Origin of the sequence: Paenibacillus aceris, from assembly GCF_017874035.1 — a bacterium.
GTDB lineage: Bacteria > Bacillota > Bacilli > Paenibacillales > NBRC-103111 > Paenibacillus_E > Paenibacillus_E aceris.
Window position 1 is genome coordinate 57,672 of sequence record NZ_JAGGKV010000007.1, and the last position, 57,671, is coordinate 115,342.

The window sequence follows — 57,671 nt, forward strand, 5'->3', positions numbered from 1 at the left end:
GCTGAATACTTAAGGGAGTTTAATAAGGATATCCAAATTCATCATTTATACTAAAGGGATGCAGAGCCAAACGAAAAAACATCAATCGGACATGAAGTCTGACTGATGTTTTTTGCTGTCCTGCCATCTCAAACTGGTCAACGGCCGCTTAACGTAGTACCGGTTTCAAGTAAGGTCTTCATGCCACGCGAATTTCGCCTCGTAGATGGCAAGCTTGTTGATCAGCGTGCTTGTTTCGATACTGGAACGCTTTTGCCTCAAATCCAAGCTCGATAATTTCTGATGAAAACGAACAAAGGAGATGTTGGAATGAAAACGATGGAACAGATGAATATAGAGACGGTAACAGCGTTTATTGAGGCTTTTTGGAATCAAAATTAGCGCCCTGTAGTTCCTTATCCCCAAAAAAGAGGGTACCCTCCGGTCATTTTCATGGCTTTTGGGTTACCCTCTTTTGTCCTAATATCCATCCGAACGTTTTCCGGCTTGCTCCGCTAGTTCGGCTCCTTCTTTGTTAGAGGATGAGCCCAAATGCTCAGACGTCGCCTTAGCCCGGGCGAGAGCTTCCGAGACACGCTTGCCATAATCTTGATCCGCATTGGTGAAATGCGTGAGCATCTTCTCCTGAATATGCGGCTTGCACACTTTGAGCGCTTCCGCCAGGTTCAAGATCAGATCCTCGCGTACCCACTCCTCAAAGCTGCGGTAGGTATCTCCCGCTTGTCCGAAGTCGTTGGTGCGGCTCAGCTTCTCACGAACGAGCTTAGCCTGATAGGCAGGCTCGTGCTCTTTGCCGGAAGGCGCAGCTTCTTTGAGCCCGCCGAGAGAGGAGGGCTCGTAGTTGACATGCGGGTTCTGCCCGGGGGCTTTATCGACGACGAAAGCCATCTGCCCATCCCGTTGATTCGTCGCGATGCGTGTTCGCGGGGCATTGATCGGAAGCTGCAGATAGTTTGTGCCGACCCTGTGGCGCTGGGTGTCGGAGTAGGAGAAGGTTCGGCCTTGAAGGAGCTTATCGTCCGAGAAATCCAAACCGTCTACGAGAACTCCTGTACCGAAGGCCGACTGCTCCACCTCGGCGAAATAATTTTCGGGATTTCGGTTCAGCACCATTTTGCCCACAGGAAGAAAAGGAAATTGCTCATGATCCCATAGCTTGGTAGGGTCAAGCGGATCAAAGTCGAGCTCGGGATGCTCGTCGTCACTCAATATTTGCACGCAGAGCTCCCACTCCGGATAGTCTCCACGCTCAATCGCTTCATACAAATCCTGCGTAGCATGTGAGGCGTTTTTGGCTTGAATGCGCTCGGCTTCCTGCTGTGTCAGGTTTTTCATGCCTTGTTTCAACGGCTGCCAGTGATATTTAACGAGAACAGCTTCTCCCGCTTGGTTGACCCACTTATACGTGTTTACACCTGAGCCCTGCATCTGCCGGTAGTTGGCCGGAATACCCCATGGGGAGAAGAGGAAGGTGATCATATGCGTAGCTTCTGGCGTATTGGAAACGAAGTCAAACATTCGCTCCGGGTTGGACAGATTAGTGACAGGATCAGGTTTGAAGGCATGTACCATATCAGGAAACTTGAGCGGATCGCGAATAAAGAAAATCTTCAGGTTGTTGCCGACCAAATCCCAATTTCCATCCTCCGTATAAAATTTAGTGGCGAAGCCGCGCGGATCGCGCAGCGTTTCAGGTGAATGACCGCCATGCACGACGGTAGAGAAGCGCACAAACACAGGCGTCTGCTTGCCAGCCTCTTGAAAAAGCTTAGCACGCGTATAGTTGGCAACCGGTTCATTGCCGACTTTCCCGTAGGCTTCAAAATAGCCGTGAGCCCCGGCGCCGCGGGCATGTACAACCCGTTCAGGGATGCGTTCCCGGTCGAAGTGGGATATTTTTTCGATGTAGTGGTAGTTTTCGAGTGTGGATGGCCCGCGATTTCCGACTGTTCGAATGTTTTGATTATCCGAAATGGGGTGGCCCTGTCGATTCGTTAGAGTCATATCCTGATTGTCCATATCCATTGAGCTGCATTCATCCTCCTTTAATCAATAACAGTAACTTTTGCTGAACGATGGAAAATTATTCTGGTCGTTAAGTTTTCATTTGGCCTGAAAATGTGCTTAAATCACTAGGAGGAATCATAGTAGAAATAAACATACGAAATGGAGTCAATCAATCATGTCGAATTTGCCAAACTGCCCGAAATGTCAATCTGAATACACATATGAAGATGGAAGCCTCTTGATTTGCCCGGAATGCGCGCATGAATGGAGTGGTAATGCGGACGTTGAATCCAAAGAGGATGTCAAGGTTGTAAGAGACGCCAATGGAAATGTCCTGAATGATGGAGATTCCGTCACGGTCATTAAAGATTTGAAAGTAAAAGGAAGCTCGTTGGTTATTAAAATAGGCACCAAAGTCAAAAACATTCGACTAATTGAGGGCGATCACGACATTGATTGCAAAATCGACAGTTTTGGCGCCATGAAGTTAAAATCCGAATTTGTTAAAAAGATTTAACTCAAAGACCGGCGAAGTGTATCTACTTTTTCTCGCCTTGTGTATTGCCTGATCGTCGGTTTTCCTAAGCGGGGTTAGCTGATCTGCATAGGAGGTTTAAAGAACGTTTATGGCGAATACATAGTGGAGTCGTTCAAGATTACCGGAGGTGGAAGATGAAAGCGCTATTTATTGGAGGAACAGGAACAATTAGTTCGGCAATTACGAAGCAGCTGCTAGAAAGTGGATGCGAACTTCATCTGCTGAATAGGGGCACAAGAAATGAATCCTTGCCGGCGGGAGCTAACCTGCTGACGGCAGACATTCGGGATGAAGAACATGTCGCTAGGCTAATTGAACACTTGGAGTTCGATGTCGTTGCGGATTTCATCGCGTTTGAACCGGCCCAGCTGGAGAGAGATTACCGCTTATTTCAAGGTAAAACGAAACAATTTATGTTCATAAGCTCAGCTTCTGCGTACCAGACGCCGCTGTCTGACTATAGAATTACGGAAGGGACGCCGTTGTCCAATCCCTACTGGGAGTACTCGAGGAACAAAATTGCCTGCGAAGAATATTTGATCAAGCAGTACCGTGACCATGGCTTTCCTATTACGATCGTTCGGCCAAGCCATACGTATGATGAACGTTCCATCCCTCTTGGCGTGCATGGCAGTAAGGGGAGCTGGCAGGTTGCTCAGCGCATGTTGGAGAACAAACCCGTTATCATTCACGGGGACGGGACTTCCCTGTGGACGATGACGCACAATAGCGATTTTGCTAAGGGCTTTATTGGCCTCATGGGCAATATTCATGCCATTGGGGAGTCCGTACATATCACTTCCGATGAAACGCTGACCTGGAATCAAATTTATGAATCCATTGCCGATGCGCTAGGGGTTAAGCTCCAGGCAGTCCATGTTTCATCTGAATTTTTGGATGCATGCAGCAAGGAGAATTACAGAGGCGGCTTGCTCGGGGATAAGTCGAATTCCGTCGTCTTTGATAATGCTAAGCTGAAGCGGCTTGTTCCCGAATTCGTTGCCACTACCCGGTTCGATCAAGGGATCAAGGCGACGGTTGCCAACATTCTGGCTCACCCCGAATTGCAAAGGGAAGATCAGGAATTCGATCAATGGTGTGACAAGGTCATTCATGCTTTGGATGTGGCCGTTAAGGCAATTAGGGAATAGGGTCAAAGGTGGATGGAAAATGAACATAACGGTTGATATTAGAAACAACTCCAAGGTTGCTATTGTGGAGAGCGATGGAATTCTTATAAGCGACGTGCAAGAGGCATTGGACTTCATGGCGTCTGTTCGATATACGGAAGATTGCCATAAAATTTTGATGAGCAAATCCAACATGACGGAAGACTTCTTCGAGCTCAAAACCCGGCTTGCGGGTGACATTTTGCAGAAGTTTACGAATTACCAGGTGAAAATCGCCATTGTTGGGGATTTCGACGTGTATGATAGCAAAAGTTTGAGGGACTTTATCTATGAATGCAACCAAGGCAGCTCCTTCTTCTTCTTCAAAGAGAGAGAGGCAGCGCTTGACGCTCTGCATAATGCCGGTTAACCATGATAGTTAGAATAGCTGTCGGAGGGATTCTTAATGAGCAAGGTGTTACGCTTTGAAATGCAAGTACCGGACCCGGAAAGAATGATTGAGTTCTATTCGAAAGCATTCGGATGGAAGTTTTCCAAATTCCCGGGACCGCAAGATTACTGGTTTATTCAAACCGGAGAGACGGATGAAAAAGGCATTGACGGTGGGTTAATGAAGTCCCCTGACGGTGCTGCCAGAACGGTAAATTCGATCGAGGTTTCCTCGATCGATGATTACTTAGCCTCCATTACCGCGAATGGAGGAACCATAGTTGTTCCCAAAATGAGTATGCCAGGAATGGGATACCTCGCGTATTTTACGGACCCTAGCGGCATGATACTGGGTGTTTCGCAAGCGGACCCGAACGCACGGTAAAACAAAGAAAAGGCACCTATTCCTCCATCTTTGGAGGGAACGGTGCCTTTTTCATTAGGGCAGATTAAAAATCAAAGTTGTCTGGATCTGGTCCAACGCGGCGATTCTCGTTCAATACATCGATACGAGTCATCTCCTCATCGGTTAATGAGAAGTCGAAGACGTTGGCGTTATCGATGATGCGTTGTTCTTTGGTAGACTTCGGAATCGTCACAATGCCATGCTGAAGATCCCAACGGAGAATGACTTGCGCAACCGATTTCCCGTGTGCAGAGGCGATTTCGCCAAGAACCGGATGATCGAATAGTTGCCCCTGCATGAGCGGAGACCACGCTTCTAACTGAATGTTTTGCTCTTTGCAGTAATTCAGGAGCTCTTTCTGCGTCAGGAGAGGGTGAAGCTCTACTTGGTTCACCATAGGCTTGATTTCCGCGTCTTTCATCACATCTTCAAGATGGTGGATTTGGAAGTTGCTGACGCCGATTGCTTTCACGCGGCCCTCTTTATACAAAGTTTCCAAAGCACGCCATGCTTCTTTATATTTCCCTTTAACCGGCCAATGAATGAGATATAGATCCAAATAATCCAGTCCCAGCTTGGATAAGCTTGCTTCATAGGCGGCAATTGTCGACTCATAACCGAGATCGGCGTTCCACACCTTGGAGGTTACGAACAAGTCCTCTCTAGCGAGTCCTGTTTCAGAAAGCGCTTCGGAGATGGCTTGTCCGACGCCTGTTTCATTTGCATAAACGGCTGCAGTATCAATGCTGCGGTAGCCGTTGCGGATTGCCGCTTTAACGGAGCTTATGACCTCGGAACCCTCTTCTACTTTGAAAACACCCAGCCCAAACCAAGGCATCTGGATGCCGTTGTGCAAGGTTGTTGTGGATTGTAAATGGTTTGCTATCATGCTGACTTCCTCCTCAAAATAAATGTGTATATATTGGCGCAGGGCGCCATCGCTTGAAATCATTCAACATCATTCAACATCATCAGTATGATGTCACCTGTTGGCAAATGTTATTATGAACGATCTATGTGATAATGAATAGTACGTACTTTTTAGTACCATAGGTACCTTGAAGTCCTATAGGTACTCAAAAGTACCTAAGAAGAAGGGCAGTTTGCTTCAGGTATATCTCATAGAAGGCGCGGCCAAAATGAATGTGATAAAATGCCGGATGGAGGTGCTCCTTGTCGAAAAAATATTGGACGCTCGGAATGGCGGGCATTGTACTTATCTTTTGTTTTTTTATCTTTCAGTTTCTATCTTCCACATGGAAGATTGACCATCTGGTTAAACAAATGACACCCGGCAAGGCAGGGAATGAGGCAGATAAGCACGTTGTACTTATCGCGCAAGAGCAGGACAACCCTTTCTGGAGGACGGTGGAAAAAGGGGCAAGAGAGGCTGCGGCGCAGCTGGGTATGCAAATCGATTACATGGGTCCGATTCGTATCAATCCTGCCGAACAAACGAGTCTCTTGGAGAAGTCGATCGCTGCCAAGCCAGATGCTATTTTGCTACAAGGCATTAAAGAGCAGTCCTACGAACAGTTAATTAATAAGGCAGCAGATTTAGGTATCCCCGTAATTACAGTGGATGCGGATGCGAGAGCGAGCCGGCGACTCGCTTATGTAGGAACGGATAACAGGGAAGCGGGCAAACGCATGGGAGAGCTTGTGGTGAATGAAGCGGGAGGGAAGGGCCGCATTGGGGTCATCATCGGAAGTGAACAGGCGGATAATCAACAGCTGCGGTTGGAAGGACTCCGTTCCATGATCGCCAATCACAAAGGTTTCGAGATTGTCGCTGTTCGCTCATCGAATATTTCAAGAATTCATGCGGCTAAACAGACAGAGGCTATGATGACCGAGAACGCCGGTATTCAAACCATGGTAGGGCTTAGCTCCTTGGATGCTGCCGGGATTGTAGAAGGGCTAAAGGCTGTGAATAGGTCCGATATACGCGTTTTCGGATTTGATGATTTAGATGAGACGCGGCAGGGGATCGCACAAGGAGACATTACAGCGGCTGTCGTTCAGCACCCCCAAGAAATTGGAGCGAAGTCGGTGCGTCTGTTATCAGAGTTTTTGAAGGGGAACTCCCTTGACGCAGAGTACTTTACCACAACGGATATTTTGGATCGAAAAGGTCTTTCTTCGGCTGTGAGTTCCCCATGAATATACGAAGAATGCTTTTTATTGTCCTACCTTTGCTTTTTATATTGAATAACGCTGTCTCTTATTTCATTTTTCAAAGTGGAAGAACGGTGCAGCAGAGTTACATCGTTATGCTGGATCGTGTACTATTATACAAGCAGATTGCCGAATTAACGCATGACAACCTCCGTGCAATGAATAAATATGTAGGAGATCGAAGTAATGCCAGCCTTAAGGCATACACCGATCAGAAGGATGAGCTGAATCGCTTGCGCGAAGGCTTGACTGCACGAAGCACGATTCCAGCGGCGGGTCTTACCATCAGCAGCTTTCTTAATATGATCGAAACCTTTAACCGGCAAGAAGCGGATGTTATCAAGGCTTTAGATAGCCAAGGCTCCTTGGCCTATGCGGCATTCTATGAAGAGGCGGAGCAAACCGCCGCGTTTATCCAAGATGAAGGGCATCATCTCATCGATGTGGAGCTCAGCTACTATCAGCCCTTCTATCGGCAAATTCTTGTTCAAACGGAAATGATGAATCATTGGGGCGTTGCGATTTTCATCCTTAATACGCTAATCAGCGTCGTGTTTGCTTATGCCATCTCCCTGGGGATTACCCGGCCGATTCAGCAGTTGACACATGCCGCGCAGCAAATAGCAGGCGGAAATTTGCAAGCGGATTCTCCACAGATAGGCGCTCAGAACGAATTCGGTGTTTTATCTACAGCATTTAAGCGTATGCAGGGCAATTTACAAGACCTTATTCTGAAAGAGAAAGAGAGCTTGGAGAAGGACAAGCTGGTCAAGGAGCTGGAACTGGAGGTTCTGCAAAACCAGATAAACCCCCATTTTCTCTTCAACTCCTTGAATGTGCTATCCAAGCTTGCTTTGATTGAAGGCGCTGAACAAACAAGTGATCTAACCGTATCCATGTCGAACCTTCTTCGGTATAATCTTCGAAATCTGGATCGCCCGGTAACACTTAGGGATGAGGTCGAGCATGCGAAAGAATACTTTGCGATCCAACAGGCCCGCTTTCGCGACCGCATTCAGTTTGTAACAGAGATTGACGAAAAGGGACTTGATGTAAGTGTTCCTACGCTTACTTTGCAGCCCATCCTGGAGAATGTTTTTGTTCACGGGATTGAGGGGATGGAGCAAGGGGCTAAGCTGAAGCTGACGATTTCGTGCGGCGCTGGGGAGATCATAGTTGCAATCTCCGATAATGGGATCGGTATGAGCGAGGAGGTTCGTCAATCCTTGCTTCATTTGGATGGGGGAGCACCGGTTAGCCAACATACTGGGCAGTCTACCGGCTTAGGTACCCGCAATGTGTTTAAACGGCTCGAATTATTTTATGGAAAAAAGAATCTTGTCGACATAACGAGTGCGCCAGGCATGGGGACGACAGTCCTAATCAGACTTCCTGTCGCTGGAAAGGAGGGATGACATGTATCGTTTATTGATCGCTGACGATGAAGCCTTGGAAAGAGAAGGCATCGAATGGATTGTTACCCGGATGATGCCGGATACGTTCGAAATCATTCATGCGGAGAATGGACGTATCGCCATTCAGAAAGCGGAGGAGCTGCGACCGCATATCATTCTGATGGATGTCAAGATGCCGGGCATTCATGGCCTAGAGGCCCTTAAGGAAATTAAAGCGCATCATCCGCAAATTAAAATGGTTCTGGTTACAGCTTATGAATATTTCGAATATGCCAAAGAGGCTCTATCTTTGGGGGTAAAGGAGTATGTGGTCAAACCGGCTAAACGGGATCACATCGTCGCCCTCCTGCAGCGATTGGTTGCCGAGATCGAGCAGGATCTAAGAAAGCGGGACGAGGAGCTTGCGATGCGGGATAAGCTCTTTCAGCTGCTTCCGCTCGCGGAAACGGAATTGGCTTTGGTTTTTATGTCGGATCAAGTGAACGAACTGGAAGCCGGGAATTTAGCTGAGCTTTTGGGCCTATCCATCAATCAGGGGTGTGCAGTCGTTCTCGCTTTACCGGAACTCGGGCATATCTCCGAAAGGGAGTTAGGTCAGGAAAAGAAAAGGATTTACGAATCGGTCAAAACCATTGCCAAAGGTGTTGCCAGAGATAGGATTGGCTGCGTAGTCAGTTCTATGGTCTATTGGCATATGGCGATTTTCCTTCTGGAGAAGCCCCATAGGAAGGGTGAGATGCTGGGGGACGAGGCTCAGGACCTTGGCATCAAGCTGTTAGAACAACTCCGCGTACAACGCAATATCGAAGCTGCAATAGGCATTGGTTCCGTGGGGGAAGGGGTCGAGGGGATCAAAAGATCCTATTTTGAAGCTGTATTTGCTTCCACCTACCATAAAAAGTGGGGAACACTCTGTCGCTTCGGCGATCTTCACATGGTTTCCATGGAAGGGCAGCGGGAAGCGGCAGAAAAGAATACGGAACGTACCTACGTGGAATTGGCGATCAAGCAAATTCGTGAGGAACGTGAACAGCGGACATGGAGCGTTGTAGACAATGCCATCACATTCATCAAAAGCAAATTTCATGAGGATCTATCGCTTGAAGAGGCGGCGGAGCACGTCCATTTGAACCCGTATTATTTCAGTAAAGTATTCAAGCAGCAAACGGGGGAAACCTTCATCGATTATGTAACAGGGCTGCGAATTGAAAAGGCCAAAGCTTACATTCGCGAGGGGCAGCTCAGTCTGAAGGAAGTTTGTTATGTTGTAGGGTATAAGGATCCTAATTATTTCAGCCGGGTGTTTAAAAAGGTAACAGGAGCCACGCCTACGGAGTACCGCAATCAAGTTAATGATTAAGTCCATGCAGAGCTGCATGGACTTTTTTGTTGTGGGCGGGCAACATTGTGCTAGTCTGCGATTTTGTTTCGCACCGGCATACCGGGGGGTCAAGATTATGCTGGAATACACCAATTAAGTGCAGGGAAATGAAGCCAAGCTTGCCCAAAACACATGATATAATGAGCCTTGTTCACAGGAGTTCATCGGTTATTTCATCATAAATAAAGGACCCGCATGAAGGTGTGTGCGGATATGTCGGAAAGGATTCAATCAGCATGAAGTACGTCACACTTGTTTCGATGGTTGCCGCTTTGGGCGGTTTATTATTTGGATTCGATACAGCTGTTGTGTCTGGAGCAATCGGTTTTATGAAAGAACGCTTCAATCTCAGTGAAATAGAAGTAGGCTGGGCGGTCTCGAGCTTGATTATCGGTTGTATTATAGGAGCTGCTAGTGCAGGTGTGCTGGGAGACAGGTTCGGACGGAAAAAAGTGCTGCTTCTGGCCGCATTGTTATTCATTATCGGCTCCATCGGCTCCGCGATACCGGATACGTTCACCGGTTATATTATTGCCCGCATCATTGGGGGATTAGGGATTGGGATTACGTCTACGCTATGTCCGCTCTACAACGCGGAAATTGCGCCTGCCAAGTATCGCGGTCGTCTAGTAGCGTTGAATCAGTTCGCGACCGTAACGGGCATATTCCTTGTCTATTTCATTAATTTGTGGATTGCCGGGTACGGCGACGACGCATGGGACGTTTCTACGGGGTGGCGGTGGATGTTTGGTTTCGGCGTGATTCCAGGACTGATATTCTTCGTACTTCTCTTCTTTGTGCCTGAGAGCCCGAGATGGCTGATTAAGCAGGGAAAGGCAGCGGAATCCCTACCGATCTTACTTCGCATTCACGGCGAGGAGCTAGCCAGACAGGAAGTACTGGAGATCAAGGAATCCTTCAAGCAGGAAAGCGGATCGATCCGTCAGTTATTCAGTCCTGCCTTGAAGCTTGCCCTCATCGTAGGCGTAGGCTTGGCTGTACTTCAGCAAGTTACGGGGATTAACGCGATTATGTACTATGCCCCGGAGATATTTAAGCAAACAGGAGCAGGTACCAATGCCTCATTAGTTCAGACCATTCTGGTCGGGCTGATTAATTTTCTTTTCACCATTCTTGCGATATGGCTTATCGATAAAGTGGGACGGAAGCCGCTTTTGCTTGGAGGATCTGCTTTAATGACAGTGTCACTCTTTGTTATCGGTTTGCAATTTCATTCTGGAGAGCCTTCAGGACTTCTGGTGCTGATTTTTATTTTGCTGTATGTGGCTGCTTTTGCTATCTCGCTAGGACCGGTTGTATGGGTGCTTATATCTGAAATTTTCCCGAACCGTATACGCGGGAAAGCGACGGCGATTGCTTCAATGGCACTTTGGATGGCGGATTATGTCGTATCTCAAACCTTTCCGCCGATGCTTAGTTCTGCCGGTCCAGCCATGACTTTCTGGATATTCGGCTTCATGTCTCTGTTTACGTTCATATTCACTTGGCGGGTTGTACCTGAGACGCAGGGGAAATCGCTGGAGGAAATTGAATCTTTATGGTCTGCCAAAAAAATAAATGTGACGCAAAAACTGCCGGAAGCTTAATTCCGGCAGTTTTGTTCATGTGATCCCGTATTCCTCCATTTTACGGTATAAGGTCGTTCTCCCGATCTTCAGTTTGGCGGCCGCTTTGCTAAGGTTCCATTCCGAGGCCTTCAGCGCCCTCTTGATCGCTTTAATCTCCGCATCCCTCAGAGTGAGCGGATCATCATCGCCTGACGTTTCAGTGTCACTTTCATCGGAAGCTTCAATCATCAGATGCTCAGCGTCAATCGCCTGATCTCCGGCCAGAAAGACAGCTTGCATCAGAATGCCGCTAAGCTCCCTAATATTGCCCGGCCAGCTGTAGGCAACAAGCTTACGCTTGGCTGCTTCCGTGAAGACGGCGCGACACGAAGTGTGCTTCTGGAGCAAGTGAAGGGCCAGGGTCAGGATATCGCTCCTTTCCCGTAAAGCAGGAAGGGTGATGGGGATCCCCTTTAGCCGGTAAAAGAGATCGGCCCGGAAGGTGCCGGCCTTCACCTCAGCGGCCAAGTTTTTATTCGTTGCCGCAATCACGCGAATATCAATGGTTTTGCTCTTCGTGCTGCCAACCGGAGTAATTATTCTCTCCTGAAGCACGCGCAGTAGAGCAGCTTGCGCCCTAAGCGGCATGTCACCGATTTCGTCGAGGAAAATCGTGCCCTTGTGCGCGGCTTCGAACTTCCCGGCGTTGCCGTCTTTGTTCGCGCCGGTGAAGGCGCCGCGCGCATAGCCGAACAATTCGCTCTCGATGAGGCTGTCCGGGATAGCGCTGCAGTTGAGCGCAACGAAGGGCTCTGACGAACGCGGGCTTGCGGTATGGATGGATTGTGCGAAAAGCTCCTTCCCGACGCCGCTTTCACCCAGCAGCAGAACAGGGAAGTCGGACGCTGCGGCTTTCTGGGCCAGCTCTTTCTTCTGAAGGAACGCCGGACACGTGCCGACGATATCTCTGAACGCATACAGTGGCTGCCCGGCTCCTGTCGTCTTCCGAATGGAGACCGACTGCCACAACTTCTGATGCTCGTTATGTATAGTTTCGACGGCAAAGCCATCCAGCTTCGTGAAGGATTTGCCAATGATGTCGCTTCCCATTATGCGCATGGCCGCATGGTTCGCGCGAAGGATGCGATTATCCCGGCTGAGCGACAGCAGAGGCAGTGGATGATGCAATGAAGAGTGCTCAAGTTCTCGCAGGGTGATAAGGTGTTCCTTCTTCGATTCCTCCAGCAAAATCTTATTTTGCACAGATTGAGCGGCCAAACAGGCGAGTGTGAAGGTATAGTCGTGGTAATTCTCTTGCTTGCCGCTAATATTGACGATCCCGATAAGCTCGCCGATCGCGTTGAAGATGGGGGCTGAGGCGCAGGTTAAGAAGTGGTTAGCGATAAAATAATGCTCTTCGGCATGCACGCGAACCGGTTTCCTCTCCGCGAGCGCGACGCCAATCGCATTGGTTCCTTTTCTGCATTCGGCCCAATTGGCACCTGTCTGAAGCTGAACGGCTAACGCCTTGCGGGAGAAGTCGATATCCCCGGCGGTGTGGATAATGGTTCCTTCCGGATCGATCAGCAGTGCCATCTGGCCCGACTGCTTGATGCCGGTGTGCATGTGTTCAAATATTTGCTCGGTGTATAGAATCGTTTGTTCATTCTGTTTGAGTAGAGATTGCATGTGATTTCCAGTTAGAATGTCATCGTCAATGGGGTCGGTGGGCACTAAACCAAATTCGTGACAGCGCTTCCAAGAGGCTGCCGCTGCTTCTGATAAAACGTTGTTTTCCACGGATAGCAAAAAGATCACCTCCATTGCAATCGTTTCTTATCCGATCATACCATAGTTGCTTTTATTAATGGAGGGCTGGAAGAAAGAATGTCCCAAAATGGAACACATCCCATGTATCAAATCGGAACAACTATCGGCTGGCACGTTCAAGGCAGCCTTGTGTGACAGCGTTCCGGCCGTTGGCACGATTCTTGCTTATTTAATTTATGTAATCCATTTTAAGGAGGCTGAGCTTTTATGATTTATGCACAACCTGGACAAAACGGATCCAAAGTAACATTCAAAAAACGGTATGAAAACTTTATCGGCGGAGAGTGGGTAGCACCTGTTAAAGGCCAGTACTTTGATAATCCTTCGCCTGTCAATAATCGCGTTTTCTGCGAAGTTCCGCGCTCAACCTCTGAGGATATCGAGCTGGCGTTAGACGCGGCACACGCTGCAAAGGCTGCATGGGGGCGCACATCGGTAGCGGAGCGCGCCGCTATTTTAAATAAAATTGCTGACCGTATGGAAGCTAATTTGGAAATGCTGGCGGTTGCCGAGACCTGGGATAACGGCAAGCCGGTTCGGGAAACGCTCGCGGCCGACCTGCCGCTGGCGATCGATCATTTCCGCTATTTTGCAGGAAGTATCCGCGCGCAAGAAGGTACACTCAGCCAATTGGAAGACAATATGGTGGCTTATCATTTTCATGAGCCGCTGGGCGTCGTCGGTCAAATTATTCCGTGGAACTTCCCGCTGCTTATGGCGACTTGGAAGCTTGCCCCGGCTCTTGCCGCCGGCAATGCCGTCGTTCTGAAGCCCGCTGAGCAAACGCCGGCTTCCCTCTTGGTGCTGCTGGAGTTGATTCAAGATCTGCTGCCTCCGGGTGTCGTCAATGTCGTGAACGGCTTCGGACTCGAAGCAGGGAAACCGCTTGCTTCAAGCAGCCGAATTGCCAAGATCGCCTTTACCGGCGAGACGACAACTGGCCGCTTAATTATGCAGTATGCTTCGCAGAATCTGATACCGGTTACCTTGGAGCTGGGCGGTAAGTCGCCGAATATTTTCTTTGAGGATGTACTCGCACGCGATGACGCTTTCTTCAACAAAGCGCTTGAAGGCTTCGCTATGTTCGCCCTCAACCAAGGGGAAGTGTGCACGAGCCCGTCACGCGCGTTGATTCAGGAATCGATTTACGATCAATTTATGGAGAGGGCCTTGAAGCGGGTTGCTGCGATTACGCAGGGCAATCCCCTTGATACCGCTACAATGATTGGCGCACAGGCTTCCACCGAACAGGTTGAGAAAATTATGAGCTACATCAACATTGGTACGCAGGAAGGCGCAGAGTGCCTGATTGGCGGAGACCGGGCAAAGGTGGAAGGGGAGCTTTCCGACGGCTACTACATACAGCCAACCGTTCTGAAAGGGAATAATAAAATGAGAATCTTCCAAGAGGAGATTTTCGGACCGGTGCTTTCGGTCACGACGTTCAAGAACCAGGAAGAGGCGCTGGCGATTGCCAACGACACGCTTTATGGTCTTGGCGCTGGTGTATGGACGCGCGACATGAATACGGCCTACCGGATGGGCCGCAGCATTGAGGCCGGCCGCGTTTGGACGAATTGCTACCATGCTTATCCGGCTCATGCAGCTTTCGGCGGCTATAAGAGCTCGGGCATCGGCCGCGAAAATCACAAAATGATGCTGTCGCATTACCAGCAAACCAAAAACTTGCTCGTCAGCTACAGTCCTGATGCACTGGGCTTTTTCTAAGAGAGCCGAGCGATGACTGAGGTGAGCAAGGTTGTTGCGACCGACGCGGCTTTAGAGCTAATTGAAACGGTTAAGGCCAAACATGGCCCCGTTATGTTTCATCAATCCGGCGGCTGCTGTGACGGCAGTTCTCCCATGTGCTATGCGCAGGGGGAGTTTCTGGTTGGCGACAGCGACGTATGGTTGGGTGATATAGGCGGCGCTCCCTTTTATATGAGCAAGTCGCAGTACGACTACTGGAAAAATACGATGCTTATTATCGATGTGGTGCCTGGTAGGGGCGGGATGTTTTCGCTCGAGGGACCGGAGGGACGGCGGTTTCTGACGCGCTCCAGAGTATTTACGGAGGAAGAGCGGCGTGTGCTGGGCTTGTTGTGAACGGAGTCTGGAATTACGAAGTGTGCGGCTTTTGGGGATAGAAGTCTTTGGGACTTATTTATTGGATTTGGGGTGAGCGAAGCTCACCCCTTTTATTCGTGATGGCGTTTGAAGTAAATATGCGAATATACTAGAGGTAAGCGATTACATAGTTTGGAGGAGCGCTTGCCTATGGAAATGTCCTTGACCGCCCAGCAGGATCAAAAAATGCTGTTAACGCCGCATATGCGGCAGTCTATGGAAATTCTGCAGATGTCCTCGTTGGACTTGCATGAATGGGTGAAGCAGCAGATGAATGATAATCCTTTCATTGAGCTTCGGCGAACGAAGGAAAGACCGGCGATCCGCCAGACCTGCGGTACCAAACAGGAGTGGTGGCTTAATGCTGACCATACGCGTGGAGAAACGTTAGAAACGGTTTTACTTGAACAACTTGCCTGCATGACATTGGATAGCTTCGAAAGAGCCCTTTGCAAATGGATGATCGGCAATCTTGATGAGAGGGGATATTTACTTTATTCCAAAAATGAAATTTCCGCCTTGCGAGGCGTATCCATTAGACAGGTAGGCAAGGCAGTTACCGTGCTCCAAAGCCTAGAGCCACACGGTGTGGGGGCTGCAACATTAGCGGAGTGCCTTCTCCTTCAGCTGCATCAGCAGAAAGAGGTAAACGCTTTGGTGATCTCTCTTGTCCAACAGGATCTTCCTAGCATCGCCGAGGGCAAGCTGCATCAATTAGCTGAGAAGTACGGGACCGATCTTTCCGTTATTAAAGCAGCCCTCGCGCAGATCAGAGCGCTCAATCCTAAGCCCGGAGCATCGTACAGCAGAGAGCAGCCGCAGTATGTGATGCCGGATCTCCGGTTGAAGCTTGTGGAGGGGAAATGTGAAGTGTCTCTGGAGAACAATTCTCTTCCAGACATCACGCTTAATGCTTTTTACCTCCAGTTAATGGAGCAGAAGGCTGCAAAAGATGTTCATCGTTTCCTAAAGCTGAATTGGCAGGCAGCGAATGGGCTTATGGACAGCATCGAGCGAAGAAAGATGACGCTGCTGAAGACAGCAACCCTTATATTTGAGCTGCAGGCTGATTTTTGTTTAAAAGGGAACGCTTATATACGCCCCATGACCATGAAGCAGGTAGCTGACACGCTGCAAGTGCATGAATCAACGGTAAGCCGTACCGTAAGCCATAAATTTATTCAAACCCCGTGGGGAATGTTTGAGTTGAAGCATTTTTTTTCCTCCGCGATCAAGCATGCTGACGGAACGTCGGTTTCAGCGTTCTATATGAAGGAACGAATTCGAGAAGCGATCATGACTGAGCACAGGGCGAGCCCCTTCTCCGATCAACAATTAGCTGAGCTTCTGATCCTCGAGGGCCTCTTGATTTCACGCAGAACAGTCACCAAATATAGAGAGCAAATGGGCCTCCCACCCGCTGTTAAAAGGAAAATTCGGTCTTCGCTCTAACGGTGAACGTTAAGATTTAAGGTTTAACGTTTAAATTTTAAAGTTTAAACTTCGAGGTTTAAATCTGAAACTTTGAAGCTTAAACTCTAAACTTTAAATTTTAAACTTTATTCCAGGGGGACTATAAAATTAGAGAAATATTCCAAATACCCACTCAATCTACTTTCCTATTGCGAATAGGTATATAGATTCAAATCAAGGTAGGAGAGGGGAATTGACTTGACAAAGAACGAAGTCTTTACCACTACCATTGCGCTGTCGATCGATAACGGCAGCAGTCATGTCAAGGTCATATATGACCATCTGGACTGTAGCTTCATTTTTCCTAATGTGCTGGCACAGCCGTTTGGTGAACGATTTCTTTTGATGGAACAAGGTGATCCCCTGGATTTCCTCGACGTACAGATCACATCGCCTGCAATCGAGAGTGACCAGTACCGTCACGTTTACGTAGGTAATCTCGCCATTGGCGACGAAGGCATTCTTCATGAGATTGTCGGGGATAAAGCGGTGCAAAAGAAGGCCCAAAGGCCCGAGACCATGGTGACGCTCCTGACGGCGGCGGCCTACGCAATTGCCAAACAGCATGAGGATGCCATTAAGCGAGGCAAAAGGCGGATCAAAGCCTCTGTCAACTTAGGAACCGGTCTGCCGATTCGCGAAATAACGAAGTTCCGCGATGAGTTTGCCCGCAAAATTACCGGTGGCGTTCATTCCGTTACTTTTATTACGACTCCTGTATTCAAAGGTGTAACTGTGGAAATGGAATTCTCGCTTCCTACCGACATCAGCATAGACGACGTATCCGGCGTATATGATCTGGAAGCAACTTCGAAATCCCATCTATCGCATAAAGGGTTCGGTATTGCCGACGTCGGCGGCGTAGATATGGATATCGCCTTCTTCAGACCAGGCTTGGATCTGGATCAAAGACACTCCACCGGCGCCAAAATCTATCTCAACGATGCTCTGGAAAGCATTCGCAATGAGGTCAACGCGCAGGGTGAGGAACTGCTTGCAAGCACAGCTGAACTGACGCTTATGCTCGTCAATAAAGAGTATGAGATCTATGCTGAGGGCAAGGTTGTATTTGATATGACGAGTCTAATCAATAAGCATATGCGCATATTAGCGGAGAAAGTGCTGAAATTTGCCCGCAGCTCCTGGAAGCACGTTCGTTATGCGAACGAGTTTTGGTTTATTGGAGGCGGAGCGGTCGTTTTGCAGCCTTGGATTGAGAAAATAAACGCCGAGCTGGGTTTGCCCATCCGGTTTGATACAGCCGAACACAGCCAATTCCGGAATGTGCGAGGAACTTTCCTCATGCTGGACCATGCGCTGAAACACGCGGATGAAGTCGCGGCTGGCGCAGATGCCAAAGGAGTCACCGAGAACGGGAGCGGTCAGGATTGAAAAAACGCCGATCCACCGTCTATGTTCGCTCCGGCAAGGACGTGACCCTGTATATTCCGTCAGATACGCCTCCTGAGGTCATCGATTATTTAAATCAATTGAAAATAGATGGCTATTTCAGCCAGGGCATTATAGATATTCTGACGAAGTATGTTCGCGAAGAGCGCTTATCTGCAACACCGGCAAATAAAGTATTTCCCGGGAAAGAAACGACACCCGATTTTGAAATCATCAGCCCTCCCGCAGATCCCGCAGAGAGCAGTGAGATTGGCCGCTTCGAGGAACTGGAGCTGGACGAGCCTTCAAAGCCAGTTCAGGCAGTTATTGCGGATGGGGAACAGAAGAAATTTAGCTTGGCACAAATATTCCGTCAGTCCCGGCAAAATGCGGGCAAGCTGGCGCCTACCTCGGATCATGGAAGGGAGCCTGAGTAGGTGAACTCCATGATTCAAGATAAGGAGGACATCGAATGGACAATGATCAGACGAAAGAAGCATCGCGGCATTTTACACTAACTGATGATATATTTCGCTATCCTGGTATGGATATTTATACGCAAATGACAGTTATCGTTTTGAAATGCTTTTCCTCAGAGTCGAACATTCCCGAGTTAGTTGATATCGCCAAAGTTGGCCGGATGAATCTTAAGCAGGCCACGAAGGCGATGCAAAACCTCGTCGAGATGAAAATTATTTCCCAGAAAATGTTTCGCAGGTTGGTTGGCGATTTCCAGGACGATCGGCTCTCGTGGGCAGCCAAGGGTTTGCTTGCTTTTTGCAAAGAGCATCCTAAGATTGACTTGAATGATCTTCTGGAACTATCCAGTGAATCGGGAGAGGACGAAAGCAGTATTCGCAGGGCGCTGACAGAGCTGCACCAGTATGGATACTTGGATGAGTACCCTGTATGGAGTCAGATGGCTAACTAGGAGAATTGAGCGAAGAAAATAATTATTGAAATAACCCCAAAAGCTATCCCCGAATTCAGGAGGATAGCTTTCTTGCATCAAAAAGGATCTAGTCAAGCCAACTACGGGCATTTTCAGATGCTTATTCGGCAGTAAGGGCAGTCTCCTCGAGCGCCGGGGCAAGCTCGGTTTAGGATGGCGGTTTGCTAGACAGCGGTGCGAGGTTTATTGAACAACCAAGGTTTGCTTCTGGGTAGACAATTCATACTTTTTATTAATATCAAAATTAGCGACGGCCCATACTTCATATTGTCCAGCGAGATCGATGTTGAAGGTATATCGCTCGACAATGGCTCCATTTCTAGGAACACCTCTCGCTATACCTAGACTTGTCCTTGGATAATGATTTATTATGTTTCCGTTGCTATTGGAAATATAGAATGTAAATAGTTTCTCGCCATGAGTGATGTGTATTTCACTATCTTTATTGTTTGTAAATTTCGCCTCAATTGTGAAATCAGTATTTTTGTTTGCGCTTCTAGGACTTGTGAGTCCAACCGAGTACTCCATATTCGCAGAATCAGTCCCGTCTAAGTTAGTATTCTTAATTTGGACTGGTTGAGACGTACAGGCTAGAATGCTAAACATAACGGTTAGGACCATTAACAAAAATAAACGTTTCAAAAATAACTCACCTCCGTGAATATTTCTTATGTATATGACGCTCTTTGTTTTTGAAATGTTCCATCCGCAATTTGTAGAGTTACACCAAAAAAGCCCGGAGGAGTATCCCTCGGGCTTTTAATTATAATGCAGCAACCGACAGCAATCTGGGTCCAGATTGCCGGCGCGTTCCACGATGCAGCGAATGCTGTCAATAAAGCGAAGCAATATATACAGCCGGGCGCCAATAAGTTTGCTATGGTGTCCTCGCATAATGAAGTTTTCAAAGAACGTAATCGGGAATTAGTGAAGCAAATGTTCAGTTAATCCGAACTTAAAATGGGCTCGTTTGGGAATAATACCTCTCGTATCAGCAAAACGCACTGTGACGGGAGGTTACAAATTGAAGAAAATCATCCGATTAGCTTTCACGCTGACCGCAGTACTAACGTTTGCGGGCTGTGGCGCCAAAGGGGGACAGAATGCGGGAGTCAGCAGCTCTCCATCTGCTCAGCCAGCAGCCGAAATTACGATTGGGACCGAAGGGACGTACGCGCCATTCACGTTTCATGATAAAAGCGGGACTTTAACGGGCTTTGATGTAGAGATCGCCCAGGAAGCGGCCAAACGGATCGGTCTTACCCCGCGTTTCGTAGAAACGAAGTGGGACGGTATGATTGCCGGTCTCGATGCAAAACGATACGACATGGTCGCCAACGAAGTGGCGGTGCGTCCGGATCGCTTGGAGAAATATGATATGTCCGATCCGTATATCGTATCTCGGGCGGTGCTAGTCGTTGCCGCGAACAACAATGATATCAAATCTCTGGATGACTTGAAGGGGAAGAAGGTAGGGCAATCCCTCGATAGCAACTACCGGAAAACAGCGGAAGAGCATGGCGCGGTGAACACGGTAGTTGAAGGCTTTAACCAAGCGATCGATTTGGTGACTTCGGGCCGTATTGACGCGACGATCAATGACAGCCTCTCGTATTTGGATTTGAAGAAGCAGCGCCCGGACCTGCCGATCAAAACCGTCTACGAAGAGCCGAACGCGACCAGCAACGCCTTCTTGTTTCGCAAGGGAAGCACCGATCTTGTGCAAAAGATGAATAAGGCACTGGCCGACATGAAGTCCGACGGGACGTACCTGAAGATTTCGCAAAAGTGGTTCAATAGCGATGTATCGAAGTAAAGGGACCGGCATATGACAACAGAACGCATGGAGCGAATTATAGGAATCCTCAGTGATTCCTTTTTTCCAATTGTCAAAGCGGGCTTGGTCTACACGATTCCCCTTACCTTAATTACGTTCACATTAGGACTGATTTTGGCTTTTCTCACGGCGCTAGCCCGCCTATCCGATTTTAAGCCATTGGTGCTTATTGCGAAATTCTATGTCTGGGTATTTCGCGGCACACCGCTGCTTGTTCAGCTGTTTATTCTTTTCTACGGCTTCCCGAGTCTGGGTATCACACTGGATCCGTTTCCGACGGCGATTATTGGTTTTACCTTAAATAAGGGCGCCTACAGCTCAGAAATCATACGTGCCGCGATTCTCTCCATTCCCAAAGGGCAAAGAGAAGCAGCGTATTCGATTGGCATGACGAAGTGGCAAGCGATGCGGCGCATCATACTTCCGCAGGCGGTTCGCGTGGCGATTCCGCCGCTTGGCAACTCCTTTATCAGTCTCACGAAGGATACTTCGCTTGCGGCAACGATTACAGTCACGGAGATGTTTCAAAAAGGACAGCAGATCGCGGCAGTGACCTATGAGCCACTCTGGCTGTACATGGAGGTAGCGGCGGTTTACCTGGTGTTCAGCACGGTGCTTTCCTATGTCCAGAACAGGCTGGAGAGACGGTATGAGCGAAGCGTAGCAACGTAGAAGGAGGGCTAAGCATGAGCATGATTCGGGTAGAACAGTTGCATAAACATTTTCATGGGGTGGAAGTTCTGAAAGGGATTGATTTGTCCGTTCAAAAAGGGACAACGACCGTCATCATTGGGCCCTCCGGTTCTGGGAAAACGACGCTGCTTCGATGTCTTAATCTGTTGGAGATCCCAAGTCAAGGTAAGCTCACACTGGCGAATACGAGCATTTCTTTTACAAGAAAGTCGAAGGTGAGTTACTCTGACTTGATGTCGATACGCAAACAAACGGGGATGGTCTTTCAGAACTATAACCTATTCCCGCACTTAACAGCGATAGAAAATGTGATGGAGGGACAAGTCATTGTTCAAAAGCGTACCAAATCCGATGCGCGGAGCTTATCATTGCAGCTGTTGGACAAGGTAGGTCTGCGGGACCGTGCCGACAGCTACCCTCATGAGCTTTCCGGCGGCCAGCAGCAGCGCGTCGGTATTGCCCGGGCAATGGCGCTGCATCCCCAGGTTTTATTATTCGATGAGCCGACCTCTGCGCTGGATCCTGAGCTTGTAGGCGATGTTCTTCAGGTTATGAAAGACCTATCGGCCGAAGGGATGACCATGGTCATTGTTACGCATGAAATGGGGTTTGCCAGAGAAGTAGCCGACCAAGTTGTGTTTATGGACCAAGGAATTGTTTTGGAAAAAGGCACGCCTGATCAGGTCTTTGAACTGTCAAACAACGAGCGTACCATGCAATTTCTGAGAAAAATACAGGGAGGACCCAGGTCTACAAATTTTTCCTAACAAAAGACGACAATTTTCCATACAATTCCCTAAAAATACTATAATCTTGCTCCCCTCACTTCGACAGATATTACAAGCTGGGTGTTGTACTATTTGAGTACATACATCTAGGAGGTGCAATTGTTGATAGATAAGAATTTGAGGAACAGTGCAGTTAAGTTCGTGAAGAATGATATGGAACGGGTTTTGAGAGATTTGGAAAGTGGGATCATTACTAGAGATCAGGCCATTGGCAGTTTGAATACACTTTTCAACATCTCTTCCGGGATTGAGGACACGGTACATATGCAAATGATTTGCAGGATTACTGCCTACATACGAACGACAAGTTTTTACGGTCAAATCAGGAAAATGTATGCGAATAAACTGTTTCATGAGCAGCCAGCTCCAATACCAATACCGGAAGAGATACCCGCCCCTCCTATGAAGATGCTTGAGAAGATCGTTCGATAGGCATGATATGGGTTCTACATAAGAAAGCCTTCAATCCAACTGTAGAGGTGGACTGAAGGCTTTTTGAACATAGAATTTCTATCTTTGTATTAATTGTTAGTTGGTTGGTCCGTGAAAATGTGGAAGGTAACGCCGAACTTGTCTACTACCTGACCGTATGCAGGACTAAAATGCGTTTCTGTAAGCGGCATGATGACGCGTCCGCCATCCTCTAGCGCATGGTAGATCTGTTTGGATTTCTCGACATCTTTAATCGATATGCAAATGGTAACGTTAGCGCCCTTCTGAACAGGCTGTCCCGGGAAAGCGTCGGATAGCATCAGACGCGTTTCGCCAACCATCAGCATCGCATGGCCGATAAGCTCTTTCGACTCGACAGGCAGAGGGAAATCAGGATTTGCCGGCATTTCGCCGAATGTTTGCGTGAAGACCAATTGGGCTCCTAAAGCTTTCTCATAAAATTGGATCGCTTCCTTTGCATTTCCTTCCATGACTAGATAAGGGTCTAAACGTAATGTCATCTTCCATCAGCTCCTAGGCTCATTATAGTAGAGTCATTGTAAAAAATGCTTACCTCTTATTATTACCATAAAACGCCTGAAAAATAAAGAACACATGTTCGATTTTTTGTAAATTCATTGTAAATTCTGAGATCTGGCGCTGGAAGCTCACTCCTCTTGTGTTCACGCACGATTTTTGGCACAATAATAACTAGATGGTAGGCTTCGGCTGCTTAGTAGAACTTGGACTGTACGTGAAAGTCTTGAAAAGAGGATAACGAATGAATAAAGGGTCCATTTATGGATTAACGTTTGATCAATTGGTTGCTTGGCTCGCTGAGAAAGGGTTCAAAAGGTCGCGGGCTTTACTCGTTTGGGATTGGCTGTATCGGAAGCGGGTAACCGACTTCTCGGAGATGACGGATGTGAAACAAGACTGCCTGCAGGTGTTGGAAGAGCATTTTGCCATCCAAACCTTGACGGAGCATTTAAAACAAGAGTCAGCAGACGGGACGATTAAATTTCTGTTCAAACTAATGGACGGGAATCTGATTGAAACCGTGCTGATGCGGCATAAATACGGCCTATCCGTGTGTGTAACGACACAGGTTGGCTGCAATATCGGGTGCAGTTTCTGTGCAAGCGGCCTGCTGGCCAAGAGCCGTGACCTCACAAGCGCGGAAATCGTGGAACAAATTATGAAGGTTCAGCTTCATTTGGATAGCAAGGGCGCGAACGAGCACGTCAGCCATATTGTTGTGATGGGGATTGGCGAGCCTTTCGACAATTTCAAAAATATGGTGGATTTCATCCGTGTCGTGAAGGATCAGAAAGGGCTCGATATCGCTGCGAGACATATCACTGTTTCTACGAGTGGTCTGGCTGATAAAATCAGAGAATTCGCGGATTCCGATTTGAAGACGAACCTCGCGATTTCCTTGCATGCCCCGACGAACGAGCTTCGTACGCGGATCATGAAAATCAATAAAGCGATCCCAATTGAGAAGTTGATGAGTTCGATTGAGTATTATTTGGAGAAAACGAACCGGAGAATTACGATCGAGTATATTTTGCTGAAGGACGTCAATGACGGCCGAGAGCATGCGCTCCAGCTGGCGGAGCTGATTCAGCACATCCGCCAGCTCGCTAATGTGAATCTTATCCCGTACAATCCGGTGGATGAGCATAGCCAGTATCAACGGAGCGAGCGGGAGTCGGTACGGGCTTTCTATGATACGCTGAAAAAGCAGGGCATCTCCTGCAGCGTCCGTCTTGAGCACGGTACGGATATTGATGCCGCTTGTGGACAATTGCGAAGCAAACAGATCAAGAAATCCACAGAGGATAACTTGGTTGCCCAATAAGAAAAGAACCTTCCATTCCACGTTTTTCGTGGTTTGAAAGGTTCTTTTTTTGATTGGCTGAAGATACCTCTATCTTGTGCATTTAGTATTTGCTTGTTTCCCGACCGCGCATGAACATCAAGGCCAAGCCGGCGACAATGAGCACGATGGCGAAGATCGGCTGGTTGTGGAAGATGCCGGAGAAGAGGGAACCGATCGAGAAAATCGTAAAGAACAAGAGGGACATCACGGTTAGAATATTGATTGGAATAAGCAGCCATTTGTTGCGCCCGCCGAACCAATACAGCTCGAACAAACCAACCGCGACCGCCAGCATGAAGCCTGGCCACATTAAATGCCAGATGTCGAACAGCATGGAGATTTGGCAAATGACGCCTGCCGTCAGCAGAATACCGCCGGGCACCAGTACCCCAACGCCTCTGCGCTGCAGGATGAAGAAGTACAACCAATGGAAGAACACACCCACTGGGATGACGAATAAGGTTGGCCAAAAATACTCGAAAATCGTACCGGTACTGAACGTGATTTCCCCTTTTAGAAACATGAAAACTCCTAAAAGAATCAAGATCGGTCCGAGAAAAGCGCTGCGATTCATATTCACTATACTCACTCCTATATTAGTTTAATCATTACGACTAGCTTATCATGCCGCATAGGGTGTGTCCTCCTGCTTAGGTGGAGGAGGGTATCGGTCTGAGGACCGATTTTTGCGTTAGCCGATAGATGTCTGCAATGATGATCATCCTTCCTCCCTCTTTTATGAATGAAAACGACTCGTGAGTACACAATATAACGAGCTGTTTCCCATTTATATTTAAAGGAGAAGATACCTATGCAAGGTAAGTTGATCAAGTTAACGCTGTTGTCTCTATCCATTGCTTTCAGCACGGCGCCAATCCGGGCAGAGGCACACATGGACGACCGTGCAGTGGCCGCTAAGCAGATGATGTATACACAATCGATGGTACAACTGAAGGGCGATTTAAGAAGGCTGTGGCTGGATCATGCGATTTGGACACGCAACTACGTGGTAAGCGCCCTTGCCGGTCTAGAAAATAAAGATAAAACACTAGCTAGGCTGTTAAGGAATCAGCAGGATATTGGGAATGCGATTAAGCCATTCTATGGGGAAGATGCAGGGAATCAGCTCGGCAAGCTGTTGACGGAGCACATTGTGATCGCAGGCAAGGTGGTTGATGCGGCGAAAAGCGGAAATACGGCGGAGTTCGACAAAGCTAACAAGGACTGGTACCGCAACGCCGACGATATCGCCTCCTTTTTAAGCAAAGCTAATCCGAATTGGCCGATGAAGATGATGCAGGATTTGATGTATGTTCATTTGCAAATGTTGACGGAAGATGTAAAAGCAATGCTCAAAAAGGACTGGGATGCCGATATTATGTGGTTCGATAAAGGCGCGGACCATCTTACGATGATCGCCGATGTGTTGACAGACGGCATTATTAAGCAATTTCCGCAAAAGTTCAAATAAACGTGAAAAAAGGACTGTTCCGAAAGTCATGTCAGACTTTCGGAGACAGTCCCTTTTTATTTAAAAAAATGTAACAAGTTGATCCTTGATTTCGTCATTCGAACCGCCAACTACCGTTTGGAATTGCGGCTTGTCGAACAATGCCTGAATCTGCTGCGGGTACGTTTGCTCGATGCCGCGAAGACGGATGGACTCGTCGAATTTCGCCGGATGAGCGGTGGAAAGAGCAACCGTCACTTCGCCGTCAGCCGCAATGTGGTCGGCAGCCGCCACGCCGCACGCCGTGTGCGGATCAAGCAGATAGCCATACTCCTTGTAGTAGGAGCTGATCGTATCCAAGCACTCCTCGTTCTGTACGCCGTACGCGGCAAAATCCGCTTGCACGGCTTGCAATTTGTCGGCAGGGATAACAATGCGGCCTTCGGCTTTAAACTGAGCCATCAGCGCAGTGACAGCTTCTGCGTCTTCGCCGTAGAGGTAGAAAAGATAGCGCTCGAAATTGCTCGCTACTTGAATATCCATGGAAGGGCTGTACGTGCCGCGGAAAGCTCCCGGCTGATATACGCCTTCCTTCACGAAACGCTCAAGGATGTTGTTTTCGTTCGTCGCAAGAATGAGTTTATGAATCGGCAGACCCATCTTTTGAGCGAGATAACCGGCAAAAATATCGCCGAAGTTACCGGTCGGCACGCTGAAGTTAATCTTTGCCCCTGGATCATTTGCCGTCGTTTGGAAATAAGCATAGAAGTAATACACGGTTTGCGCCAAAATACGGGCGATATTGATGGAGTTAATCGCGCGCAGATGGTAGCGGTGCTTGAACTCAACGTCAGCAAACAGCTCCTTGATGATGCGCTGGCAGTCGTCGAAGGTGCCTTCGACGGAGAGATTCAGTACGTTCTCGCTGTCAACAGTCGTCATCTGCAGCTCCTGCACCCGGCTCACCTTCTGGTGAGGATGAAGGATACAGATGCGGATGCCTTCCTTACCGCGCACACCTTCAATGGCGGAAGCGCCGGTGTCGCCGGAAGTCGCGCCGAGAATGTGAATGATGGAGTTCGTTTTGCGGGAAACGTACGCATACAGATTGCCTAGGAATTGCAGCGCAATGTCCTTGAAGGCAAAAGTCGGACCGTGGAACAATTCCAGTACATACGTGCCATCGTTCAGGCGTTTAACAGGCGTTACAGCTTCATCGCGGAACGTGGCATAGCTGTCGTCAACGAGCTGCTTAAGCTCAGCGCGAGGAATTTCATTTTCGATAAATAGCGAGAAAATTTCAAGCGCAAGCTCCGAGTAGGAGAGCTTTTGCCATTTCTGGAGCGTCTCTGTGGAAAGCTGCGGGATCGTTTTTGGAACAAGCAAACCGCCGTCGTTCGCCAATCCCATCAGGATGGCATCGATAAATCCGAGGGGTTCTACTTTTCCGCGTGTGCTAATGTATTCCATATAAGTCCCCTTATTCGAATGAATTTTCAGTTATTGTATCAAAAAACAACTCATTTGGACAGTGCGATCAACCACGATGAAGAAAGAAACCTCCCAGACGTGATGGAAGGTTTCAGCATTTTACATGAATTGATAATTTATTCTTCCTTATCAGCTACAACGATTTTCCAAGCTGTACCGATAGGGGGCAGGCTTTTTGTCAGGGCTGGTCCATAGAATCCGATCACATTGGCGCCTTTCACAAGCTTCGATGTCTCAACTTTGTCCCCATTTTTGTCAACGATGGCTGTATCTTTCGTAAGGTGCAGAACCACTTCGCCCGGCGCTGTTTCCGTTAAGCCTTCGCCTTTAACAAGAATGCTAAGATCGTCCTTGTTTTCGCTGCGGACTTCTTCTATTACACCTGCAGTACCGATCAGACCCGCTTGTGTTTTCGCATCCAAAACAGTAACCTTAGACGTTGGCGTTTGCGGCGGCAGGCTCATCGTCATGACCATGGAGTGCTCAGCAGAAACGGTTAAGCCTACGTGCAGATCGGAAAGACTAAGCTTAGTGCCGTCAAGCATTTGGAAGACAGTCTCTTTGCCAACGTTAAGAACAAGGCCATCTGTGCCAACGCCCTGGATGTGGATCTGCGCATTGTCACCATCCGTGCGGATCGAAGTGATCACGCCTGTTGCTTGCACTTTTTTCGCCTCTTCCTTCATGGAGATCGAGAGCGTGCTGCCTTTGGATGCAACTGATCCGTGAAGCACTTTGCTCACGAAAGAAACGGGAACGTACAGTTTGCTGTTAACCAATTCAGGAGCTGTGCCCAGCGTTGTAAGCATTTTATTAATCGTGTAGCGGTCTTCACCGGTTTTCACGGTTGTGAACTGATTGCCTTTTGTCAAATCAACAGCATAGGTTTCCGGATTCCATGTAAGGGTGAAGCCAAGGCTTTCCGTTACGGCACGAAGCGGCAGCATAGCCTCAGTTGCGCCAGCTTTCAAAAATCCATTTTCAGAAATAGCCACTCCGTCAACTTGTACGGTAACTGGATTTTCAATTTGTGTTTTAACAGGTAAAACTTGAACGGTATCGTTTGGCGCGGCATAAGCCGTACCCGCAGTCATCATGGCAGAGAGGGATATAAGGGCCAAGCTTTTTTTCATAACAGGTTTCATGGTTGTATTTCCTTTCTGTATGTAAAGTTAATGTTAGTCTGTCCTCTTAAACGTTAGAAATTTCCTTAATGTTGCATGAACAGGAAAATTTAATTAAACCTAACTTCATCATGGACTTCAACAGGCCGAAACTATAGAATCAATTATGTGTGCGAAAAATGGAAAGAGGTGGAATTCTTGTCTTTTATCATCAAGCTGAGGTGGTTTTTCAAAGAGAGATGGAAATATTATGTCCTGGCGATCGGTCTGTTGATTGGTGTGAATTTACTGACGACAATTCCGCCTAAAATGATAGGAAATACAATTGATCATATCCGCAGTGGAAGTCTGACCGCTACTACGCTCAATCATACGGTCCTTTTGCTTGTAGGACTTGCTGTTCTCCTATACATTATGGCGTATGTGTGGATTACGACTTTGTTCGGTAACTCGGCATTGGTGGAAAAGCTGCTTCGCGGCCGATTGCTTGCACATTTGACGAAAATGACGCCGGCGTTCTTTCAACGCAACAGCACAGGCCAATTAATGGCCTTAGCTACGAATGACGTGCTGGCGATCGGTCAAACCTCTGGGTACGGAGTGATGACGCTGGTGTCTACGCTAGTGGGGGCATCGGTTGTTATTATCATGATGGTTTCCCTCATTTCTTTTAAATTAATGATTGCGGCGCTGATTCCGCTGCCATTTCTAGCTTTTGTGATCAGCAAATTGGGTCAAAAGGTGAGAGTGCGCTTCCTCGCGGCACAAGCTTCGTTCGGGAAAATGAACGATCATGCGCTGGAGTCGATCTCCGGCATTCGGGTTATTCGTTCGTATGTGCAGGAAGAGAACGATCTTACGGCATTTGATCAAGTGACATCCGAGGTTATGAATAAGAACAAACGCGTTTCGATGCTCAATGCGCTTTTTCAACCGTTGACCTCACTCATTGTAGGCTTGAGTTACTCCATTGGGATCGGATATGGTTCCTATCTGGTGTTTCATCATGAGATTTCATTGGGACAGCTCGTTTCGTTTAACATTTATTTAGGGATGCTGATCTGGCCGATGATTTCTTTCGGCGAGTTTATCAATGTCCTGCAGCGCGGAAGCGCCTCTGCCGATCGATTGGATACAGCACTGACGCAGAAGGCTGATATCGTAGACGTGGATAAGCCAGTCGCGGTGAGTGTGCCTAAGCGGATTGAAATGAAGGATCTTAGCTTTACTTATCCGACAGCAAACCACCCAAGTCTATCGCATGTGTCTTTCGAGCTGGAGCGTGGCCAAACATTAGGTATTGTAGGCCGAACGGGAAGCGGCAAAAGCACGCTGCTCAAACAACTTCTGCGACAATACCCGATTCCGCCTGAGAAGTTGCTGATCTCTGATGTACCGATTGAGCAGATTGCGCTCGATCGAGTGAAAAGCTGGGTTGCTTATGTTCCGCAGGAGCATTTGCTGCTGTCCAAGTCGATCCGCGACAATATCGCGCTAGGCAAACATGACGCTCCGCCAGATGAAATAGCTCGGGCGGTGGAGATGGCTTCTTTTACCCAGGACATTGAGCAAATGCCGGAAGGTCTTGCTACCATCGTCGGCGAGAACGGCGTCATGCTGTCCGGCGGGCAGAAGCAGCGCTTAGCGATTGCCAGAGCACTGCTCATCAATTCAGAGATCCTCCTGCTGGATGACTCGTTATCCGCGGTAGATGCCCGTACGGAAAGCCGCATTCTGCAAAACATCCGCAAGGAGAGGGCAGATAAAACAACGTTCATTTCAACCCATCGTTTATCCGCGGTGAGCCATGCGAATTGGATCCTCGTTCTAGACGAGGGGCGGATTATTGAAGAAGGAACACACGAACAGCTCATGCAGTTTGGCGGTTGGTACAAGGAACAGTGGGACCGTCAGCAGATGGAAGCTAGTTTAGACGAATAGAGGAAGAAAGGAGGATAACAGGATGAATAAACCATCAACCGCAAGAAGGCTCGTCTCGTATGCGCTCGTTTATAAATTCAGGATTATCGGCGCGCTGCTCATTTTATGCTGTGCAGTAAGCGCCGAGCTAGCGGGACCCTACATCACAAAAACGATCATCGACCAGCATCTTTCCGTAGATACAAGTCAGATGTCCTCTGTGCTTAAATTGATTGGTCTCTATATGGGGCTGCTTTTAGTAGCAAGCATTTGCAACTATTCGCAAGCCTATTTATTCCAGTCCACGGCGCTTCAAATCATCAAAAACATGCGTATGGACTTAATGCAGCACATCCAGCGCATCGCACTGCGTTATTTCGACACCACGCCAATTGGTCAGGTTGTGTCGAGAATTGCCAATGATACGGAGGCGGTACGTGACTTATTCATGAGCTTCATGGCGACGTTTGTCGTTAGTACGATGCAGCTTATCGGTATTTTCGTAGCCTTGTTTATTTTGGATTGGCACTTGGCTGTCTATTGTCTGGTACTGCCGCCAATTTTCGCTCTCATTATGAAGATTCACTTGAAATATTCGAAAGTGTTCATCACCATCATGCGTGCAAGGCTTAGCGACATGAACGCGATGATTAACGAATCGATCGTCGTGATGCCGATTATTCAGGCATTTCGCCGCGAAAAGGTGACGCTGGACGAATTTGAAGTGCTAAATCAGGACCGCTATGTGAATCAATTGAAGCAGTTCCGCGTTTTTTCCTTGTCCTCCCGTAACATAGTAAGTACAATCGGGAGCTTGGTGACAGCGATGGTCATTTGGTATTTTGGCCGGGAGTCACTGCAAACGGCTATTTCGTTCGGGGTGTTTTATGCGTTTATTGATTATTTGGGGCGAATTTTTCAGCCGATTATCGGGATCTTCGATCAGCTGACGAATGCGCAAAGAGCCTTCGTTTCCGCGGATAAAGTGTTCGCCATCATGGATATGGAAGGGCAGGACGTTGAGAAGACGGATCAGGTGAGGCGCCCGGAGGGGATTGTGAAGTTCGATCAGGTCACCTTTGCTTACAAAGAAGGGGAAAACGTGCTGAAGCAGATTTCGTTCGAGGCTCGAAAGGGCGAAACGATCGCTTTGGTCGGACATACCGGCTCGGGCAAAAGCTCGATCATGAACCTGTTGCTCGGCTTCTACGAACCGAATGAAGGCAGCATTACAATTGATGGCCAGGACATCCGCACTATGTCGAAGCAGGCGCTGCGGAAGCATATGGGGATCGTACTGCAGGATCCTTTCTTGTTTGCTGGGGATATTAAGTTTAATGTGAGCCTCTATAATAAGGAGATATCCTTGGATCGTGTAAAAAGCGCGCTGAAGGATGTCGGCGCAGCCTCCTTCATCGAACAGCTGCCGAACGGCTACGATGAGCAGGTTGTGGAGCGGGGAAGCACCCTGTCTTCCGGGCAGCGGCAGCTCATCTCCTTCGCTCGGGCGCTCGCCTTCGATCCGTCCATACTCATACTGGACGAAGCTACGGCGAGCATCGATAGTGAGACGGAGGGCCTGATCCAACAGGCGCTGAAAGTGGTCAGTGAAGGGCGCACGACGCTCGTGATCGCGCACAGGCTGTCCACAATCCGCGATGCGGATCAGATTCTCGTGCTGCATCGCGGGGAGATTGCGGAGCGCGGCAATCATGAGGAGCTGATGGCGCTGGGCGGCCGCTATGCGAAGATGTATCAGCTGCAAAAGGGTGAATCGGCTGTGGTGGGGTAGCAGCTCATTCCGATGCCTCCCCAATAGGAAGCCGAATATTAAGATAGCGGCTCATGCGATCGTTAAAGAACAATGGCTCCGTCGGAGCGATCCTTATAGGATTGCAACGGCGGTGCCACCCATTGCTTGCACCTCTTGTGTTGCCTATAAGGGCGGAACTTTAAAAACTTTATAAATCGGGTATTGACATTTATCTTAAAATAAAGTATCTTTAAATCAAGACATCAAACACAAACAAATTCAACGAAGAATTGAGGTGGACCTGATGAGCGAAACACGAAACGATTCCTTGGATCTCTACATTGCACTTTCCAGAGCAAGTGAATGGGTCAACGCACATGGCGACCGCGATATCCGCAAGCATGGATTAAACCGGACAGAATTCGGCGTACTTGAGCTTCTCTATCATAAAGGGGCGCAAGCTATTCAACAAATCGGCTCTAAAGTGTTGATGAGCAGCGGAAACATCACTTATGTCGTCGATAAGCTGGAGAAGAAAGAGTATGTTGTCCGTCGGACTTCAACGGAAGACCGCAGACTTGTTTTCGCGGAAATAACCCATAAAGGGAAGCAATTTATTGAAGAAGTTTTTCCTCAGCATAAGGAAGTGATCGAGAATGCGGTGGCTGGTCTTACTGCAGAAGAGAAGAGGGTCGCTAGCCAACTGCTGAAGAAGCTCGGCAAGTACGCTCAGGAAGGTTTCAAATAGAGAAGTAGTTTGTCCTAATTCGCAGGGATAACTACTTTAACTTTTACCTAATATCTTAAATTAAAGATTCTTAATTTTGAAATGGAGGAGATTATTCATGAGTACCGCAGTTGGATTATTGATTATTCGTTTGGTTGTAGGGTTGGGTTTTATGGCGCACGGTTCGCAGAAATTGTTTGGTTGGTTCGGGGGCTACGGTCCGAAAGGAACTGGCGGCTGGATGGAGTCCATCGGCATTAAACCTGGGGTTGCCATGGCGGTTATGGCTGGTTTGATGGAATTCGCAGGCGGTCTATTGTTTGCAGCGGGGCTTGGTACGGTATTTGCTTCCTTGTTGATTGCGGCGACGATGGTGATGGCGATTGTCAAAGTACACGGCAAGAACGGCTACTGGAACACAGCTGGCGGCTATGAATACAACCTTCTGCTGCTTGCGGTCGTTGTAGGTGTAGCGTTTATCGGTGCAGGTGCTTACTCCATTGACGCATTATTATTCTAAGATTCTTTCTACTCAGGTAGGACATAACTAAATCTAACAATTAAAAGGAGTGTATTCACATGACAAAACAACAAACAGCAGGTATTCATCATATAACAGCTTTCGTTCAAAATGCACAAGGTACTGTAGATTTCTATGCGGGTATTCTTGGATTGCGTCTGGTCAAAAAAACAATCAACTTTGATGCGCCGGAAGTGTACCATCTGTACTTTGGCGATGAGCACGGAAGTCCGGGAACGATCATCACCTTCTTCCCTTGGGCCGGTTCCCGCAAAGGTCGTATCGGCGGCGGCCAAGTCGGAATCACCACCTATGCGGTGCCTACAGGCAGCCTTGCCTTCTGGGAAGAGCGTCTGACCAAATTCGGCGTTTCCTTTGAAAAAACAGAAAGATTCCATGAGACCTATCTGCAATTCGAAGACCGCGACGGTCTGAAATTGGAAATCGTTGAGCGTGAGAAAGGCCAGCCAAGCACATGGTCTTTCGGGGGCATTCCCGCTGAGAAAGCAATCAAAGGCTTCGGCGGCGCGATACTTTACAGCACCGCTCCGGACAAAACGTCCCAGCTGCTCCAGCAGGTGATGGGACTAGAAAAAGTAGGGCAAGAGGGAGCCTTCGCCCGGTTCAAATCCTTCGGTGATATCGGGAATATCATCGACATTCTAGTGACGCCAGTGCCTTATGGCGCAGGTGGAGCAGGTACTGTCCATCATATCGCATGGCGGGCCAAAGATGATGCTGAGCATGAGCTGTGGAGAAACCATGTGCAGAACAGCGGATACCATCCTACGCCGATTGTGGACCGCCAATATTTCAACGCGATCTACTTCCGTGAAGAAGGCGGCATCCTGTTCGAAATCGCGACAGATCCTCCAGGCTTTGCTAGAGACGAGGCTCCTGAGGCGCTTGGCGAGAAAATCATGCTGCCGGAATGGTTCGAAGCGAACCGTGCTCAACTCGAACGCAATCTGCCGCCTATCGCAGTGCGCGAATTGGAGGGAAATGAACAATGAGACATATTTTCCAACAAGGAACGGATCTAACAGCGCCGGTGCTCGTGCTCTTGCACGGGACCGGGGGCACCGAACGCGATCTTCTGCCGCTTGCTCAAGCTATTTCCCCAGGATCATCGATATTAAGCATTCGAGGCAATGTGCTTGAAAACGGAATGCCGCGGTTTTTCCGCAGGCTGGCGGAAGGAGTCTTCGATGAGGAGGATCTCATCTTCCGTACGAAGGAGCTGAACGATTTCTTGGATGATGCCGCTGTGGAACATGGTTTTGACCGCGGCAATGTGGTGGCCGTCGGATACTCCAATGGCGCCAATATCGCGGGCAGTCTTTTGTTCCACTATCCGGATGTGCTGCGTGGCGCGATCCTGCATCATCCGATGGTGCCGCGGCGCGGCATCCAGCTCCCGGACCTGTCCGGCACGCCGATCTTCATCGGTGCGGGTAGCAACGACCCGATCTGCTCTCCGCAAGAGACGGAGGAGCTGCAGAGGCTGCTGGGCGAAGCAGGAGCTGAGATCCAGGTCCATTGGGAAAACGCGGGACATCAATTGACGCGTTCAGAGGTAGAGGCAGCAGCGAATTGGTTCAAGGCGAACTTAACTTAAAATAACTAGTAAAGCGAGTGATGCAGGGTGATAGCCATCAACCCTTCGAATCAAACCGAGCGGGAGAATTATAAGCTGTTGATCGGCAGCATTATTCCCCGGCCCATCGCGTTTGTCACTTCCCTTTCCGCCGAAGGGGTACTCAATGCTGCTCCTTTCAGTTACTTCACCATTGTGACGGCGGACCCGCCGATGGTTGCGGTATCGGTACAACGAAGACAGGGCGAACCCAAGGACACTTCGCGCAATGCCATGGATAGAGGGGAATTCGTCGTTCATATTTCGGATGAATCTTATATCAATCAGATCAATCAAGCGGCAGCCGCTCTGCCGCCTGACCAGAGTGAAGTTGCGATGACGGGCCTAACACCTGTCGAAAGTACAAAGGTAGCCGTACCCGGCCTCGCCGAGGCGAGCATCCGGATGGAGTGTATTCTGGAGCAAGCGATACCGCTAGGCGGGACCGAGGGAGTTCCTTCTGCGGACTTGCTAATCGGCAGAGTGGTGCAGTTTCATATTGCTGATGCCTTGTACGAGAACGGTCATATTGATGCGCAAGGGCTGAGGCCGGTTAGCCGGCTAGCAGGCAACTTCTATGCAAAATTGGGAGAACAATTTACGCTCGAGCGACCTGTTTGAGTTTTAAAAGAGAGAAGCCATTTGTACCTATTGATTGGATAGGTGCAAATGGCTTCTTCTATTCATTTTATAAGTCCTAAACCCGAAAAATTTAGTATACTTACTAGAGTTAGTAACAAGGTGGGAGAATCGGGAGAATATGATGAAACGGTTGAATGTTTATAAGCTGCGATGGGTTATCGTGGTTATTTTAGCTGCGATGCTGGTTAATCTGTACCAGTCGGCGGCTTATGCGCTTACGGCAGTTGGACAAGTGATTACAGGTCCGGCTTCTTCCAGCTATGGCGAGTCGGTGGATTTCACAACGGTGATTTCTGATCGTGCAGCCGGAGGAGCGACACCATCGGGGAGCGTCACGTTCTACGATGGAGGAACACCGATTGGAGGACCGCAACCGTTGATAACTTCGGAGCCGACGGTGGTTTATAAGAGTTCGGGAAGTGCTCCGGTACTAGCAGGCAAAAAATTCACCTGCACGAATTGCCCCGTTATCCAGTGGGGCGGGCTGAACTACTGGGCCTATAGCGATACGGATAATAATTTATATGTGTATTTGAATGGCTTCGATGCGAATAACAATTTGATCAAGTCTTGGCAGATCTCGGGAAATCGATATGTGACAGATATCACGGTAGATAACATCGCCAAGACAGTTACTCTTATCGGCCAGAGCAATGTTCTCACCACACGAACCTGGGAGCAGCTTGAAAATTTCAACGCTCATGCCTCCGTGTCTGTTTCTAGTTTAGGGGTCGGAGCGCATACCATTACGGCTCTTTACTCAGGCGGCGATGGTTTGCACGATTCGCAATCATCAACTTTCATACATACGGTTGATAAGATTCAAACGAATACTGGCCTAAGCTCAAATGCTGGACTCATTTATGTAGGCGAAGCGGTTACCTTCACGGCAACTGTTTCACAATTAAATGGCAATCCCATCGCATCAGGCGGGACGGTCACCTTCCGTGAAGGCAGCAATGTGCTGGGGACCACGAGTGTGAACGGAAGCGGCGTCGCTACATTTACGACGTCGGTACTGCCGGTTAACGGTTATTCGGTGACCGCGACTTACAATGGCGATGGCCAGCATTACGCGAGTACATCAAGCAGTTTGACGCAATCCGTTCTGGGGATACCAACCGAAGTAGCGATTAGTGCTAGTCCCGGATCCACGACATACGGGAATTCCGTGACACTTACGGCAACCGTTACGAATGGCAGGGCGAGTCTTTTGGGACCTACCGGTACCGTGACGTTTAAGGAAGGCTCGACGGTTCTTGGCACAGGGACATTGAATTCGGGAACAGCGATGTTGACGACTCCCGTTTTAGACATAGGTTCTCATTCGATTACGGCTCATTACGGCGGAAGCTTCACACATACGGCCAATAGTTCGAGCTCTATATCAGTGGCAGTGAACCCAATCCCTACGTCTTCAACCCTGACGATTGCAGGCGGGGCGGGAGCTTCTTCCTCTTATGGCACTTCATTGACTTTAACGGCAACCGTGGTGAATAGCAACGGAAGCTCGATTGTACCTGGTGGAACTGTAACGTTCAAAGATGGCGTATCTGCATTAGGGACAGTCGCATTAAGTGGAGGAACCGCGACATGGTCCGTGCCTGGCAGTTTAGCAACAGGCTCTCACTCCTTCAAAGCCGAGTACAGTGGAGACACCAACCATGGGATTAGTTCAACGGCTGTTGCAGGCCACACCGTCAACAAAGCCGCAACAACTATCACCATAGAGCCGCCAAGTTCTATTATCGTAGGCGGAACGGCAATTTTCACGGCACGGGTTGTCAATAGTTCGACAGCCAATGTGCAACCGAAGGGTACAGTTACTTTTAAAAATAACGGTGTCGCCCTGCTTTCGCCTGTAACCTTGGATAGCAATGGCACCGCGGCGCTTACCGTTTCTAATCTACCGGTCGGTGAACTCTCCATTACTGCGGAATATAGCGGTGACGGGAACCATCTGTCAGGTGTTTCATCGCCAATCACCCACCCGATCTCAAAAGCGCCGGTTACGGTTCAACTGTTGTTTACACCGCAAACAGTGGAAAGTATTTATGGGCACGCTGTGACCGTGCAGGTGCAGGTAGCGCATACAGGAAGCGGCGGTTCCGTTCCGACGGGGACAGTAGCTCTAACAGGCGTGGGCAGCTTCAATAACTGGCCGGGCGAGTTGCGGCTGACGAACGGGATAGCTACTTGGGAGACAGAGCAGCTTGGTATTGGCACGCATAGCGTGGTCGCCAGTTACTTGGGTGATGACGAGCATCTCCCGGGGATTTCAACCAGCAGCAGTCTCCAAATTAAACCGATCCCTGTTACAGTTGAAGTGACATCGTCGGTAACGGATGCTGTTTATTACGGAAGTCCAATCATGTTTACGGCTCATGTGACCAATACGAATGGAGAGCCGCAGGTTCCTGCCGGCCATGTCGTTTTTAGCGGAGGCAATCTGCTGGACACTCCCAAAAATCTTGACTCAGATGGCTTTGCTTCCATCACGACAGCAGCGCTGCTGCCGGGAGCCTATTCCATTCAGGCTGTTTACGTGCCTGATTTGCTGCATGAGGCAAAAACATCTGATCCTATCTCGCAAGTTGTGAAGCCTAACTTACAAGGGACCGTACTTATTCTGAATCATCCGAGTGCAATTTTTCAGCTTGCTGAGCCTATTCGATTCTCGGTATCGGTTGGGGAGTTGATCGGGGACTTAACTCAGCCGGGGTACATCTCGTTAAGGGAGAATGGCGCTGAGCGAGCTAGGGTAACGACCGATGTGTACGGAAACGCGGAAATAAGCTTAACGGACGTTAGCTCCGGCACGCATCGCTTTACGGCGCTGTACGAAAGGGAAGGCATAACAGATGGCACGGAATCGCAAGGGGTGACCGTTGTTGTGCAGCCGGCTTTTACGCAGCTTACGCTAACGAGCGATGATTATGGCAAAATGCTGCCAATGACCAAGTCGTGGATCGCGGCAGTTGTTCATGGCGATAACCCGGCGTTCACGTTCAGCCCAATTTCCGCAGAGACGGGTACTCGGACCGAGCTGAAGCGGGTGGACCCGCTGAGTGGCGAGCTAGGCACGGCCATCGAGTTGATGAATGGGCAAAGCGAACCCGTTCTATTAGTGGAGGGGCTTAACAGATACCAGCTAAAGCTTGTGAGCCTGGACGGCACGGCTTCGTCTGAACATATTGTGTCCCTCTTTTATCAAAAAGGAGAGAAGCTGTGGGATCTCTCCAGTGTTCTAACTGTGGCTCCATTGCGCTATGATATGGATGGTAATCAAACGTTCGATAAGGCGGATATGATCGAGCTTTTGAAGTTAATCGAGCCGCTCACGGCGGGGAGTAATCGACCGTAACACCGTTTCGTGCATAAATAAAAAAGGCTTGCTCATTGGTAGGGACTGACCCCCCTAGCGTGAGACAAATCAAATCACCTTCAAGAAATGAAACCATGTCGGAAGATATGGAGATAAGCTTGGAGGTGTTTTGATCTCTGTCTCATGAGGGGGATCAGTCTCTACTCGAGAGCGGGCCTTTTTTTGTTGTGAGGCAGGGAATGAACATTTGATGTGTGATGCTGAATAAGGCTTTTTCAAGGAACTAGAGTCCGCTATTTTGGCAAAATCGGCACAAATTATAGCGAAAGGGGAACTACAGGGACTTATTTGACCGAGGGACCGCTATTTCAGCGAAAAACGCCGAAATAGCGGTCCCTAGTTCCCTTCGATGGGTCCGAGGGCTCTACTTGAACAAAATAGCGAAAGAGAGTTCCGCTAAGTAGGGACCCTATAGGTTTTTCTTGTCCCATGTGGGGGCATTATGGAGTTATCCCGCTTGTTTTTGCGGCTCCGTGTTTGTCCCGGCACGCTTTTCTTTCCGCTCCATGCCATAGCTGATAAGACCGATCAGCAGACCTAGAACAGGCAGCAAGGCTCCTGCCCACGGAAGATAGGTAAGGCCCATATGCGTGATGACCCAACCGCCAATAAAGGCGCCACTGGCATTGCCCAGATTATTCGCCGAGTGGTTCGAGGTTGACGCCAGCATAGGCGCATCTTTTGCCATCGTCATGATGCGAAGCTGCAGGCCAGGCAGGATGCCGAACGCCGCCGCGCCCCATACGAAAATGGTAATGACAGCAGCAGCGGGCAGATGAACGGTGAAATTGAAAACAACAAGAATGAGGGCCAATGCCGCATAATTACCGAGCAACGCCGGCATTAGCTTCCAATCCGCAAGTTTGCCGCCAAAGATATTGCCGAAGGTGACGCCAAAGCCGAAGAGAACGAGAATCCATGCGACACGATGCTCCGAGAAGCCAGTCACTTGTTCCAGCAGCGGCGTGATGTAGGTGAAAACCGTGAATAAGCTTCCGCTGCCCAGTGCCCCCATAAGCAGCATCAACAGCAGTTTTGGCTGGGTTAAAGCGCGGAACTGCTGAATGATGCCGGCACTTTTCTCCTGCTGCACGCGCGGGATTAAGAAAATGATGCCGATGAGCGAGACGATGCCCATCAAAACAATCGCGCCGAAGGAGGCGCGCCAACCGAGCTGCTGTCCAATGAAGGTGCCGAACGGTACGCCCATAATATTGGCGATCGTGAGACCGGCCATCATGATGGAGATGGCTCCTGCCCGCCGATCCGGACGGACCAGATGAACGGCGATAACGCCGCCGACGCCGAAGAACGTTCCGTGAGCTAGGGCTGTCACGATGCGAGCACCCATCAGGATGGTGTACGTAGGAGCAATGACACTTATGGCGTTGCCCACGATGAACACACCCATCAGCAGGCACAACAGCAGCTTTTGCGGCAGTTTATTCGTAAACAAGGCGAGGATCGGAGCGCCGATTGCTACGCCCATGGCATAGCTGGTGATGAGCTGCCCGGCTTGCGAGATCGTGACATGCAGATCTTCGGCAACATTGGGCAAAAGACCCATGATCACAAACTCCGTCATGCCGATGGCAAAGGCGCCAGCGGTTAATGAAAGAAGGGAAATCGGAAATCGTCCCTTGGGGACACTTTTTCCTACTACAGCTTGATGACTCATATTTCTGTGTCCAACCTCTCCGATAAGTTTAGTCTCTATAAATTTCTTTATACCCATGTTGCGCCATAGAGTCTAACAGGTCAAGATATGAGTAAAAAAAGTCAAAAAAACAGGATAACGATCAGCATCTAATTCTTTATAATGAGAGATATATAACTTGTAGATGGTTAAGCCACGAAAATCACGAAAGTCACGAAAGTCCACACGGACCGAAGGCGGGCTGCCTTCAAATGACATGGGAAAGTGGGTCGTATAACGGTGAAAGTACTCGCAGACAACTTGAACTTGGATAATGTAAAAGCAGCGCTGCATGCTGGGCAAAAAAATCCTTCACAGCTGCTGTTTCCGGAAGAAACGCCTCTGCAGGTGAAGGCGCGATTGCTACAGGGGAAAGAAAGCAAACGGCTTGTCGAAGAGATTCGGAAAGAAGGGGACAAGCTGCTGCAGGAAACGATGCCCGAGCTGAATTATTCCTTGTTCCGGTTATTTTCCACAACAGGCTCTCGAAGGGAATATGAGCTTGTTTATTTTCGCCGTCGCAACCGGTTGACGACGTTTGGTTTATTGGCTTGGCTGGAAGGCGCGGATAGTGTCTATATGGATGCGCTTTCAGACACGATTGGGTCTATTCTGGACGAGTATACGTGGTGCTTGCCCGCGCATTTTCTGCATGGACCAGAGATGAGGTCCGCCGCACCAGAACAGTATGCGGCGGAAGGTCTAGTGAACCGGTCAGCGGAGTCGTTCACGATCGATCTTTTCGCGGCGGAGACTGCGTTCGCGCTAAGCGAAATCAGCGCGCTCCTCGGCGCGTTGCTGCCGCAACTTCTTCGCGTACGGATCCGCGAAGAAGTGCTGCGCCGCATTCTGCGGCCCTTTGTGACGCAGGCTCCCAGCAGCTGGGAGACCGCGACCCACAACTGGGCCTCCGTCTGCGGAGGCTCCATCGCCGCTGCAGCGATCTACACGCTGCAGGATGAGGAGGAGCTCGCCGCGGTGCTGGAGCGCGCATTTCCTGCGCTCGCTTCGTACTTAAGCGGCTTCGAAGAAGACGGGGCATGTACCGAAGGGTACATGTACTGGCAGTACGGCTTCGGCTACTTCACCTATGCCGCTGACCTGATCCTGCGGCGCACCGGAGGCGTCGTGAATTGGTTCGAAGCGGACAAGGTGCGGCAAGTAGCCTTGTTCCAACAGAAAACCTTCCTCCACGGGAGGAAGGTTGTGAATTTCTCCGACTCGCAGGGGGAGGCGGGGATTTTTATGGGATTAAGCGGCTATTTGAAGCGGCTTTATCCTGAGATTGAGCACCCCGAGCTGACGCTCCGCGCAGGCTTTCGCGATGATCACTGCAGCCGGTGGGCGCCTGCTCTGCGGAATTTACTCTGGTCGTTAGACGGCGTCGAGGGAAGCGCTTGGCAGACAGCGGCGTATTATTTACCAGATGCGCAATGGCTGGTGTCCAGGCAGCTGCAAGAGCAGGGTGCATTTGTTTTCGCGGCCAAAGGCGGGCATAATAATGAACCGCATAACCACAATGATATCGGGCATTTCATCCTGTATGCACAGGGTGAAACACTGCTCCCTGATTTGGGAAGCGGGCAATATTCGCGGAAATATTTTGGACCGGAGCGCTATGAGATTTTGTGCAACGGCTCGCAGAGTCACTCCGTTCCGATCATTGACGGCTTGTACCAACAAGCTGGGGCGGAGCATCGGGCTGAACTGCTGGCCTATAGCAGTAATGATGCGGAGGATGTGTTCGCATTAGAAATCTCCAGTGCCTATGGCACAACAAAACTTAAAGAGCTTGTCCGGCGCTTCACCTGGAGCAAAACAGAACCGCCGCTACTAGAGGTGACGGACAGCTATGAGTTCGTTCAAGCACCGGCGACGCTTGTGGAGCGCTTCATGGCTTGGCATCGCCCGCAGCAAGCGGAGGACGGGCGAATTCTGATTGCGGCATCCGAAGAAGCGCGGGTTTTCGTCTCTTATGATTTGGACCTGTTTGATTGGGAGGTCGAGACTCTCCATCACGTGAATCATTTTGATCAGCCGGAAACATGCTATGCGCTTGATTTCAAGTTGAAGCCGGGCGTGCTGACCGAGTCCAACCTGAAGGTATCTGCAGCATTTCGGTTTGCTTTTCAATAAAATAAATCAACTAGGAAGTGATGTCATGAGTACTTCATTAGATTGGGCTCAAGAAGCTTGGGAGAAGACGGCTCACAAGGTAGCGAGAACAAGTAAAAGAATCGGAGACCGCTTCCCGCATGCCAGTGTAAAGGGCGAATATCAGCTGGAGCCTGCGTCTTGGTGGACAGCTGGCTTCTGGCCGGGATTGCTGTGGCTTCTGTACCGCAATACGCAAGACGGGCAGCTGAAGCTGCTGGCAGAGTCCTGCGAGGTGCAGCTCGATCAAGTCATCGCGGATTACTACCGCTTAGATCATGATATCGGCTTCATGTGGACGCTGACGAGCGTTGCGCGCTATAAGCTGCTAGGCGCGGAAGATTCCAAGCGCCGCGGCTTGCTCGCGGCGAATCTGCTCGCTGCACGCTTCAATGTGCAGGGCAATTATATCCGCGCCTGGAACCCGTGGCGCGAAGGGGAGGACAATGCCGGCTGGGCCATCATCGATTGCATGATGAACCTGCCGCTGCTGCACTGGGCCTCCACAACAACCGGAGACCCGCGTTACAAGCACATCGCCGTGCGGCATGCCGATATGGCGCTGGAGCACTTCATTCGCCCGGATGGTTCTGTGAACCATATCGTGGTCTTCGATCCGCACACGGGCGAAAAGCTCGAAGTGAAAGGCGGACAGGGCTTTGCCCCTGATTCCGGCTGGTCACGCGGCACCGCGTGGGCGATTTACGGCATGGCGCTAAGCCATCTCCATACGGGAGATGAGCGTTATCTGCATGCCGCTAAGCGCGCAGCGCACTACTTCATGGCCAACTTGCCGGAGGACAGCGTGCCGCATTGGGACTTCCGGTTGCCGGAGGGGATTACGGCCTACCGCGATACGTCGGCAGGCGCTTGCGCTGCCTGCGGCTTGCTGCTGATCGCGGATCAGGTGAGCGGTCAAGAGAGCAGTCTGTACCGTGAAGCGGGTGAGCGTATCCTGTATTCGCTTTATACGAACTACGGCGCGTGGGACTCGGAGACGGAAGAAGGACTTATCCTTCATGGCACAAGCCATTACCCGGAAGGCAAGAATATAGATGTGCCGCTTATTTACGGCGATTATTACTTTGTGGAAGGTTTATCCCGCCTGTTAGGGCATGGGGAGCTGTTTTGGTAGGAATTCGAATAAGCTGTCTGAGGTCAGAGATGACTTCGGCAGCTTTTTTTGCTTTTACGGAGTTTTCACCATTTGCAGGCAAAGTGTGTGGGAAAGGAGAGAAGAGTAGAGTAGGTAAGTGAGGAAGTATGTGAAGGTAGAAAAAGGGTAATTTAGAAAAATCAAGCAGTACTTTTCAGTAAAGCGGCTTGATCTCCGCCGCTATGGACACGTTAATGCAATTCCTCGTTGTATGTTATACAACAATATAAGCAGTTTTTACGATGCGGGCTCGCCTTCATTGTACAAAATACAATCATTTGAACCCAAATGCACCCCAAACAGCCCATTTCTGCCCCAATTGTTGTACAAACTGCAACATAGGGGAGTATAGGGACCGATTGACGGCCAAATTGTTGCACAAAGTGCAACATTGAGACAGTCCTCCAAGAAGGCCACTTTTCTCAAAGTGGCCAGCCCAAACACATCACACGGCGGTCTTATGCCGTTACTCTGCCGCCCGCCATCCGGCCAGCAGCTTCTCATGCTGCTGTGCAGCTAGATCGAAGCGGTACGAGGCCAACAGATTTTCCAGCTTCACCGGCGCAAGGAGAGGGTTCACCGGAATGTCCGGCGCCACGGGGAAGGAGAAGGCGGTGTTCATATAATCGGTCTGCACCTCACGGGACAGCATAAAATCGACGAGCTGCTTAGCAGCGGCTAGGTTGTTGCCGCCTTTCAGGATCGACACGGCTCCGATCTCCCAGCCGGCTTGCGGTGGGATGAAGGAGGAGATGTTGTAGCCTGAGTTTTTGAAGCGGAGCTGGTCGCTCAAGAAGGAGACGGCTGCAGCCATCTCGCCTTCCGCCAAATGCTGTGCGCTCGTGTTGCCAGCGAACGTCATGGAGGCGCTTTGTTTCTTCAGCGCCTGCATCAGATCAATCGCTGCGCTGTCCCCGCGCTGCTGCGCAAGCGAGGCCAGCAGCGTGTAGCCGGTTCCCGACGTCTCGGGATCGGGAATCTCGATCTTGCCCTTGAGCTCGGGACGCAGCAGATCCTCGTACCGCTGTGGAAGCGGGAGCTCCTTCAGCTGGGGGTCCTGCTGCCAGACGGTTTGGTTCACGCCAATGGCCAGCGCCCCCATGTACATACCGGTCCAGTAGCCATCGGCATCCTTATATTTGGCAGATATACCGCCCGCAGCTGCTGGTGAGTAACGAAGGGATTTGCTTTTGTTTTTGAGCTGCTCATGCAGATCGGCAGGGCCGCCAAGCACTACGTCGATCCCGGTTTTGCCAAGTGTCAGCAGATGGTAGCTGGCTTCGCCGCTCGACATCCGGATGATATCGTACGGCTGGTCCGTCTTTTTCTTAAACGTTTCCAGCAGAATCCGTCCGGCATCTTCCTGGAAGATCACGTACACCTTGAGAGGCTGGTTGCTTTTCTTTTCCCCGATCACACGAAGGCCAAAGAAGATCCCAATCCCTATGATGAGCACGAGCAAACCTTTTTTCCACATGATGCAAATCCCTCCTGAACAGCCAAAAAAGGAAACCCAAGTTCCCTTTTTAGCCAAGCTGCTAGTTGTTTATATGTCCTATTCGCTTTTCTTGATTAAATGAATTTTATCGTCGGCTGCGGAAATCGTGACATTGCCCTGGAATCTGGTTAATCCGATGTCATAAGCATCGACAATCCATTCTTTCATATTATCATCCAGAATGAAATACCGCTCTTTCTCACCTAGGAACATCGATGATTTCACGAAGCCGCTAACGAGGAAGGTTCCTGCCTCCGGCGCATTGATCCGCATCGATTCTGGGCGAATGCTGAGCAGCACCTTATCCCCAGGTGTCACGGCTTCATGTGTCGTAACGCTGGCTGTGCGGCCGCTCGTGCCGTAATCCACTTTGGCCTTGCCATTCGCTACCTCGCGGACAATGGCATCTACGAAATTGGTCGTACCGATAAAGTCGGCGACATAAGGCGTGCGAGGCTTGTAGTAGATCTCATGCGGCGTGCCATATTGGTCAATTGCGCCTTTATTAAAAACAACGATGGAGTCGGACATCGACAAGGCTTCGAGCTGGTCATGAGTAACGTAGATGACCGTAAGACCAAGCTCTTGCTGAATGCTTCGCAGTTCCACGCGGACTTCCTCACGCAGCTTCGCATCCAAATTACTGAGCGGCTCATCCAGCAGGATAATCGGCGAGTTCATAACTAGAGCGCGAGCCATCGCCACCCGCTGCTGCTGCCCCCCGGACATCTCGTGCGGGTAGCGCTCCTCTAAACCGGTTAGTTTCACCTTGGCCATAGCGGTTTTTACGCGTTCTTGCACCTCCGCTTCGGGGCGCTTCTGAATGTCCAGCCCGTATGCAACATTATCGAACACGGTCATGTGCGGGAACAAAGCGTACTCTTGGAATACCATCGGCGTTCCGCGTTTGTACGGAGGCAGATCGTTGACGAGCTGGCCATCGATTTTAATTTCGCCTTCATCGATCGTATAAAATCCTGCAATGGAGCGCAGCAGTGTCGTTTTTCCGCATCCGCTCGGTCCGAGGAACGTAATGAATTTACCGCGTTCGATTTGCAAATCAATCTGTTTGAGAACGTGATTACTGCCGAACACTTTACTGACATTTTTTAGATCCAACAAAACTTGTGAACTCATCATCACTCACTCCTTGTTTAGAAATCAAATATTTTAACCTTCGAGCGGAAAATGAGCTTCATCACACCGAGCGTAGCAAGCGTTGTTCCCATCAAACCGACGGCAACAGCGGCAGCCCAGTAGTAGGTTCCAGTCTCTGCATAGTTGAAGATCGAGACGGCGGCGACGACCCATTTGGGCGTAATCAGAAAGACGATCGTGCTCAAGGTGTTCATGTTTTTCATAAATGCATAGACGAAGTTGGCGACAATGGTCTTTTGCAGCATCGGGAATACAATGGTCGTCAGCGTGCGGCGGCTGTCCGCGCCAAGATTCGTTGCGGCTTCCTCGATAGATTTGTCCACCTGCTTGAAGGAAGCGGTGAGTCCCCTGTACCCGACAGGCATCTGTTTAAGCAGCATCGCCACGATAATCAAGACAGCGGAGCCTTGCAGCATAATCGGTCCGTTGCTGAAAGCGACGATCAAAGCCAGACCCACAAAGGTGCCTGGAAGGGCGATTGGCAGGACGGCGGTGAAATCGAGCAATTTTTTGCCTGGAAAAGGCTTGCGTACTACCACATAAGCCAGCACGAGGGCGAAGCCGACGGCTAGAAGAGATGCGATGAGCGACAGCACCAAGCTGTTGAGAACAGCGGGGCTGGATGGGTTGAATACCATTTTAGTAATATGACTCAGTGTAAAAGTGTTGTCTCGCCCGAAGTTCTTCGTGAACGCGAACAAGATGGTGATAGCGAACATCGACAGGATGAAGAGCGCCATGATGCTGTTAAAAATAAACAGAAGGATGTCCGTCTTACGGGACGTCTTCACGCGATTCAGGCCGGAAACGGGCTTTCCGGTTATCGTGGAATAGGAGCCCTTGGACAGCAGTTTGCTTTGAATGACGAAAACCAAAAGGGCAGGAATAACGAGAATGATGCCCATCACGGAAGCGAGACCAGGCTCGTTATTAATGATTTCACCGTAGATTTCAACGGCCAGAAGGGAATAATTGCCCCCGATCAGCTTCGGATTTCCGAAATCGGCAAAGCAGTTGATAGCCACGAGCAGGAAGGCGTTGATAACACCTGGAAGCGCTAGTTTGAACGTGATGGTGCGGAACAGCTTGAAACCGCGTGCCCCGAGGTTCTGGGCGGCGATTTCCAGGTTTGGCGATATGGAGCGTAGTACGCCAGTAATAGTCATGTAGGCAAGCGGGAAATACGAGATCGTTTGAACGATCCAGAGACCCGGCAAGCCGTATAAGTCGAGCTCAACGTTAAACCATGCTTTGAGCGTTTGCGACACCATGCCGCCTCGGCCGAACAACAGCAAGAAGGCGAGACCGGTCATAACAGACGGCGCGAGAATGGGGAGAAAGGCGATAAAGCGGAAGAACTTTTTCCCCACAATGTTGCTGTAATGAATCGAATAAGCGTAAATAAAGCCGCAAACCGTTGCCGTTAATGCGGAGAGGGAGGAACTGACGACCGTGTTCAGCAGGGCGGTGCCATAGCGGCTTTTACTGAAGAATGTCGTCCAATCCGTCGCTCCCGGCAGGGCAACAACGTAAATAAGCGGATAAATAACGAAGAGACAGAGAACAGCGAAACTGATGAGTACGAGAACCAGCGAGGAGGGATCTTTCACCAGCTTGCTGACCGAGGTGCCCATGCCTTTTTTTTCTATGATCATAAGGGGCTCACGACCGCCTTCCACATTCATTGTTTAGGCGGGCATTGGTCCGTAGCGCCTACGGACTCCAATGCCCTGGGAACGCTTTCTTATTTGAGGTTCTTGAGCGCGTCCTGCAGCTCTTTGCGCTGCTCGGCAGCTTTCCATAAGCTGTAGCTTGTATTGTATTTGGTTGTTTTGATGTCGATACCGCCTTTAGGGATCGGTACGGTAGGCTTCACGGAGCTTGCGAAAGCTGATTCGGTGTAAAGAAGTCCCGGTTCATTCGTTAGCATGAAATCCATGAGTTTCTTGGCGCCTTCGGTGTTTGCGCCGCCTTTGACAATAGCCAGTCCGCCAACCTCATAACCTGCGGCTTCCGGAACGATGGAAATAATCGGGCTGCCCTGATTTTTCATTTTCAGCTGGTCACCCAGGAAGGTGATGCCGATCGTGTATTCGCCTTTGGCCGCTTTTTGAATCGGCTCGATACCGGACTTCGGTCTTTCTTTCAGGTTGGGCAGCAGCTTTGCCACATAGTCCAGCATTTTGTCTTTGCCCCATACTTGCGCAAGGGAGGCAACGGCTGTGTAAGCGGTACCGGAAGTTGCCGGATCGGACATGCCGATTTCGCCTTTGAATTTAGGATCGAGCAGCTCTTGGAACGTCTGCGGATAAGGGGCTGTAGCGTATTTCTCTTTCCAACGCTGCTCGTTGATGCCAATAGCAATTGGATTCAGGTAAAAACCAGTCCAAGCACCATCTTTATCTTTCATATTGTCTGGAATATCTTTGGCGTTCGGAGAAATGTAACTCTCAAGTGCGCCTGCTTTTTTCAATACCTCATGCGAATCTGCCGGACCGCCCATCAGGAAGTCAGCCTGCGGTTTACCCATCTCATTTTGGACACGCGTCACGGCTTCACCGCTCGGCAAGCGAAGAACATCGTAGTCGATCCCTGTCTCTGCCTTGAATTTATCCAGGATCTTACGCGCTTCTTCTTCTTGGAAAATGGAATACACGGTAATTTTGCCTTTCGCTTTCCCGCCGAATACACCGGACTTGTACAGGAAGAATCCTGCTACAAGCACAACAACAATAACGGATAAGATCATGACGGAACTGTTACTTTTCTTTCTAGCCATTTCATCAACCATCCCCTCGATAGGTTAGGAGGCATCACTTAACTTGAAATAGGCTTTATGGTTGGTTTCATCCAGCAAATCGAACACGATGAAGTAAGCGTTGTCATAGAGATCGATATGCAGCCAATGCTTCCCACTCGCGGCTTCGTCCTTTAACTGCACAACATAATGAGCGCTCGGGCGCTCCGCCATGAAGTCAAAATGGCTGAAATCGATCAGCCGGACTGCCGTTCGCATCTGTGCCGTCAGCGCTGTCCGATCCTTTCCCGATAACGCGGTAAGAACGCCGTCCTGCAAGCGGGATACCTGATGAATCGGGTTAGCAATCACGTTGCCGACAGTTTCTGCGGTGAGCGTTTTGTCGATCAGCATATTTTGCAATTTGCGGATCTCCGCGCTGATATCCAGCGAATTCACCATGTCGCTTCCGAAGCGGAAGCCGCTGGTCCCGATTTGGAAGGGCACGTCCTCCTGATCCAAGTAGGCCATTGAGCCTGTCAAGAGCAGCCGTGAAGCGTTTGCACGATTGGGCTGACCGCCTCCGTTCAATAAACGGGTGAACGATGCTTTCCACGCGATCAGCTCTTTGGGATCATCAATCGAAATGGTGCCGATGCCCGGGTACGTGACGTTCATGCTCATTGGAACGCCGTCGAACATGTCGCGGCTGTTCGGATCCTTCGGAACGGTGCGTACTTCATCGACACCGATTCGGAAAATATAAGCAAAAATGCCGATCAACGTGCAACCGATCAAAATTTGCAATAAGATGAGACGCAACCATGAAAGCCCTTTCTTCTCCTCTTGCATGTAGATTACTCTCCTTTTATCTCAGAAAAATCATCGATTTGTATCAATTTTGTAACAGACCTTGTGCGTGGAGAGGCTCCATCTGGAAGCTCAAAATGACTTCCGTACCACTTCCCTCGCGGCTGTGAACCGTGATATCGCCGCCCTGCAGTTCCATCAACTGTTTGCAGAGCAGCAACCCAAGCCCGTGCGAATGAGCCGATACGGGACGATCCGCTTTCTGTCCGGAGGGAAGGAACAGCGTGCTTGCTTCCTCTTCACCCATGCCTTTGCCGTTATCGGTAATGCGTACAAGACAGTGATATTCCTGCTGCTCCAGCCGTACGTTCAGGTGCGTGCACTCGCTGTGCTTGATCGCATTTTCGATGATGTTGAACAAGACCTGCTGTGTTCGTTTGGGATCCATGTACACCTCACACGGCTCCACTTGTACAGCAGTCGAAATTGTAGATTTATGCAACGTAGGCTCCAGAATGCGCAGGCTATCCGTCAGGATCGCTGCCAAATCTGCCTGCTCGACCTGCACCCGCCAAGCCTCATCGCCTTTGAGGGACGATTGCAGCAGCTCTTCAACCATTTGCAGCAGTCGTGTGCTTTCTTTGCGGATGTAAACATTGCATGTTCGAATATCATCGATGTGCTCCATTTTATCAATCAGATCGGAGAAGCCGATGATGGACGTTAGTGGAGTTTTAAGCTCATGGGTCACATTGTCGTAAAATTTTTTTTGCTTGCTCTGCTCAAAATGGAGCAGCTCGATATGCTCTTGCAACGCCTCAGACATTTGATTGAAGTCATCGGCTAACTCCCGTACTTCATCTTGGCTGCGAACCGTGATTTTCCTGCTGAAATCCCCGACGGTCACCTGTTTCAAGGCTTGTTGGAGAGCATGCAGCGGCTGCATGATGAAAAAAGAGAACGAGTAACTTGCAAGCAGGGCAACCAGCAAGCAGCCGAGAGCGACGCCAATAAACCAAGTCCGCATGGCGGAAAGGGTTTCCTCATGTTTATTCAGATCGAGCAAATAGCGGAATCCGCCTACAATCTTGCCTTCGTAGAGAAAGGGAGAGGCGTAAATGAGGATTTTGCTGCTTTCGCCTTCCGTAATAACGGTTGCGGTTTGCCCCGCAAGCGCAGCGTCGATATCGCTCCTCTTCACCAAATCTTCTTTGTTCCCGCTGTCTCCGATTATCGTGCCTTCCGGGTCAAACAGCTGCACTTGGAAGTTGCTGTTGGCGGCAAGATGAGAGGCGATAAGCGGGGCGTATGTCCCGGAAAAAAGCTGTTCGATGCTGATTTTCTTATCGTTCACAATTTTTAGCGCCTCGATGCGGTGCAAGTCGTAATATTGGCTCAGCGTCTGAGTATCCCGCTCAATCATACTCTTGCTCAGCGTATAGTTAACGACGACGTACATCGCGGCTAGCAGCATGATGATCGTTATCGTGTGCTGAATGAACAGCTTATTGCGCAGCTTCATGGCTTAAACCTCCAGCTTGTAGCCCATCCCGTGAACCGTGGCCAGCACATGATCGTGGGGTTTGATTTTTTCGCGGAGCCGATTCACCATCATATCGACGGAACGCGTCTGTCCGTAGTACTCGAATCCCCACACCTGATCCAAAATGTGCTCCCGCGTGAACACCTTTTTCGGATTTTTGCACAGCAGCCAGAGGAAATCGAACTCCTTGCTGGTCGTTTTAACCAGTTGTCCTGCCACTTTCAAAGATCGCTCGTTGCGATCCATTTCAATGACGCCAGCTTGAATGACTTCAACCGCATGTGCCGTTGTATCCGGCATCATTCGGCGCATAACTGCGCGAATTCGCATGATAAGCTCCCGCGTCTCGAAGGGCTTGGTCAAATAATCGTCGGCGCCTAGCTGAAAACCTAGTATTTTGTCGTTCATTTCGTTCTTCGCCGTGAGTACGATGACGGGTATTTCCTTGTAAGACTGCTGCAGCGTTTTCAAAAACTCAAAGCCAGACTGATCGGGCAGCATCAGGTCCAATAGGATTAAATCGATGGAAGCAGAAGCGAGCGCATCGAGACCGGAGGCGATGGTGCCCGCAACCATAGGGTGAAAGCCCTCAACTTCCAGGCTTAATTTGAGCAGCATTTGGATGCTGGAATCGTCTTCAATAATTAGGATGTTCATAGGAAAGTTCCTTTCCGGCGGCATTTTGCATAACTCATTCGTTAATGATTAGGGATCTTCCTTGTGTATCCATTCTACACAACAGATAGGCTGTGTAAATACGACTGACTTATATTGCATTTTACAAAATGCGGTTTCGACCGTATGATGAGTGTGCGGTGTAATATTTCTTTCCGTGAGAGGGAACTTTATTTGATCTGCAACGTACTACAACAGGTGACAACAAATCAGATCCGACACGATGTGGAGAGAAGGAGTTCTAACTGAATGAAGCATGAAGATAAAGGCGGATGGCGTTCTGACATCGCACCTTACGAAAGACCGCATATGAAGCATAGTGTCTGGCAAATTATTAATACGGTGGTTCCCTTTTTCGCACTTTGGTATTTCGCGTATTTAAGCCTTTCCGTGTCCGTCTGGCTTACGCTCGTAATTGACATTATCGCTGCCGGATTTTTGGTGCGCATTTTTATCATTTTTCACGATTGCTGTCATAAGTCTTTTTTCAAAAATAAATGGGCGAATGAAATCGTCGGTACATTGACAGGAATTCTGACATTTGTTCCTTATCATCAGTGGCGCTATACGCACTCTATTCATCATGCATCCAGCGGTAATTTGGATCGTAGAGGTGTCGGTGATATTTGGACGCTGACGGTTGATGAATATCAAGCATCATCATGGAAGAGAAGAATGACATACAGGCTGTACCGTAATCCACTGATCATGTTCATTGTTGGGCCGGTTTTTATTTTTTTGATCGATTACAGGTTTAACCGCAAGCGTGCGGGGATGAAAGAGCGCATGAATACGTACATTACCAATGTAAGTATTGTGGGGAGTTTAGCCTTACTTTGCTGGGCAATTGGTTGGCAATCCGTTCTTCTTATTCAAGGTCCTATGTTTTTTGTTTCAGGCATGATGGGGATTTGGCTTTTCTATGTTCAGCATAATTATGAAGAGACCTATTTTGAGAATGAAGCTGAATGGGATTACGTGAAAGCCGCGATGCATGGCAGTTCTTTTTACAAGCTGCCTAAAGTGCTGCACTGGATTACAGGTAATATTGGTTTTCACCATATTCATCACCTGAGCCCGCGGGTTCCGAACTACTATCTGGAAAAGGTTCATAACAAAAACGCAGTGCTGCGCAATGTGCAGACCATTACACTGATCACTAGCTTAGAATCTCTTAAGTTCCGCATATGGTGCGAGGATACGAAGAAGTTCATCCGTTTCAAGGATATGAAGCCTATCAAAGCCAAGCGGAGTCTGGTCAAAACGTTAGAAATAGATTAAATGTTGAAAAGCTGGCGGTTAAAGTAGAAATTCTACTTTAGCTGTTGGCTTTTTTTGATTTGTTTGGAGAGGGGGGAGGCTGCCGCGCGAGGGAGGAGATTGAAGTACGGGCTGAAATAAGGTGTGGAGTATGGTGAAGTAGGGATTGAAGTTGGGGATGGGAGGCACACACTCACCGCGGTGCTCTTGCCATTGCGAATCTAAGTTGTACTTTGTACAACATAAAGGTACTTTACACCTATCAATTGCACAAAGTGCAACCATTTTACCCCAATTAGCCCGAAAACGGCCCGTTTGGCAAAAAACGTTGTACAAAGTACAACATAGAGTAACGCTGAGGCAGAAACGCAGCCAAATCATTGTACATAGTGCAACATAGCTCCGAACCGCATCCCTTCACGAGTATTCGTAATATAGCTCCGAACCGCTTTTCCCTTCACGAGCTATCCGCAACAAAGCCCTAGCGGCCTCCCCTCCCCACGAATCACATCCCTCTGTACGTTTTTGCAAACGCACACGCGCTACTTCCCACCTAAAAAAAACACAAGTCGGTGAAAAGACATTCCATTGTTGCAAGCGCTTTAGCAAGGTACCATAGGGGTATAACATCGACGAAGAAATAGTGAGGGGGGCCAGAAGATGGCGGTTGGCGCGCAAGCAGTGGAACAAATGAATAAGCGTGCGCAGACGAAAAAGGGAAATTCCTTTCTGCGAACGTTTTGGAAGTATAGGGCGTTGTATCTGATATCTTTGCCGGGGATTGTATATTTTATCGTTTTCAAATATGTACCGTTGTTAGGTTCAGTTATTGCCTTTCAGGATTACAACATTTTTGACGGCTTTACCGGAAGCAAATGGGTAGGATTCGAGCATTTCGCACGCATGTTTGCTCATTATGATTTCCTCAAAATTTTGAAGAATACGATCTTAATCGGTATTTACGACTTAGTGCTGGCGTTCCCTGCGCCGATCATCCTGGCTCTCTTACTTAACGAGCTGCGTGTTGTATTGTATAAACGCCTTCTGCAAACCGTTGTCTACATGCCTCACTTCTTGTCCTGGGTTATCGTCAGCGGGATTGCCATCGGTATTCTCTCTCCCTCAACAGGGGCAGTGAACCAATTTATCACTTGGCTGGGCTTTGAGCCGATATATTTCTTAGGCGAAGAATCCTGGATTCGCACGGTTCTTATCTCTTCGGGAATTTGGCGGGATTCCGGCTACGGTACGATTATTTATTTGGCCGCGCTTGCGGGAATTAATCCGGACTTATATGAGGCATCTGAAGTGGATGGAGCGAACCGTTGGAGACAAACGATCTCGATTACGCTTCCATCGCTGCTGCCGACCATTATGATTTTGTTCCTGCTGCACATTGGTAAATTCTTAGATTTCGGCTTCGAGCGCGTCTACGTGTTCTTGAATCCTTTGAATAAAGAAAACGGTGAAATTTTGGATACTTACATTTACACCGCAGGTTTGTTAGGCCAGCAGTTCAGCTATACGACGGCGATCGGGCTTTTCAAAGCATTAGTGGGTGTGATCTTTATTGTTACGGGTAACCTTTTAAGCAAAAAAACAACGGGTGAAAGCTTGTACTAAGACGGAGGTGAACGCATTATGAATCGCAAGCCGACAGCCGGTTGGCAAGTTTTTAACATCTTTAATGTTCTTTTTCTGACACTCTTATCGCTGGCGATGCTCCTGCCGTTCTTAAACGTGCTGGCCCAATCGTTCAGTTCATCTCAAGCTATCGTGAATGGTAAAGTATTATTCTGGCCGGTTCAATTTACGGCAATTAATTATCAATACGTGTTCAGCGACGCGGCAATCTGGCGTTCCTTCGGAGTTACTGTGTATATTACGGTAGTGGGTACGCTCATCAACTTGATTGCAACGGCTTCACTAGCTTATCCGGTATCACGCCCTGAGTATGCTGGACGCAACGCAGTCGTGATTATGGTTTTGATTACGATGGTGTTCACAGCTCCACTGATTCCTAACTTTATTTTGATGAAAAATTTGCATCTGACGAACTCGCTTTGGGCATTAATGATTCCAGGTGCGATCAGCGCCTTCAACTTTTTCGTGATGAGGTCGTTCTTCCTGCAAATTCCGAGCGAATTGATTGATTCCGGCCGTATCGACGGCTGTTCAGAGCTTAGAATGATCTGGAATATCGTGCTTCCGCTATCCAAACCGGTTATGGCTTCTCTGGGGATTTTCTATGCTGTAAGCCACTGGAATACGTATCAAAGCGCGCTCTACTATATCAATAAACCAGCACTGTGGCCGCTTCAAGTGAAGCTGCGCCAGCTCATTGTATCCGAAGATATCAGTATCGATCCCAACTCGTCACAATTCAGCGGACTGGCTCACATGGATCCGGAAGGCATCAAGATGGCGACAATTATTATCGCAACAATCCCGATTATTCTGATCTATCCGTTCTTGCAGCGTCATTTTGTCAAAGGGATGATGGTAGGATCCGTCAAATCCTAACAATTTGGTTGTGAAATCCTGTATGAAATGTCGAGTTTTGACATGATTCTAAAAAAAAGACAATTCGAACTAAAAACAGTCCATATCGACAAATTGTAAACGCTTTTACAATGAAGGTGTGAAAGCGTCATATTTAGCGAAATGAAAAGAGGGGTAGAAATGAAAAAATGGATTCCCACCACAATGGCTGTGGTACTTATGGCCAGTTTAGTGGCTGCTTGCTCTTCTAAGCCAACGGAACAACCGACATCCAGCGCAGCAGCTGGCGCAGCTAGTACAAAGCCGGCAGAAAAAACGAAGTTCTCCATCTCCCTGCGCACACTGGCGTTCGGACACGTGGAGAAATCGCCTGATATCAACCAAGACAAATGGGTGAAGAAACTCGAAGAATTAACAAACACCGATTTGAATATCGTGCTTGTTCCGCACAAAGAATATGAACAAAAAATGATCCAAATGTTCGCAACCAACGATATTCCTGATGTTGTACAAGGCAGCGGCGGTGTGAACGGGAAAGAGATGGCGGGTTCCGTGAAAGCAGGCGTATTCATGCCTCTGGACGATTTGCTGAAACAGTATGGTCCGAACTTGCTCAAAAAAGTGCCGAAAGACGCTTGGGATAACGTAACATACAACGGTAAAATCTATGCGATTCCAGAATACTTGTCCAACCCGTCCCGCCGCGCGATCTTCGTTCGTAAAGACTTGCTGGATAAAGCCGGTCTCGGCGTTCCGAAAACGGTTGACGAATATATGGCCGTGCTTCGCAAGTTCAAAGAGATGGGCGTTGAGAACCCTTACATGGGTCGTGAAAACTTCAAATATGCGGATTCGTTCTTCGGAGCTTATGACGTATATCCATACTTGTCGATGTTCGAAAAGTCAGGCGATCAAATTTTGCCGAAATTTTTCGACACAGAGAATATGACCAAAGCGCTGCAAACGTACAAAACGATGTTTGACGAAGGTTTGATCAACAAAGAATTCGCAACAATCAATGCAACGGTATTCAAAAATACGATCCTTGCTGGTAAAGCAGGTATGTGGTCCATGAATGCCAATGAAATGCTGCAATGGGAAACACAGCTGAAAACGACGGTGCCAACAGGCGATATCGAAATCATCGCATCTCCGACTGGACCAGATGGTAAAGGCGGTCACTACTTATACGGACCTGCGCCGCGTGCTTACTTCATCAACAAAAACGTGAAAAATGCAGCGCAAATCATTAAGTTCTACGATTGGATGATGTCTGACGAAGCTGAGAAATTCTTCACATTCGGTATTGAAGGCGACACATACAAAACGGTAGACGGCAAAATCGACTACAAAGCGCCAACAGATTCTGCTGGTGT

At 49.1% G+C, this 57,671-nt stretch carries 51 protein-coding genes and 1 pseudogene (2 of these 52 cut by a window edge); 36 read left to right on the forward strand and 16 right to left on the reverse strand.

Features of this window, described 5'->3' with window-relative positions:
• A protein-coding gene (locus J2Z65_RS14900) for a DUF488 domain-containing protein (RefSeq protein WP_167054884.1) crosses the window boundary here: on the forward strand, positions 1-54 show its final stretch. 390 nt of this gene lie to the left of the window's left edge; 54 of the gene's 444 nt are visible here — the last part of the coding sequence; its start codon lies beyond the left edge, outside the window; it ends in the stop codon at positions 52-54.
• 405 nt (positions 55-459) lie between these two features.
• Here the strand turns inward: J2Z65_RS14900 and J2Z65_RS14905 are convergent, their stop codons facing one another.
• Positions 460-2,025, reverse strand: coding sequence for a catalase (locus tag J2Z65_RS14905; RefSeq protein WP_167054882.1), 1,566 nt, complete (start codon positions 2,023-2,025; stop codon positions 460-462).
• Positions 2,026-2,182: 157 nt separating this feature from the next.
• Here J2Z65_RS14905 and J2Z65_RS14910 point away from each other — a divergent pair, with 157 nt between their 5' ends.
• The 4 genes from J2Z65_RS14910 (at position 2,183) to J2Z65_RS14925 (ending at position 4,489) form a co-directional block, all read left to right on the forward strand.
• Entirely contained in the window at positions 2,183-2,524 is a 342-nt protein-coding gene (locus tag J2Z65_RS14910; RefSeq protein ID WP_167054880.1) for a zinc ribbon domain-containing protein YjdM, read from the forward strand.
• A 155-nt stretch (positions 2,525-2,679) separates the two neighbouring features.
• On the forward strand, positions 2,680-3,696 hold the full coding sequence (locus J2Z65_RS14915; RefSeq protein ID WP_167054878.1) for an SDR family oxidoreductase: 1,017 nt from the start codon (positions 2,680-2,682) through the stop codon (positions 3,694-3,696).
• Between the two features lie 19 nt (positions 3,697-3,715).
• Complete coding sequence (locus tag J2Z65_RS14920) at positions 3,716-4,084, forward strand: DUF4180 domain-containing protein (protein ID WP_167054875.1); 369 nt, start codon at positions 3,716-3,718, stop codon at positions 4,082-4,084.
• 36 nt (positions 4,085-4,120) lie between these two features.
• Complete coding sequence (locus J2Z65_RS14925; RefSeq protein ID WP_167054873.1) at positions 4,121-4,489, forward strand: VOC family protein; 369 nt, start codon at positions 4,121-4,123, stop codon at positions 4,487-4,489.
• Between the two features lie 64 nt (positions 4,490-4,553).
• On the opposite strand, the gene J2Z65_RS14930 is transcribed toward J2Z65_RS14925, so the two are convergent.
• Positions 4,554-5,396 carry an aldo/keto reductase gene (locus J2Z65_RS14930; protein ID WP_167055028.1) on the reverse strand — a complete coding sequence of 281 codons (843 nt, stop codon included), beginning with the start codon at positions 5,394-5,396 and terminating at the stop codon, positions 4,554-4,556.
• 287 nt (positions 5,397-5,683) lie between these two features.
• On the opposite strand from J2Z65_RS14930, the gene J2Z65_RS14935 reads away from it, so the two are divergent.
• The 4 genes from J2Z65_RS14935 (at position 5,684) to J2Z65_RS14950 (ending at position 11,091) form a co-directional block, all read left to right on the forward strand.
• The gene (locus tag J2Z65_RS14935; protein ID WP_167054871.1) at positions 5,684-6,673 is read left to right on the forward strand and encodes a substrate-binding domain-containing protein; all 990 of its coding nucleotides are present in this window, start codon (positions 5,684-5,686) and stop codon (positions 6,671-6,673) included.
• An 89-nt stretch (positions 6,674-6,762) separates the two neighbouring features.
• On the forward strand, positions 6,763-8,103 hold the full coding sequence (locus tag J2Z65_RS14940) for a sensor histidine kinase (RefSeq protein WP_338111613.1): 1,341 nt from the start codon (positions 6,763-6,765) through the stop codon (positions 8,101-8,103).
• 1 nt (position 8,104) lies between these two features.
• Complete coding sequence (locus J2Z65_RS14945) at positions 8,105-9,463, forward strand: response regulator transcription factor (protein WP_167054866.1); 1,359 nt, start codon at positions 8,105-8,107, stop codon at positions 9,461-9,463.
• 257 nt (positions 9,464-9,720) lie between these two features.
• A complete protein-coding gene (locus J2Z65_RS14950) occupies positions 9,721-11,091 on the forward strand; it encodes a sugar porter family MFS transporter (protein WP_167054864.1) in 1,371 nt (456 codons plus the stop codon).
• Positions 11,092-11,106: 15 nt separating this feature from the next.
• On the opposite strand, the gene J2Z65_RS14955 is transcribed toward J2Z65_RS14950, so the two are convergent.
• On the reverse strand, positions 11,107-12,852 hold the full coding sequence (locus J2Z65_RS14955; RefSeq protein WP_338111620.1) for a sigma-54-dependent Fis family transcriptional regulator: 1,746 nt from the start codon (positions 12,850-12,852) through the stop codon (positions 11,107-11,109).
• Positions 12,853-13,089: 237 nt separating this feature from the next.
• On the opposite strand from J2Z65_RS14955, the gene adh reads away from it, so the two are divergent.
• The 6 genes from adh (at position 13,090) to J2Z65_RS14985 (ending at position 18,802) form a co-directional block, all read left to right on the forward strand.
• Positions 13,090-14,610: an aldehyde dehydrogenase gene (adh, locus tag J2Z65_RS14960; protein ID WP_167054860.1), complete on the forward strand. Its 1,521-nt coding sequence runs from the start codon at positions 13,090-13,092 to the stop codon at positions 14,608-14,610.
• A 12-nt stretch (positions 14,611-14,622) separates the two neighbouring features.
• Positions 14,623-14,988, forward strand: a complete 366-nt coding sequence (locus J2Z65_RS14965; protein ID WP_167054858.1) for a DUF779 domain-containing protein — start codon at positions 14,623-14,625, stop codon at positions 14,986-14,988.
• Between the two features lie 171 nt (positions 14,989-15,159).
• Positions 15,160-16,461 (forward strand): RNA polymerase factor sigma-54, encoded by a 1,302-nt coding sequence (gene rpoN, locus J2Z65_RS14970; RefSeq protein ID WP_167054856.1) that lies wholly within the window; start codon positions 15,160-15,162, stop codon positions 16,459-16,461.
• Between the two features lie 219 nt (positions 16,462-16,680).
• Positions 16,681-17,874, forward strand: coding sequence for a ParM/StbA family protein (locus tag J2Z65_RS14975; protein WP_167054855.1), 1,194 nt, complete (start codon positions 16,681-16,683; stop codon positions 17,872-17,874).
• Positions 17,871-18,308: a hypothetical protein gene (locus tag J2Z65_RS14980; protein WP_167054854.1), complete on the forward strand. Its 438-nt coding sequence runs from the start codon at positions 17,871-17,873 to the stop codon at positions 18,306-18,308. Before J2Z65_RS14975 ends, J2Z65_RS14980 begins: the two co-directional genes overlap by 4 nt.
• A gap of 35 nt (positions 18,309-18,343) precedes the next feature.
• Positions 18,344-18,802, forward strand: coding sequence for a hypothetical protein (locus J2Z65_RS14985; RefSeq protein ID WP_167054853.1), 459 nt, complete (start codon positions 18,344-18,346; stop codon positions 18,800-18,802).
• 204 nt (positions 18,803-19,006) lie between these two features.
• Here the strand turns inward: J2Z65_RS14985 and J2Z65_RS14990 are convergent, their stop codons facing one another.
• The gene (locus tag J2Z65_RS14990) at positions 19,007-19,465 is read right to left on the reverse strand and encodes a hypothetical protein (RefSeq protein WP_167054852.1); all 459 of its coding nucleotides are present in this window, start codon (positions 19,463-19,465) and stop codon (positions 19,007-19,009) included.
• A gap of 156 nt (positions 19,466-19,621) precedes the next feature.
• On the opposite strand from J2Z65_RS14990, the pseudogene J2Z65_RS14995 reads away from it, so the two are divergent.
• The 5 genes and pseudogenes from J2Z65_RS14995 to J2Z65_RS15015 form a co-directional block, all read left to right on the forward strand.
• Positions 19,622-19,771, forward strand: a pseudogene (locus J2Z65_RS14995) (NAD(P)/FAD-dependent oxidoreductase); the annotation flags it as partial.
• Between the two features lie 76 nt (positions 19,772-19,847).
• Entirely contained in the window at positions 19,848-20,639 is a 792-nt protein-coding gene (locus tag J2Z65_RS15000) for an amino acid ABC transporter substrate-binding protein (protein WP_167054851.1), read from the forward strand.
• A 12-nt stretch (positions 20,640-20,651) separates the two neighbouring features.
• Entirely contained in the window at positions 20,652-21,332 is a 681-nt protein-coding gene (locus tag J2Z65_RS15005; protein ID WP_167054850.1) for an amino acid ABC transporter permease, read from the forward strand.
• Between the two features lie 20 nt (positions 21,333-21,352).
• Positions 21,353-22,120 carry an amino acid ABC transporter ATP-binding protein gene (locus tag J2Z65_RS15010; RefSeq protein ID WP_167055026.1) on the forward strand — a complete coding sequence of 256 codons (768 nt, stop codon included), beginning with the start codon at positions 21,353-21,355 and terminating at the stop codon, positions 22,118-22,120.
• A 123-nt stretch (positions 22,121-22,243) separates the two neighbouring features.
• Positions 22,244-22,573, forward strand: coding sequence for a hypothetical protein (locus J2Z65_RS15015; protein WP_167054849.1), 330 nt, complete (start codon positions 22,244-22,246; stop codon positions 22,571-22,573).
• 89 nt (positions 22,574-22,662) lie between these two features.
• On the opposite strand, the gene J2Z65_RS15020 is transcribed toward J2Z65_RS15015, so the two are convergent.
• Complete coding sequence (locus J2Z65_RS15020; RefSeq protein WP_167054848.1) at positions 22,663-23,094, reverse strand: VOC family protein; 432 nt, start codon at positions 23,092-23,094, stop codon at positions 22,663-22,665.
• Between the two features lie 260 nt (positions 23,095-23,354).
• On the opposite strand from J2Z65_RS15020, the gene rlmN reads away from it, so the two are divergent.
• On the forward strand, positions 23,355-24,437 hold the full coding sequence (rlmN, locus tag J2Z65_RS15025; protein WP_167054847.1) for a dual-specificity RNA methyltransferase RlmN: 1,083 nt from the start codon (positions 23,355-23,357) through the stop codon (positions 24,435-24,437).
• Between the two features lie 82 nt (positions 24,438-24,519).
• Here rlmN and J2Z65_RS15030 read toward each other — a convergent pair whose 3' ends face one another.
• Positions 24,520-25,032: a hypothetical protein gene (locus J2Z65_RS15030; protein WP_167055024.1), complete on the reverse strand. Its 513-nt coding sequence runs from the start codon at positions 25,030-25,032 to the stop codon at positions 24,520-24,522.
• A 237-nt stretch (positions 25,033-25,269) separates the two neighbouring features.
• On the opposite strand from J2Z65_RS15030, the gene J2Z65_RS15035 reads away from it, so the two are divergent.
• Complete coding sequence (locus tag J2Z65_RS15035; RefSeq protein WP_167054845.1) at positions 25,270-25,929, forward strand: glycosyltransferase; 660 nt, start codon at positions 25,270-25,272, stop codon at positions 25,927-25,929.
• Positions 25,930-25,989: 60 nt separating this feature from the next.
• Here J2Z65_RS15035 and thrC read toward each other — a convergent pair whose 3' ends face one another.
• Positions 25,990-27,378, reverse strand: coding sequence for a threonine synthase (thrC, locus tag J2Z65_RS15040; RefSeq protein ID WP_167054843.1), 1,389 nt, complete (start codon positions 27,376-27,378; stop codon positions 25,990-25,992).
• Between the two features lie 137 nt (positions 27,379-27,515).
• Entirely contained in the window at positions 27,516-28,544 is a 1,029-nt protein-coding gene (locus J2Z65_RS15045; RefSeq protein ID WP_167054841.1) for a copper amine oxidase N-terminal domain-containing protein, read from the reverse strand.
• Positions 28,545-28,721: 177 nt separating this feature from the next.
• Here J2Z65_RS15045 and J2Z65_RS15050 point away from each other — a divergent pair, with 177 nt between their 5' ends.
• From J2Z65_RS15050 to J2Z65_RS15085, 8 genes are all read left to right on the forward strand, one after another.
• Positions 28,722-30,464 carry an ABC transporter ATP-binding protein gene (locus J2Z65_RS15050; protein WP_167054839.1) on the forward strand — a complete coding sequence of 581 codons (1,743 nt, stop codon included), beginning with the start codon at positions 28,722-28,724 and terminating at the stop codon, positions 30,462-30,464.
• A 22-nt stretch (positions 30,465-30,486) separates the two neighbouring features.
• A complete protein-coding gene (locus tag J2Z65_RS15055) occupies positions 30,487-32,235 on the forward strand; it encodes an ABC transporter ATP-binding protein (RefSeq protein ID WP_167054837.1) in 1,749 nt (582 codons plus the stop codon).
• Positions 32,236-32,500: 265 nt separating this feature from the next.
• On the forward strand, positions 32,501-32,944 hold the full coding sequence (locus J2Z65_RS15060) for a MarR family winged helix-turn-helix transcriptional regulator (protein WP_167054835.1): 444 nt from the start codon (positions 32,501-32,503) through the stop codon (positions 32,942-32,944).
• Positions 32,945-33,041: 97 nt separating this feature from the next.
• Entirely contained in the window at positions 33,042-33,443 is a 402-nt protein-coding gene (locus J2Z65_RS15065; protein ID WP_167054833.1) for a DoxX family protein, read from the forward strand.
• 59 nt (positions 33,444-33,502) lie between these two features.
• On the forward strand, positions 33,503-34,456 hold the full coding sequence (locus tag J2Z65_RS15070) for a ring-cleaving dioxygenase (RefSeq protein ID WP_167054831.1): 954 nt from the start codon (positions 33,503-33,505) through the stop codon (positions 34,454-34,456).
• A complete protein-coding gene (locus J2Z65_RS15075) occupies positions 34,453-35,061 on the forward strand; it encodes an alpha/beta hydrolase (protein WP_167054829.1) in 609 nt (202 codons plus the stop codon). The genes J2Z65_RS15070 and J2Z65_RS15075 overlap by 4 nt, the downstream gene beginning before the upstream one ends.
• A gap of 27 nt (positions 35,062-35,088) precedes the next feature.
• Positions 35,089-35,700 (forward strand): flavin reductase, encoded by a 612-nt coding sequence (locus J2Z65_RS15080; RefSeq protein WP_167054827.1) that lies wholly within the window; start codon positions 35,089-35,091, stop codon positions 35,698-35,700.
• A gap of 139 nt (positions 35,701-35,839) precedes the next feature.
• On the forward strand, positions 35,840-39,085 hold the full coding sequence (locus J2Z65_RS15085; RefSeq protein WP_167054824.1) for an Ig-like domain-containing protein: 3,246 nt from the start codon (positions 35,840-35,842) through the stop codon (positions 39,083-39,085).
• 469 nt (positions 39,086-39,554) lie between these two features.
• On the opposite strand, the gene J2Z65_RS15090 is transcribed toward J2Z65_RS15085, so the two are convergent.
• A complete protein-coding gene (locus J2Z65_RS15090; RefSeq protein ID WP_167055022.1) occupies positions 39,555-40,784 on the reverse strand; it encodes an MFS transporter in 1,230 nt (409 codons plus the stop codon).
• Positions 40,785-41,042: 258 nt separating this feature from the next.
• On the opposite strand from J2Z65_RS15090, the gene J2Z65_RS35885 reads away from it, so the two are divergent.
• Positions 41,043-42,938, forward strand: coding sequence for a heparinase II/III domain-containing protein (locus J2Z65_RS35885; RefSeq protein WP_167054822.1), 1,896 nt, complete (start codon positions 41,043-41,045; stop codon positions 42,936-42,938).
• Positions 42,939-42,963: 25 nt separating this feature from the next.
• Positions 42,964-44,091 carry a glycoside hydrolase family 88 protein gene (locus J2Z65_RS15100; protein WP_167054820.1) on the forward strand — a complete coding sequence of 376 codons (1,128 nt, stop codon included), beginning with the start codon at positions 42,964-42,966 and terminating at the stop codon, positions 44,089-44,091.
• A gap of 487 nt (positions 44,092-44,578) precedes the next feature.
• Here J2Z65_RS15100 and J2Z65_RS15105 read toward each other — a convergent pair whose 3' ends face one another.
• The 7 genes from J2Z65_RS15105 to J2Z65_RS15135 form a co-directional block, all read right to left on the reverse strand.
• Entirely contained in the window at positions 44,579-45,589 is a 1,011-nt protein-coding gene (locus tag J2Z65_RS15105; protein ID WP_167054817.1) for an extracellular solute-binding protein, read from the reverse strand.
• Between the two features lie 78 nt (positions 45,590-45,667).
• Complete coding sequence (locus J2Z65_RS15110) at positions 45,668-46,750, reverse strand: ABC transporter ATP-binding protein (RefSeq protein WP_167054815.1); 1,083 nt, start codon at positions 46,748-46,750, stop codon at positions 45,668-45,670.
• A 14-nt stretch (positions 46,751-46,764) separates the two neighbouring features.
• Positions 46,765-48,423 carry an ABC transporter permease gene (locus tag J2Z65_RS15115; RefSeq protein WP_167054813.1) on the reverse strand — a complete coding sequence of 553 codons (1,659 nt, stop codon included), beginning with the start codon at positions 48,421-48,423 and terminating at the stop codon, positions 46,765-46,767.
• Positions 48,424-48,512: 89 nt separating this feature from the next.
• Positions 48,513-49,547: an ABC transporter substrate-binding protein gene (locus J2Z65_RS15120; protein WP_167054812.1), complete on the reverse strand. Its 1,035-nt coding sequence runs from the start codon at positions 49,545-49,547 to the stop codon at positions 48,513-48,515.
• A gap of 24 nt (positions 49,548-49,571) precedes the next feature.
• Positions 49,572-50,357, reverse strand: a complete 786-nt coding sequence (locus J2Z65_RS15125) for a DUF3919 family protein (protein ID WP_167054810.1) — start codon at positions 50,355-50,357, stop codon at positions 49,572-49,574.
• A 43-nt stretch (positions 50,358-50,400) separates the two neighbouring features.
• Complete coding sequence (locus J2Z65_RS15130; RefSeq protein WP_167054808.1) at positions 50,401-51,837, reverse strand: HAMP domain-containing sensor histidine kinase; 1,437 nt, start codon at positions 51,835-51,837, stop codon at positions 50,401-50,403.
• 3 nt (positions 51,838-51,840) lie between these two features.
• Positions 51,841-52,515 (reverse strand): response regulator transcription factor, encoded by a 675-nt coding sequence (locus J2Z65_RS15135; protein ID WP_167054806.1) that lies wholly within the window; start codon positions 52,513-52,515, stop codon positions 51,841-51,843.
• Between the two features lie 267 nt (positions 52,516-52,782).
• Between J2Z65_RS15135 and desA the strand changes: the two genes are divergently transcribed.
• From desA to J2Z65_RS15155, 4 genes are all read left to right on the forward strand, one after another.
• The gene (gene desA / locus J2Z65_RS15140) at positions 52,783-53,814 is read left to right on the forward strand and encodes a Delta(5) desaturase DesA (RefSeq protein WP_167054804.1); all 1,032 of its coding nucleotides are present in this window, start codon (positions 52,783-52,785) and stop codon (positions 53,812-53,814) included.
• Between the two features lie 669 nt (positions 53,815-54,483).
• Positions 54,484-55,416: an ABC transporter permease gene (locus J2Z65_RS15145; RefSeq protein WP_240159591.1), complete on the forward strand. Its 933-nt coding sequence runs from the start codon at positions 54,484-54,486 to the stop codon at positions 55,414-55,416.
• Positions 55,417-55,434: 18 nt separating this feature from the next.
• A complete protein-coding gene (locus tag J2Z65_RS15150; protein ID WP_167054801.1) occupies positions 55,435-56,316 on the forward strand; it encodes a carbohydrate ABC transporter permease in 882 nt (293 codons plus the stop codon).
• Positions 56,317-56,475: 159 nt separating this feature from the next.
• Positions 56,476-57,671, forward strand: partial view of an extracellular solute-binding protein gene (locus tag J2Z65_RS15155; protein WP_167054799.1) — the 5' portion only. Its footprint extends 388 nt past the window's final position; 1,196 of the gene's 1,584 nt are visible here — the first part of the coding sequence; it begins with the start codon at positions 56,476-56,478; the stop codon falls past the right edge of the window.

Coding starts and splice junctions, on each gene's coding strand:
- J2Z65_RS14905 (WP_167054882.1), bottom strand. CDS start 2,025: ATGGATATGGACAATCAGGATATGACTCTAACGAATCGACAGGGCCAC.
- J2Z65_RS14910 (WP_167054880.1), top strand. CDS start 2,183: ATGTCGAATTTGCCAAACTGCCCGAAATGTCAATCTGAATACACATAT.
- J2Z65_RS14915 (WP_167054878.1), top strand. CDS start 2,680: ATGAAAGCGCTATTTATTGGAGGAACAGGAACAATTAGTTCGGCAATT.
- J2Z65_RS14920 (WP_167054875.1), top strand. CDS start 3,716: ATGAACATAACGGTTGATATTAGAAACAACTCCAAGGTTGCTATTGTG.
- J2Z65_RS14925 (WP_167054873.1), top strand. CDS start 4,121: ATGAGCAAGGTGTTACGCTTTGAAATGCAAGTACCGGACCCGGAAAGA.
- J2Z65_RS14945 (WP_167054866.1), top strand. CDS start 8,105: ATGTATCGTTTATTGATCGCTGACGATGAAGCCTTGGAAAGAGAAGGC.
- J2Z65_RS14950 (WP_167054864.1), top strand. CDS start 9,721: ATGAAGTACGTCACACTTGTTTCGATGGTTGCCGCTTTGGGCGGTTTA.
- adh (WP_167054860.1), top strand. CDS start 13,090: ATGATTTATGCACAACCTGGACAAAACGGATCCAAAGTAACATTCAAA.
- J2Z65_RS14965 (WP_167054858.1), top strand. CDS start 14,623: ATGACTGAGGTGAGCAAGGTTGTTGCGACCGACGCGGCTTTAGAGCTA.
- rpoN (WP_167054856.1), top strand. CDS start 15,160: ATGGAAATGTCCTTGACCGCCCAGCAGGATCAAAAAATGCTGTTAACG.
- J2Z65_RS14985 (WP_167054853.1), top strand. CDS start 18,344: ATGGACAATGATCAGACGAAAGAAGCATCGCGGCATTTTACACTAACT.
- J2Z65_RS15005 (WP_167054850.1), top strand. CDS start 20,652: ATGACAACAGAACGCATGGAGCGAATTATAGGAATCCTCAGTGATTCC.
- J2Z65_RS15010 (WP_167055026.1), top strand. CDS start 21,353: ATGATTCGGGTAGAACAGTTGCATAAACATTTTCATGGGGTGGAAGTT.
- J2Z65_RS15020 (WP_167054848.1), bottom strand. CDS start 23,094: ATGACATTACGTTTAGACCCTTATCTAGTCATGGAAGGAAATGCAAAG.
- rlmN (WP_167054847.1), top strand. CDS start 23,355: ATGAATAAAGGGTCCATTTATGGATTAACGTTTGATCAATTGGTTGCT.
- J2Z65_RS15030 (WP_167055024.1), bottom strand. CDS start 25,032: ATGAATCGCAGCGCTTTTCTCGGACCGATCTTGATTCTTTTAGGAGTT.
- J2Z65_RS15035 (WP_167054845.1), top strand. CDS start 25,270: ATGCAAGGTAAGTTGATCAAGTTAACGCTGTTGTCTCTATCCATTGCT.
- thrC (WP_167054843.1), bottom strand. CDS start 27,378: ATGGAATACATTAGCACACGCGGAAAAGTAGAACCCCTCGGATTTATC.
- J2Z65_RS15045 (WP_167054841.1), bottom strand. CDS start 28,544: ATGAAACCTGTTATGAAAAAAAGCTTGGCCCTTATATCCCTCTCTGCC.
- J2Z65_RS15055 (WP_167054837.1), top strand. CDS start 30,487: ATGAATAAACCATCAACCGCAAGAAGGCTCGTCTCGTATGCGCTCGTT.
- J2Z65_RS15060 (WP_167054835.1), top strand. CDS start 32,501: ATGAGCGAAACACGAAACGATTCCTTGGATCTCTACATTGCACTTTCC.
- J2Z65_RS15065 (WP_167054833.1), top strand. CDS start 33,042: ATGAGTACCGCAGTTGGATTATTGATTATTCGTTTGGTTGTAGGGTTG.
- J2Z65_RS15070 (WP_167054831.1), top strand. CDS start 33,503: ATGACAAAACAACAAACAGCAGGTATTCATCATATAACAGCTTTCGTT.
- J2Z65_RS15075 (WP_167054829.1), top strand. CDS start 34,453: ATGAGACATATTTTCCAACAAGGAACGGATCTAACAGCGCCGGTGCTC.
- J2Z65_RS15085 (WP_167054824.1), top strand. CDS start 35,840: ATGATGAAACGGTTGAATGTTTATAAGCTGCGATGGGTTATCGTGGTT.
- J2Z65_RS15090 (WP_167055022.1), bottom strand. CDS start 40,784: ATGAGTCATCAAGCTGTAGTAGGAAAAAGTGTCCCCAAGGGACGATTT.
- J2Z65_RS15100 (WP_167054820.1), top strand. CDS start 42,964: ATGAGTACTTCATTAGATTGGGCTCAAGAAGCTTGGGAGAAGACGGCT.
- J2Z65_RS15105 (WP_167054817.1), bottom strand. CDS start 45,589: ATGTGGAAAAAAGGTTTGCTCGTGCTCATCATAGGGATTGGGATCTTC.
- J2Z65_RS15110 (WP_167054815.1), bottom strand. CDS start 46,750: ATGATGAGTTCACAAGTTTTGTTGGATCTAAAAAATGTCAGTAAAGTG.
- J2Z65_RS15115 (WP_167054813.1), bottom strand. CDS start 48,423: ATGATCATAGAAAAAAAAGGCATGGGCACCTCGGTCAGCAAGCTGGTG.
- J2Z65_RS15120 (WP_167054812.1), bottom strand. CDS start 49,547: ATGGCTAGAAAGAAAAGTAACAGTTCCGTCATGATCTTATCCGTTATT.
- J2Z65_RS15125 (WP_167054810.1), bottom strand. CDS start 50,357: ATGCAAGAGGAGAAGAAAGGGCTTTCATGGTTGCGTCTCATCTTATTG.
- J2Z65_RS15130 (WP_167054808.1), bottom strand. CDS start 51,837: ATGAAGCTGCGCAATAAGCTGTTCATTCAGCACACGATAACGATCATC.
- J2Z65_RS15135 (WP_167054806.1), bottom strand. CDS start 52,515: ATGAACATCCTAATTATTGAAGACGATTCCAGCATCCAAATGCTGCTC.
- desA (WP_167054804.1), top strand. CDS start 52,783: ATGAAGCATGAAGATAAAGGCGGATGGCGTTCTGACATCGCACCTTAC.
- J2Z65_RS15145 (WP_240159591.1), top strand. CDS start 54,484: ATGAATAAGCGTGCGCAGACGAAAAAGGGAAATTCCTTTCTGCGAACG.
- J2Z65_RS15150 (WP_167054801.1), top strand. CDS start 55,435: ATGAATCGCAAGCCGACAGCCGGTTGGCAAGTTTTTAACATCTTTAAT.